This is a genomic window from Mesorhizobium sp. M7A.F.Ca.US.005.03.1.1, assembly GCF_003997975.1.
Taxonomy (GTDB): domain Bacteria; phylum Pseudomonadota; class Alphaproteobacteria; order Rhizobiales; family Rhizobiaceae; genus Mesorhizobium; species Mesorhizobium ciceri.
In genome coordinates this window covers 57156-111397 of record NZ_RZRO01000009.1, presented here as the reverse complement: position 1 = coordinate 111397, position 54242 = coordinate 57156, and the positions used below count along the sequence as shown (strand labels likewise).

Genomic DNA, 54242 nt, shown 5'->3' with positions numbered 1-54242 from the left:
TGGTCACTTCGTTCGACAATTTCTGTGTGCTGCTGCGCCGCGATGGTCACTCCCAGCTCGTCTACAAGCACGCCATTTCCACGATCATGCCGAGCCAGCCGGTTCAGATGTTCGATGGCGAGGAAAGCCAGGGCGCCTGATTGGCACGTGAGAAAGACGCGGACGCCACCGTTCGCGGGAAACCAGCGCATCACCCCGGGACTGAGGCCAAGGGCCCGACCCGGGCCGTGGTCATTGTGCCCGTCCTTACCCGCCACCAGCGCAACGACGACGAGACCAACCGCCCGCGGCTGATGCGTTCGGCTGATGCGCGTCACGACGAGGCCGTTGGCCTTGCCCGCGCCATCAACCTTGATCTGATTCACACCGCGGTGGTGACCGTCAACGATCCGCGCCCGGCGACGCTGCTCGGCAGCGGCAAGGTCGCCGAGTTCGCGGAAATCGTCAAAGAGGGACTTGCGGAAGTGGTCGTCGTCGACCATCCGCTGACCCCTGTGCAGCAGCGCAATCTCGAGAAAGAGCTGAACGCCAAGGTGCTGGACCGCACCGGGCTGATCCTCGAGATATTCGGCGAGCGTGCACGCACCAAGGAAGGCACGCTGCAGGTCGAGCTCGCCCATCTCAACTACCAGAAGGGCCGCCTCGTGCGCAGCTGGACCCATTTGGAGCGTCAGCGCGGCGGCGCCGGATTCCTTGGGGGCCCCGGCGAAACACAGATCGAATCCGACCGGCGGCAGTTGCAGGAAAAGATCATCAAGCTGAAGCAGGAGCTGGAAACGGTGCGGCGCACGCGCGACCTGCACCGCGCCAAGCGCAGGAAGGTGCCGTTCCCGGTGGTGGCGATCGTCGGCTACACCAATGCCGGGAAGTCGACGCTGTTCAACCGGCTGACCGGGGCGGATGTGCTGGCACAGGACATGCTGTTCGCCACGCTCGACCCGACGCTGCGCCGCGTGCGCCTGCCACATGGCACGCCGATCATCCTCTCCGACACGGTCGGCTTCATTTCGGACCTGCCGACACATCTGATCGCGGCTTTCCGCGCCACCCTGGAAGAGGTGGTCGAGGCCGACCTCGTGCTTCATCTGCGCGACATTTCCGATCCGGACACGGCCGCCCAGGCCGAGGATGTCGAGCGTATCCTTGCAGATCTTGGCGTTGACGCTGGTGATGCCAAGCGGGTGATCGAAGTGTGGAACAAGATCGACCGGCTCGACGAAGGCAACCGGACCCGGCTGCTTGCAGACGGCGCCGATGCCAACAAGGCGCCGCCGATTGCGGTGTCGGCGGTGACCGGCGAGGGCATCGATGGGCTGAAGGCGATCATCGAAACGCGGATGGCGGGCGAACTCGAAGACCTCACCGTGACGATCGAGCCGGCACAGTTCGGCCTTGTCGACTGGCTTTACCGCAATGGCGATGTGGTTTCGCGAAGCGACAATGACGACGGCAGCGCCACCATCTCGCTGAAGGCCACGCAAAGCGCGCGCGAAGAGATCGAAAACAGATTGCGTCGTAAAAACAACGGATAATCCGGAGCAGTTCCAGGAAAAGTGTATAGCGGTTTCCGTCGGGAGTTGCCCGAAAAGAGAGACTACTTCGCGGTCTTTGCTTCCTGCCAGAGCGCTTCCATCTCGGCCAGATCAGCCTTGTCCAGCGTGTTGCCGGCTTTCTCCAAAGCCTGCTCGACATAATGGAAACGTGAGCGGAATTTCTCGTTGGTGCCGCTCAGCGCTGCTTCCGAATCGAGCTTGAGGTGGCGACCGAGATTGACGACGGCAAACAGCATGTCGCCGAACTCGTCCTTGATCGAGGCGGTGTCGCCCTTGGCCAGCGCCTCGCGCAATTCGCCGATCTCTTCCTCGATCTTGTCGAGGATGGGCGCTGCCTCGCTCCAGTCGAAGCCGACGCGGGCGGCCTTCTCCTGAAGTTTCAGCGCCCGGGTCAGCGCGGGCAGGGCGACCGGCACGCTGTCCAGAAACCCCTTGCCATTGTCTTCGGGATCGAGACCGCGCGCGAGGCGGGCGCTTCGTTTCTCTGCCTTCTCTTCTGCCTTGATCTTTTCCCACATGCCCTTGGCCATGCCGGCGCTGCGGGCCTTTTCGTCGCCGAAGACATGCGGATGGCGTCGGATCATTTTCGTCGTGATGGCTTGCACCACATCGGGGAAGGCAAACTCGCCGGCCTCCTCGGCCATTTGCGCGTGGTAGACGACCTGCAGCAGCAGATCGCCGAGTTCGTCGCGCAGATCGTCGAGGTCGCCGCGCGCGATGGCATCCGCGACCTCATAGGCCTCTTCGATCGTGTAGGGCGCGATGGTCGAGAAATCCTGTTCGATATCCCAGGGACAGCCGGTCTTCGGCGCCCGCAGCGCCGCCATGATCTCGATCAGGCGCGAAATGTCTTTCGATGGCGTCATAGGGCTGATGCTATCCCGCGACCGGCCGCTCTGCCAACGCTGTCAGTTGGCAAGGGGAGATTGTCCACAGGGGGCAGCTCTGCGAAGGTCAGCTGACCAGAGCCTGGACTTCTCGCCGCCGGGCTGTAGTGAAACTTATCCTTCGTTATCAACTCCTTCGTTATCAACGCGCTGCAGGATCGCGCGGTAACGGCTGCACACTGCGGGATCGGCATAGAAGTCCACTTCCGTATCAATGATCTCGTCAAGGCTTAGTCCAAGGTAATGCGCCTTGACTTTTGCCAGGACGTCTTGCGCTTGCTTGATTTCGCCGAGTTCGGAATGGCAGACGACAAGACGAACGAGCGACCACGGAGGTACAGTCGCCATTTTCGCGTAGCAGGCAGTTGCCTCGCGATACCGCCCAGCCGTCGTCAGTATGACGCCACGGAAGTCATCATACCATCCCACAGCGTACGGGTCGCGGCGCTGGGCTTCGTTTATTTCGCTAAGCCCTTCCTCGGGCCTGTCCGTGTGATTGAGGAAAATAGCGCGGATACTAAGAATGAACGGATCGTTCGGATTGAGCGCAACCGCCCGGTCGAGGCTGATTTCAGCTTGCCTGAATTGGCGCAAATACAAGTGAGCGAAGCCGGTGGCGAGATGCCCATAGGCCTCGTCGGGGTCAAGGCCCAATGCGGTTCTTGCGATCTCCAGTCCGGAATGCAAATGACCGGGATTGTTGTAGTCCCAATAGTACTTGAAGGACTCCACAAAGCTGAGCATGGCGTGGGCGGCAGCAAACCGGGGATCGAGGCTCACCGCCCGGCGCAGAAAGGGTTCTGCTTCGAGCACCGTATCATAGACGGCTGCAAGTTGTAGCGCCCGCAAGTAAAACTCATAAGCCGACATATTGTTGGTCGGCCGGGACCTGGCGCGCGATGCAATCGCTGTTCTGGTCTGTCGTGCCAGACGCGCCGCAATCATCTGGGTGATTTCGTCCTGGATGGCGAAAATGTCGTCGAGTTCGCGGTCGTAGTGTTCGCCCCAGATATGGGCCATCAAGACGGCGTCTGTCAGCTGCACGGTGATGCGAACCCGGTTGCCAATCTTTCGGACGCTACCGTCGACGACATACTGCACGCCAAGTTTCTTTGCCACCTCGGCCACGTCATTGGCCTTGCCTCGGAACTGGAAGGAGGAATTCCGCGCAATGACTAGGAACTCCCTGAACTTGCCGAGCCCGGCGATGATGTCTTCTGTAATCCCGTCGCTGAAATAGTCCTGCTCCGGGTCCCCGCTCATGTTGTGGAAGGGTAGAACGGCAATTGATGGCCTGGTCGGCGCCGCAGCTTCTGCTGTAGCCCCGAAGGGCCTAGGGCCAGCATATTTATAGCCACGGCCATGCACGGTTACGATCATTTCGGCGGGCAGCAGTTTTCGTAGCGCCGAAATGTGGACCTGCAGCGTGTTCTCCTCCACCACCAGGCCGGGCCAGACCGCATCGAAAAGTTCGGTCTTGCTGACCACCTCATCCGGCCTGTCGAGCAACATGGCGAGGATGTCGAAGGAACGGGCCGAAAGCTCCACCGGACCTTTCGGCCCCAGCAACTGCCGTTCGGCGCGTTTCAAACGATAGTTCCCAAACTCCAAGTCCATCGGCAAAGAACCCGTCCTCGCGGGCAAGATAATCCAAGATGACCCTGAAGGCGAACTTCAGGGCCGTTCAGGACTCTTCAGGTCCGGGCCAAGGATTTGAACGGGAACCGGTGTCACTCTCCCCGTCACAGGAGGACACCATGACTGACATGCCCACCCCCATCACCACCCGCCGCCTTAACCTGTCGAAGCCCAGCTTTGCGTGGCTCCAAATCGGCGCATCGCTTGCCGCCATGTCCGGCTTTGTGGGAGATGCACTCAAGATGGCATTCGTGGACCCTTACACGAGTCTCCGTCGCCAGCCGGAGGTCGTCCCGGAGGATGATCTTGAGGGTCGGGATCCCACTTGGTGATCTGCTCAAGAGACGGAAAACCGTTTCACACTTTGCCTGGAATTGCTCTAGTCGAGCACCGAGACGATCGCTTTGGCGAGGTCGTCCATGCCGTCCTCGGGCAGGCCGGCGACATTGATGCGGCTGTCGCCGACCATGTAGACGCCGTGCTCGGCGCGCAGCCGTTCGACTTGCGCTTCGGTGAGGCCAAGGCGGGAGAACATGCCGCGATGGCTGGCGACGAAATCGAAGCGGTCGGAATTGGATTGCCGGCGCAGGGCTTCGGCGAACTGGACGCGAAGCCTGAGCATACGCAGCCGCATTTCTTCGAGTTCAGTCTCCCAGTCCGCACGCAAGGCGGCGTCCTCCAGCACGATGCGTACGGCTGCTGCCCCGTGGTCCGGCGGCATCGAATACATGGCGCGCGCCGCCGACAGCATCTGGCTCATCGCCACATCTGCCTGTGCGCCGTCCTTGGCCAGGATCATTGCTGCGCCGACGCGGTCGCGGTAGACGGCGAAATTCTTCGAGCAGCTCGAGGCGACGACCATTTCCGGAACTTTCGCCGCCAGCAGGCGCAAGCCGAGGGCGTCGGCCTCAAGGCCATCGCCAAAGCCCTGATAAGCGATGTCGACGAACGGCAGCAGCGCGCGCTCGACGACCAGATCGGTAACGGCTGCCCACTGTGCCGCATCCAGATTGGCGCCGGTTGGGTTGTGGCAGCAGCCATGCAGCAGCACGACGTCGCCGCTCTTTGCGGTCCGCAGGGCCGCCAGCATGTCGTCGAAGCGAACAGCACCCGACGCGGCGTCGAAATACGGGTATTCACGGATCTGCAGGCCGGCGGCGCGCATCACCGGCATGTGGTTCGGCCAGGTCGGGTCCGACAGCCAGATGGTTGCGTCCGAACGCGTCCGCTTCAGCAATTCCGCCACCAGCCGCAGCGCGCCGGAGCCGCCAGGCGCCTGTGCGGCGCGGATGCGCGTCATGTCGGCGCCCGGACCGAAGGCGAGCTTGGCCATCACCGTGTTGAAGCCGGTATCGCCGGCAAGGCCGAGATAGGTCTTGGTGTCCTGGGCCTGCAGCAGGCGCTTTTCCGCCTCGCGCACGGCGCGCATAACCGGCGTCTTGCCGTCGCGGTCCTTGTAGACGCCGACGCCGAGGTCGACTTTGTCGGGGCGCGGGTCGGCGCGATAAAGGCCGATCAGAGCCAGGATCTTGTCGGCGGGGGCGGGCTGCAGGGTCTCAAACATCGATAGGGCTCCAATGGCGGCGGAGTGATACGCAAATCGGTCGCGTTTCGCCAGCGGTTTTAGCTAGGTGCTCCAGCCCGAGACGGCTGGGAAGCCTGCCCTGCGCGCTCATGGATGAGGGTTTGACGGGAAACCTATTGATGCGCGTCGGAAATGACCAGCCGGCACGAGCAGAGCGATCACGCATCCTCTGCGCCGGCATGAGCGCTTCCGTGCGTAATTTCGGCCTTGCCTCGGCCAGCGGTCAGCCCCCCCCGGGCCTGTCTTTCACAGCCTGCCGCAACAGACAGGCGACCGCGCCCAGCACCATCAAGGCCAGCCCGAACCATGTCAGGGCATAGACCAGATGGTTGTTGTGGAACGAAACGACCGTCAGGCCGCCGACCGGCCACCCTCCCGGATTGGGCGTGGCATCGGCATCGATGAAATAAGGAGCGACCTGCCCGACGCCTTGCTTGGCGGCGATCGCCTGTACATCGCGCGAATACCAGCGGTTGGCAGCCGGATCGTTGGTGCGCAGGAAGCCGCCTTTCGGTTCGCTGATGCGCAACAGGCCGTGAATTCCGGTATGATCGTCCGAGGGCTTGCCTGCGAGGCGGGTTGCCGGATCGCGCTTGTCCGTCGGCACGAAGCCCCTGTTCACCAGAATCGTGAAGCCATCATCCGCTCGGAACGGCGCCATTACCCAGAAGCCACCGCCGAGATCGGTGACCGCCTGGACCAGGGTCTCGCGATCACCGAGAAACCGGCCCGTGACGACGAGGCGGCGATACTCGTCATCCCTGGCGTTGATCGCTGGCCAGGCCGAAGGCGCCGGGGCGGACACCGGTACTGCCTTGAGACGCTGATCGACACGCTCGATCAGGTCGAGCTTCCAGACGCGGCGCTCCAGCTGCCAGATACCGAGCGCCGAGAACCCTGCGATGCCGATGGCTCCGCAAAGGCAAAGCATCAATAGCGTCCATCTCGAACGCCTAACCCTTTGGCCGTCGCCTGTAGTCGGATGCGGTGTCGTCCGCGCCTGTTCGTCCAAAGCCAGGTCCCTCTCTCAGGGTATCTGACTCCTGTCATGGCCGGGCATCATGTTGACGTTCAGATGGTACATGACCCAGAGCGAGCCCGTCAGCGCGATCATCACCAGGATGAGGGTGAAGATCAGCGCCATCATGGTCCAGCCGCTCTCCGACCTGGTGTTCATATGCAGGAAGAACACCATGTGGACGATGATTTGCACGACGGCGAAGGCCATGATGGCAATCGCCGACGCCATCTGATTGCCGAGCGCGTTGGTCATGACCAGCCAGAAGGGAACGGCGGTCAGCACGACGGACAGGCCGAAGCCTGTCAGATAGCCGGCCAGCGAGCCGTGATTGACGCCGTGATGCGCGTGGCTGTGGTTGCTGGTGTCTGTTTGGTGCCCGGCGCTCATCGCAACATTCCCATCAGATAAACGAAGGTGAAGACGCCGATCCAGATGACGTCGAGGAAGTGCCAGAACATGCTCAGGCACATCAGGCGCCGCTGGTTCGCGGCGATCAGCCCATGCCTGGAGACCTGCACCATCAGCACCACCAGCCAGACCAGGCCGAAGGTGACGTGCAGGCCGTGCGTTCCGACCAGCGTGAAGAACGACGAAAGAAAGCCGCTGCGCTGCGGCGTCGCCCCCTCGTGGATGAAATGGGCGAATTCGTAGAGTTCGATGCCGAGAAAGGCGAGGCCGAACAGGCCGGTGATCACCAGCCACACCTGCATCGGCCTCACTCGCCCTTTCGCCATCTCCAGCATCGCGAAGCCGTAGGTGATGGAGGACAGGAGCAGCATGGTGGTGTTGAGCGCGACCAGCGGAAGATCGAACAGGTCCTTCGGCGCAGGCCCGGCGGCGTAGTTGCCACCGAGCACGCCGTAGACTGCAAACAGCATCGCAAAGATGAGGCAGTCGCTCATCAGGTAGATCCAGAAGCCGAGCATGGTGCTGCTGCCGCTCTCGGCATGGCCGTGGTCGTCTTCCAGGTGGAAGATCGTGTCGTCGATCACCGTGTCGGCGTGTGCCATGGTGCTCATCCCGCCTGGCTGGTGGCTGCGAGCAGGCGTGTCCGCTCGTCCTCGACGCGGGTGACGTCGCTGGACGGAATGTGGAAGTCCCGGTCGTAATTGAAGGTATGCGCGATGGCGTAGCCGATCAGAGCAACGAAGCTCACGATCGCCAGCCACCAGATGTACCAGATGAGCGCCACGGCAAGCACCACGCTCAACCCAGCCAGAATGACGCCGGCTCCGGTGTTGCGCGGCATGTGGATGTCGTGGAAGCCCGTCAACGGACGCTGGTAACCGCGATTCTTCATGTCCGCCCAGGTGTCGAGATCGTGGACGACCGGCGTAAAGGCGAAATTGTAGGCCGGGGGCGGCGACGAGGTTGCCCATTCGAGTGTACGCCCGTCCCACGGATCACCGGTGTCGTCGCGAAGCTGCTCGCGCCGGCGCACGCTGACGAAGATCTGGATGAGGAAGGACAGGATACCAAGCAGGATCAGGAAGGCGCCAAAAGCGGCGATGATGAACCAGATCTGCAGCGAGGGATCCTCGAAGGTGCGTAGCCGGCGCGTTACGCCCATCAGGCCGAGGATGTACAGCGGCATGAAGGCGAACCAGAAGCCGACCACCCAGAACCAGAAGGACATCTTTCCCCAGAACGGATCGAGCCGGAAGCCGAATGCCTTGGGGAACCAGTAGCTGATACCGGCAAACAGGCCGAACAGCACGCCGCCGATGATGACGTTGTGGAAATGCGCGACCAGGAACAGGCTGTTGTGGAGCACGAAGTCGGCCGGCGGAACCGCGAGCAGCACGCCGGTCATGCCGCCGACGGTGAAGGTCAGCATGAAGGCGACTGTCCACATCATCGGCAGTTCGAAGCGGATGCGGCCGCGGTACATGGTGAACAGCCAGTTGAATATCTTGGCGCCTGTCGGGATCGAAATGATCATCGTGGTGATGCCGAAGAACGAGTTGACGCTCGCTCCCGACCCCATGGTGAAAAAGTGATGCAGCCAGACGAGATAGGACAGGATGGTGATGACGATGGTTGCGTAGACCATCGAGGTGTAGCCAAAGAGCCGCTTGCCGCAGAAGGCCGAGGTCACTTCGGAAAATATGCCGAAGGCCGGCAGGATCAGGATGTAGACCTCGGGGTGGCCCCAGATCCAGATCAGGTTCACGTACATCATCGGATTGCCGCCGAAGTCGTTCGTGAAGAAGTTGGTGCCGACATAGCGGTCGAGAGCCAGCAGGGCCAGCACCGCCGTCAGCACCGGGAAGGCGGCGACGATGAGCACATTTGTGCAGAGCGCGGTCCAGGTGAAGATCGGCATTCTCATCATGGTCATGCCAGGCGCGCGCATCTTGACGATGGTGCAGACCAGGTTCACGCCCGACAACAGCGTGCCGACGCCCGCCACTTGCAGCGCCCAGATATAATAATCGACACCGACATCGGGACTGTAGCCGATACCCGACAGCGGCGGGTAGGCGAGCCAGCCGGTGCGCGCGAATTCGCCGACGAACAGCGACATCATGACGATGACCGCGCCGCCGACCGTCATCCAGAAGCTGAAATTGTTGAGGAACGGAAACGACACGTCGCGCGCGCCGATCTGCAGCGGGACGACGAAATTCATCAGGCCCGTCACCAGCGGCATCGCCACGAAGAAGATCATGATGACGCCGTGCGCGGTGAAGATCTGGTCATAATGATGCGAATTGAGATAGCCTTCCGAACCGCCGAAGGCCATCGCCTGCTGGAGCCGCATCATGATGGCGTCGCTGAAGCCGCGCAGCAGCATGACGATGCCGAGCACCATGTACATCACACCGATGCGCTTGTGGTCGACGCTGGTGAACCATTCGCGCCACAGATAGCCCCAGAGCTTGAAATAGGTCAGCGCGCCGACGAGGGCGATGCCGCCCAGCGCGACGACTATGAAGGTCGCGACCACGATGGGCTCGTGCAGCGGCAGCGACTCGAGCGTAAGCCGGCCGAAGATCGCCTTGAGAAGAGCAGGATTGTCGAACATGTCTTGCGTGGCGCCTCAGGAGTTGAAGGGCGACCGAAGCGTGCCGGTTGCGGAAGGTGACGGCAGTCGGATCGACAGGGGCAGTGGCCGTTGCAGACCAGCGCCGACTATCGGCGTCGAGGTCATCGGCGTGGCGGATTGATCAGCCTTCGAAGCGGCCAGTGCTTCTTCGGTCGTGCATATGCTGGCGACATAGGATGGGGCAGGGCCGAATATCGTGCCGCGCCGGGCGAACTTGTCGTACAGCAGCGGAAGGGTGTTGCGGATGCCGGCCATCCCCAGACCGCCCTTGGCATCGATCTGCGACATCTCGCTCATGCACATCTTGCCGGGCTCGACGCACATATTGAGGATCGCCTTGTAGAGATCGCTATCCACCGCCGCATAGTGGCGCACGGGTTGGTTCTCGCTGGGCTGTTCGAGCTCCAGGTAGCCGTTTCGGTCGAGCTTGCCGCCGCTGTCCTTTGCCTTCGCGATCCATGCCTGGAAACCGGCATCGTCGAGGCCGTGGAACGCGAAGCGCATTCCCGAGAAGCCGGCGCCGCTGTAATTGGCAGAGAACCCTTCATAGTCGCCGGACTTGTTGATGACGGCGTGCAGCCTGGTTTCCATACCCGGCATCGCATAGATCTGGCCGGCCAGTGCTGGAATGTAGAAGGAGTTCATCACCGATGCGGAGGTAATGCGAAAGCTGATCGGCCGGTCGACCGGCGCAGCCAGTTCGTTGACCACGGCGACGCCGTATTCCGGATAGATGAACAGCCATTTCCAGTCGAGCGCGACGACTTCGACCTCAAGCGGGCGCACGTCCGGCGGCAGCGGCTTGCCGGCCGCTACACGTCCGATCGGACGATAGGGGTCGAGCAGGTGGGTGCCCATCCAGGTCACTGCGCCCAGGCAGATGATGATCAGAAGCGGCACAGCCCAAATGACGAGTTCGAGATGGGTCGAGTGGTCCCAATCCGGCTCGTAGCGCGCCTCGCGGTTGGACTGGCGGTATCGCCAGGCAAAGAATATGGTGAGAGCCATCACCGGTATGATGACGATCAGCATCAGTGCCGTGGACACCATCAGCAGGTCACGCTGCTGCTCGGCGACGTCGCCGGCAGGGTTCAGGACGACCATGCTGCAGGAGCCGAGCGATGCCAGCAGGGGCAGCAGGAAAAGGGTACGGAGACGGCTCAATGTATGACCTGTCGGTTGTTCCCCCCAGTGCTAACCGTACCGCGGCGATGAAGGCATTGGACAATTTGTCCAATGCCGCAATGACGCGGCAGGCGTCATCAAAGCATCTGGCCCGCGCACATGGCAAGCGATCGTATGAGACCGCGGCGGGGCGACGGAGAATGCTGTGAGCCCAACTTCGAAGATCGAAGCCGACGCAAGACGGATCAATGCGCGGCATCATGAGGTGAAGCCCGGCGAAATCGCCGTTGGCGTCATCATCGGCAGGACGTCGGAATTCTTCGACTTCTTCGTCTACGCGATCGCTTCCGTCATCGTTTTCCCCAAGCTCGTATTTCCATATGCCGACCCGTTGACCGGCACGCTCTACTCCTTCGCCATCTTCGCGCTTGCCTTCATCGCGCGGCCGATCGGGACGGCGATCTTCACCGCGCTCGACCGCGCCTACGGACGTAGCGCCAAGCTCACCATCGCGCTGTTCCTGCTGGGGACCTCGACCGTGTCGATCGCCTTCGTGCCCGGTTACGACCAGATCGGCCCGGCTTCGGCCTGGCTGCTGGCCATGTTCCGGATCGGTCAGGGACTGGCGCTGGGCGGGACATGGGACGGACTTGCCTCGCTGCTGGCGTTGAATGCCCCCGAAAAGCGTCGCGGCTGGTATGCGATGATCCCGCAGCTGGGCGCGCCACTCGGGCTCATCGTCGCCAGTGCCCTGTTTGCATATTTCGTCGGCAACCTGTCGGCTGAAGACTTCTTCAGCTGGGGTTGGCGCTACCCGTTCTTCGTCGCCTTCGCCATCAACGTCGTCGCCCTGTTCGCGCGGCTGCGCATCGTGGTGACGCCGGAATACACCAAACTGTTCGAAGGCCAGGAACTGGAGCCGACTTCCGTCCGCGAGACGTTGCGCGCCGAAGGGCGCACTGTCGTGCTCGGCGCTTTCGCGCCGCTGGCGAGCTTCGCCCTGTTCCACATGGTGACGGTGTTTCCTCTGTCCTGGATCTTCCTGTTCACGCGCGAGGGACCGGCACGGTTCCTGGTCATCGAGACGATCGGAGCCTTCTTCGGCCTGGCGGCAATCGCGATCTCGGGCGTCGTTGCCGACCGGGTCGGGCGCTGGCCCTTGCTTGGAGGCTCGGCGGTGGCCATTGCCGTGTTCAGCGGTTTCGCGCCACAGCTGCTCGATGGCGGCTTCGTCGGAGAGTCCGTCTTCATGGTGTTGGGCTTCGTCCTGCTCGGCCTGTCGTTCGGCCAGTCTTCGGGAGCACTCGCCTCGAATTTTTCAAAGAACTACCGCTATACAGGTGCTGCGCTGACCTCGGATCTCGCCTGGCTGTTCGGCGCCGGCTTCGCCCCCATTGTCGCCCTGTTCCTGTCCGCCCATTTCGGGCTGATCTCGTCAGGCGCCTATCTGCTGTCGGGAGCGCTATGCACGCTGCTGGCGCTGCGGCTCAACCAGCGCCTGGATCGGACTCCCGCTTGAGTGACCTGCTTGGCCAGGGCTGGGGACCTCCCGGCCCAATGACGCTGCACGACAAGACCAACAAGCAGAATTTTCTGCTTCTGATCCAACTGCGCTGGATCGCGGTCGGCGGTCAGATCGTGACGATCCTGTTCGTCCGCTACGCGCTTGGCATCGGGCTGCCGCTGGTGCCGATGGCAGTGGTGATCCTGCTGCTGATCGCTCTCAACGTCGCCAGCCTGCGCCGGCACAGCAGCCAGGACGCGATCACCAACACCGAGCTGTTTCTTGGACTGCTGCTCGACGTCACCGCGTTGACGGTCCAGCTTTACCTGAGCGGCGGCGCGTCCAATCCCTTCATTTCGCTTTACCTGCTCCAGGTCATCCTGGGCGCGGTACTGCTGGAGACATGGTCGGTCTGGGCGCTTGTCCTCATTGCAAGCACGTGCTTCATCGCGCTGACCACCTTCTACCGTGAGATCAGCCTGCCCGCCGCACACGGTGCCGGGCTGTTCAGCCTGCACATTCAGGGCATGTTCATCTGTTTCGTCCTGGCGGCAACGCTTCTGGTGCTGTTCATCACCAGGGTCCAGAACAACATTCGCACCCGCGACGCTCATCTTGCGGATTTGCGCCAGCAATCGGCGGAGGAGGCTCACATCGTCAGGATGGGCCTGCTCGCCTCTGGCGCCGCGCATGAGCTAGGCACGCCGCTGGCTACGCTTTCCGTCATCCTCAACGACTGGCAGCGCATGCCGGTTCTCGAGGCCGATCCGGATCTGGCGCAGGAAATCCGGGAGATGCAGGGCCAGTTGGACCGTTGCAAGAAGATCGTTTCGGGAATCCTGATGTCGTCGGGCGAATTGCGCGGCGAAGGCACGGTTCGCACCTCCGTCGATGCCTTTCTGGCGGAGCTGGTGGCCGAATGGAAGTCGACACGGCTGCCGCAAGGTTTCGAATACACCAGGCGTTTCGGCGCCAACCAGGAGATCGTCTCCGATCCCGCGCTCAAACAGGTGATGTTCAATGTACTGGACAACGCACTTGAAGCGTCGCCTCTATGGGTCGGTTTGATCGTCAGCCGCCACGCGAACGATCTCATCATCGAAGTTGTCGACGCGGGACGGGGATTTGAAGAAACCATGCTTGCTGAATTCGGCAAGCCCTACACGTCGACCAAGAACCGGCCAGGTAGCGGGCTCGGCCTGTTTCTGGTCGTCAATGTCATCCGCAAGCTGGGGGGTAGCGTCACCGTAAGAAACAGAACCGAAGGGGGAGCTTCGGTTACGTTGCATCTGCCGCTGGCTGCTCTGTCTCCGCGAGGGCACAATGCCGACTAAACGCACGCTGCTGATCGTCGAGGACGACATCGCCTTTGCCAACGCACTGCGCCGGTCTTTCGAACGGCGTGATTACGAAACGCATAGCTGCCGGAGCGTCGACGGCGTGCAGGCGCTGATCGGCACCGTTGCCTTCCAATATGCCGTCATCGATCTCAAGCTTGCCAGCGGCTCGGGCCTTGAGTGCGTCAGGGCGCTGCACGAACACGATCCTGAAATGCGGATCGTCGTGTTGACCGGCTTTGCCAGCATCGCCACCGCTGTCGAGGCGATCAAGCTCGGCGCCTGCCAGTATCTCGCCAAGCCCGCCAATACAGACGACATTGAAGCGGCTTTCGGCCAGGTCGAGGGCAATGTTTCGGTGCCGCTCGCCGAGCGGCCAACCTCGATAAAGAACCTCGAATGGGAGCGCATCCACGAGACGCTGGTGGAGGCCGACTTCAACATTTCCGAGACGGCACGACGGCTGGGCATGCACCGCCGGACGCTGGCGCGGAAGCTGGAGAAGAGGCGTGTGAAGTAGGCACGATCCACCGGGCATGGCACATCGTGGCGATGCCGATGATAAGATTGATGCCGGCAACAATCGTTGCATTCGAACGATGTCCTCCAAAGGAAAAATTGGCAGGGCAGGGATTAAAATCCCCACATGCTCCGTAAACAGGACATGAAACCGCCGATGCCACGCTTTGACATCATAGGACAGCTCGGTTCGCTGCGCCGCTATGCGCGCTCGCTGACGCGCGACAGCACCGACGCCGAGGACCTTGTCCATGACGCGCTGGTGCGCGCTTATGAGCGGCGCAGCACCTTCCGCTCCGGCGGAAACCTGCGCGCGTGGCTGCTGTCGATCGTCCACAACACCTTCATCGACAGGATGCGGGCCCGCAAGTCCGAGGCGTCGCGCGTCGAACAGGCTGGATACCTGGCCGACGGCAGCACGCCGGCACCACAGGAACATTCGGTGCGCCTGGCGCAGGTGCGCCAGGCTTTTTTCAGCCTGCCGGAAGAACAGCGTTCAGCGCTGCACCTCGTCGCTATCGAAGGCCTCTCCTACCAGCAGGCCGCCGATGCCAGCGGCGTGCCGCTCGGCACGCTGATGTCGCGCATCGGCAGGGCGCGCGCCGCACTGCGCGAGATGGAGGAGCCGGCGAAGGCAAAAAACCACCTCAGGATCGTTGGAGGCCCTTCATGACCGCAACTGTCGATCCCGTGACGGATATCGACCTCGACGCCTATGTCGACGACCAGATCGACGTCACCCGCCGCATCGAGGTGGAGGCATTCTTGTCCGCTCGCCCGGAGGCGGCGGCGCGCGTGATGTCGGATCTCAGGACCCGCGATGAACTGCGCGTGGCGCTTGCCGGCTCCAAAGGCATGGCACGGCCCGCGACCGCCGATGCCGCGCGGCGGCTGGAGAGGGGGCTTGCCCGCGGCCGCATCTTCGGTGTGCTGCAGCGCGCCGCGGTGGTTGCTGTCTTCGTCGCCGCCGGGTGGCTGGCGAACGGTATCATCGGGCCGATGTCGGTGACCAAGGTCGTCGCCTCGCCGCAGCCGCCCGCCTATGTCGACGACGCAGTGCGGGCCCACAGGACCACGCTGGTGCGCGAGAGCATGCCGTCGCAGCCCGAGGCGCCCAATTACAACGCCGGCGAGATTCGCGCCGCGACCGCCATCGTCATGCCGTCGCTGCCCAAGGATTGGAAGGTCCGCGACGTGCAGATCTATCCGTCCCGCTTTGGTCCGAGCGTCGAGATGGCGGTCGAGACGAAAGACATGGGGCTGGTGTCGCTGTTTGCGATCCGGCCTGGAACCTTCGACGTTGTCAAGCCGACGATCGCGCCCTCGGGCGACATTTCATCGGCCTATTTCCAGATCGGCGATGTGGCTTATGCGGTGGTCGGACGAAGCGAGGTCCACGACCTCGACCGCGCCGCAGAGACGCTCGCCAAGACGCTCTACTGATCGATCCACAAAGGAGAACGCAAATGAACACCCCCAATCTGGGATATCGCGTCGGCGCCGGCGCCCAAACCGGAGCCGTCTTCGACGAGGGCCTGCGCCAGCATATGCTGCGCGTCTACAACTACATGGGTGTCGGCCTGGTGGTCACCGGCCTCGTCGCCTTCATGATCTCGTCGACGCCGGCGCTCTACGTGCCGATCTTCTCCAGCCCGCTGAAATGGGTGGTGATGCTGGCACCGCTCGCCTTCGTCATGCTGTTCTCGTTCAAGATGCAGACCATGTCCGCGGCGAGTGCCCAGGCGATGTTCTGGGCCTTCTGCGCGGTCATGGGCCTCTCGCTCGCCTCCGTGTTCCTGGTGTTCACCGGAACCAGCATCGCGCGCACCTTCTTCATCGCAGCCACCATGTTCGGCGCCACCAGCCTGTACGGCTACACGACAAAGCGCGACCTGACCCAGTTCTCGTCGTTCCTGATCATGGGCCTGATCGGCGTGGTGATCGCCAGCATCGTCAACATCTTCCTCGGCTCGACCGCGCTGCAGTTCGCCATCTCGGTGATCGGCATCGCCGTGTTCATCGGCCTGACCGCCTGGGACACGCAGACGATCAAGGAACAGTATGCCGAGAATTTCGACGCGGAATCGCGCCAGAAACTTGCCGTCTTCGGCGCCTTCTCGCTCTATCTGAACTTCATCAACATCTTCCAGCTGCTGCTGAATTTCACCGGCGAACGCGAATAACGACTATCCGCTGTGGGCAAGAGCGAGGGTTATTGCTCTTGATGCGGAGAGGTGGCCGGAGGGAGATCCTCCGGCCACAATTCGTTCCTGCAGAACCAGGCTGCACCTTGAGTCCCGAAGCGCTTTTGCTAGTCTGCCCACCGCGCCGGCCTTCAACAACAACCCGCGAGGAAATGTGGCACAGGACAGCCAAACGCTTCATGGCGACGGTATCTCGGCGACCATCGTTGCGCAGGGCGCCGAACTGATTTCGCTGCAAGATGCGCACGGATTCGAATTCCTGTGGCAGGCGGGGCCGGAATGGCGGCGTCACTCGCCGGTGCTGTTCCCGATCGTAGGGCGGCTGGCGGGCGATCATCTGCGCCATCGCGGCCGGACCTATCCAATGACGCAGCACGGGTTCGCGCGCGACAAGCCGTTTGCCTGGGCGCGGAAGGGGCCGCGATCCTGCACGCTGGTGCTCACCGACGATGTCGACACCCGGGCGCGCTATCCGTTCGCCTTTCGGCTTGAAGTGACCTACACGCTGGTCCGCCAGCAGCTTGATGTGACTTTCGACATCACCAACACTGGTGATGAGCTCCTGCCGGCATCGATCGGGGCGCACCCGGCATTCAATTGGCCCTTGCAGCCGGATCAGGCCAAGACGGACTACCGGCTGATCTTTGCCGATGATGAGCCGGCGCCGATCCGCCGCCTTAAGGACGGACTGCTGCTGAAAACGCCACAGCCGACGCCTGTCGAAGGCAACATACTCCCGCTCTCCGAGCGGTTGTTCGACGAGGACGCGGTGATCATGGACCAGCCCGCAAGCTCCAGCGTGCGTTATGCCGCCGAGCGTGGCCCGGCGATCGAGATGTCCTGGCAAGGGGTTCGGGAGTTGGGCGTCTGGTCAAAGCCGGGCGGCGCGCCGTTCCTGTGCATCGAACCCTGGCACGGCCTTGCAAGCCCGGTGGATTTCGATGGTGATTTTGTCGACAAACCAGGCCTGATGCTGATCGCGCCGGGTGCAAGTCGCGTGATGAGCTATCAGGTACGTCTGCTGCCAATAGCCAATTGGAGTGCGCTCAGTGAATTCTGAAACGATCGAGATCTACCATCCACGTGGTGTTTCAAATTTGGGCCAATGGGACATTGGTGGTCTCAAGCTCAAAGTCTATGGTCTCGTCGCAGACAACAAAAAGATCGACGAACCCATGGCGACTCTGGCGCAGTCATTCGTGCGACAGGAGGTTCTGCCGCGTGTGGCGGACGAGGGTGACGAGAATGGCATGGGCTTTGTGATCATTCATCCTGGTGAGCTCGGTGTGTCCATCTTAGCTCACTGGTGGATACAGGGTTCGGTGCTTTGTCAGCACATCTATCGGAAGCTGTATTCCGCAACCGAACCGATGGACACGGTTAAGAGACCTGTTATTGCCTGTGTTCGGGAATTGGCTCTGATGAATGCCGAGCAGGAAGCTTGGCGAAAAACGATGATGAAAGGCGAGCCCAATCCATTGGGATACATGGGCGCTTGGGCTGACTTCGAAGCTGCATAGAGGCTGCTCATGATCGACTATTGCGTGGTCGCCCAGATCGTCGGTGCCCAATGAAGCTGTACTTCAGCCGCAATCCCAATCCTCGATTGGCGGTCGCGGTCGCACGCTATCTCGAAACGAAACTGGACTTCGAATTCGCCTCGCCATTCGCTGCCGGGCAAATGGAGAAATTTCGCCGGTTAAATCCCAACCTCTCACTGCCCATCCTTGTGGATGATGAGGGAAAGAGCCTCTGGGAGGCAGACGCCATAGCCTGCAGGCTGTCGCGCCACGCGCATTCGGATTTCTGGCGTACCGGCGATGACGAACCCGAGATGATCCGGTGGCTCAGCTGGGGCAAAGAGCACTTCGCACTCGCTTGCGACACGGTGCATTTCGAACGTGGGACGAAACAGCGGTACGGCATCGGCCCGATCGATCAGAAGCGGGTGGAGGAGGGCCTGAACCAATTCCATACGGCTGCGGCAATACTCGACGCCGTGCTTGCCGAGCGGCAGTGGCTGGTCGGCAATTCGGTTTCCTATGCCGATTTTCGAATGGCGACCTTCCTACCGTTCAACGACGCCGCCAGACTGCCGCTCGACGACTATCCCTCTGTCAGCCGCTGGTACCGTCGACTTGAAGACATCGACGCCTGGCGTGACCCTTTCAAAGGGATGGATGCACCCGAATTGCCGCCGGTGCCGCAAATGGCCGTCGCGGGCCAGCGGTGAGAACGCGCGCGAAGAGCAGCGCAGCAGGCCGAACCTACCAAGGCGATGATGTGCGGGGGACCGGATGAACATCTATGTCCTGAGCGTGATCGAAGGACAGGAATGGGTCCTTCCTCGGCAGGCGGACGACTACCAGCTGTTTTCGACGCTCTGCGGCCGGAAGCAGACACAATGGCATCCGCCCAGGATGGAGATCCTGCGCGAACACGACGACGGTACGCTCCGGCAATATTCAGATTTTCCATGGCTTGGCGAGCATGTGCTCATCCTGCGGGCGAGGGCGTCGAAATTGCTTCGGCCAACCCTCGAACCGTACGGTGAATTCCTGCCGCTTCCTGCTGACGAGCCAATATCGCTCTTCAATGTCACCACCGTGATCGATGCGCTGGACGAGGAACGTTCAAAGATCGTTCGCTTTGACGATGGCGGCATCATGGTGATCGAAAGCCTCGTCCTTCGAGCGGACGCAATCGGCGGTACCGAGATATTCAAGCTGCCCGAGCGTGCCGACGGGGTGCGAATATCCGATATTTATCTGCAGGAGACGATCGTACGCCGGATCGGGGAGCTTGGGCTCAAGGGCATTGCTTTCAACCTGGTCTGGAGCGACGAGCCGGTCGGACGAGGCAGGATCGAATACCCAGGTGCCAAAAAGGGCATTTCAACCGCAAGCTCGCTCACGCGCTTTTGGGCCGCTCTGCGGCGAAGAGCGGGATTTTGACATCAAACCTGCCGGACGACGGTGCCGACCACATTGACGAGAAGGCGCGCGGCGGTCCGCGCTGACAGGCCGTCAATATCGGCCGGAGGATAGAACTCGACAAGGTCGAATCCTGCGATCCTGGCCCGTTTGCCGAGGCCGGCGATCAGGTCGATTACCTGCGTGTAGGTGAGGCCGCCGGGTGTACGCGCCGCCACGCCCGGCATGATGCTTGGATCAAGGCTGTCGCAGTCGAGGGTGACGACGACCCGCGCGGCTTTCGGAATATGCCGGAGCGCGGCTTCGACGCCCTGGGCATGAACCTCGCGGGCGGTCACGAAGCGGCTGCCATAGCGCCGGGCTGCTTCGATTTCGGCGATGCGCGCGCTGCCGACGCTGCGCAGACCGACCTGCACCATGCCGGCGACATGCGGCATCTCGCTTGCCCTGCGCATCGGGCTCGAATAGCCGTGGCGTTCGCCATGAACCTCGTCGCGCCAGTCTATATGGGCGTCGACCTGCAGGACCCAGACCGGCCCGTGCTCTGCAAAGCCGGCGAGGAAGGGAATGGTCATGGAACAGTCGCCGCCGATCAGGATCGGCACAGCCGGCAACGTCAGGATCTCGCGCGTTTTTGCCTCGATCCTGGCCCGGTTGCCGGCATTGTCATGCATGGTGGTCAAGATATCGCCGGCGTCGATGCAAGAGGCCGGCTTGCCGTCGAACAGCGGGCCGCCAAGATCGAAATCCCAGTGCTCGACGAATGCGGCATCGTCCTGGCTGGCAGCACGGATGGCGTTGGCGGCCAAGGCATAGCCGCTGCTGTCCCTGCCGGGATAGGTGCTGCCGTGACCGGCCCCGAAGATTACCGCACGAGGGACGTGGCTATCTGCAAGACGGTCGGGAAAGCCGAGAAAGGGAGGCGAGGGGGTCATGCCTTTATGGTCCTGATAGTGGCTTGGCGCACGCCGATCGGCTGCGGTTAGATCAAGCGCCTCGGCTTCAGCTTTGTGTGCCCGATTGGGTAAGCCCAATAAACCCCAAAACGATCGAGATCGAGCACCCACGGGGTGTTTCAAATTTGGGCCAATGGGACATTGGCGGCGGCATGGGCCGATTTCGAGGCGACATAGAGACTTGCGCCGGCGATGACGTTGGGCCGGGCTTGGATCGGCAGGCGCGATCCCGAAATTTCCAGTACGTGACGAGAATGAACCTTTGGCTGGCCGCCCGGTAGCGGAACCAGGCGGGGTTCACGTTGTTACCACAGCGGGCGACTGCCGGTTGCCGGATTCGGAGTCATCGTTTCATGACCAATGGCCCATTGCCTGAAAACGTTCTGGTCTCGCTTCCCATGATTGACGCAAAGGCGGCGCCGACGCTCAAAAATGCCGAGGCGGAGGTATTTTATACCGAAGCAATCCGCGAGCTTGCCGCCACCGACATTCCCTTTCTGGTCGCCGGGACCTACGCGGTAAGCGCCTATACGGGTGTCACCCGCCAGACCAAGGACCTCGATATCTTCTGCAAGGCAGGCGACTACGCGCGGATCCTCGCCCATTTCAAGCAGCTTGGATATGCCGTCGAAATCGAGGACGACCGGTGGCTCGGCAAGGTGTTCAAGGGCACGCATTTCTTCGACGTCATCTTCGGCTCGGCCAACGGCACGGTGCCTGTTGGCGACCTGTGGCTGGAACACGCCCGCCAAACCGAGCTGTTGGGCAGCAGGGTGCGGATCATCGGCCCGACCGAACTCATCTGGTCCAAATGCTTTATCCAGGACAGAGGGCGACACGACGGCGCCGATATCGCTCATACGATTCTCAAGGCGGGCGATCAGATCGATTGGCACCGGCTGCTTTCTTATCTGGAGGTTCATTGGGAGGTTCTGTTGATGCAGCTTATCAATTTCAGATGGATCTATCCGAGCGAGCGGGATCATATCCCGGCGTGGTTGCTCGATGAATTGCTCGACCGCCTCGCCAAGCAACGGCAATTGCCGTCTCCAAGGATGAAGATCTGCCGTGGGCGGCTGCTTTCGCAAACCGACTACGAGATCGACGTCAAGGAATGGGGCTTCGCCGGCGTCGGTGGTGTGGGAGAATTCCGTGATGGCTGATCCCGTCAAGAGCAGCGCGCCCAAGGACGGCGCACGCGCACTCAAAGTTGCCGCGGTCGGGGATCTCCATGTGCGGGAAGATGCACAAAACTCGTATCGAGACCTCTTCGGCGAGATATCGAGCGAAGCGGACATTCTCGTTCTCACGGGAGATCTGACCAATCTCGGCAAGCCTCGTGAAGCGGAGATGCTGGCCGAGGATCTGCGCAACTGCTCGATCCCGGTTGTGGCAGTCCTCGGCAATCATGACTACGAGTCCGGTGCGGTGGAAGACGTCACGAAGATCCTGCGGCAGGCGCATGTTCACCTCCTCGACGGGCAGACAGTCGAAATCGAGGAGGTCGGTTTTGTCGGCGTGAAGGGATTCATAGGCGGCTTCGGGTCACGCATGCTCGGCTCATTCGGGGAACCGGCGATCAAGACGATGGTCGCGGAAAGCGTGAACGAGGCAATGCGACTTGAAAATGCGATGCGCCAGGTGCGGGCCAAGCGCACGCTGGTGATCCTTCACTACGCGCCGATTGCCGACACCGTCGCGGGAGAACCGCTGGAAATATTTCCGTTTCTGGGCTCTTCACGTCTGGCCGAAACGATCGATCGATTTCAGGTCAGTGCTGTCGTGCACGGTCATGCACATCGCGGTTCTTACGAAGGCCAAACGCCTGGCGGAGCCAAGGTCTACAACGTCGCCATGCATGTGGCCAAGCCTGGCGGCCGCCCCTACGCCTTGCTGGAAATCTGATGCCAACGGCTTGCGCCGTCGATGCCCATTGGCCTGGACTCAGTTGGTGGCGTTGATCGATCTCGCCAACTCTTCCAGCTTGCGGGGATCGTTGCCGTGACGGCGCACCAGTTCGCGTGCCTGCCTGGACGGCAAATCGGTCGTGGCGGCCAGTTGTCGCACCTGCTGATCGTCGATGGCGACTTGCGGCAGTGTATGGTCGATATCTCCTGACTTGTCCTTCATCACGCTTCTCCTTGGTCGATTTCGACGACAACGGCTCGAAAATCCGACCGGTTCCGAACGATCTGCAACTTTTGCGCCGGCATCCGTGGGCGGACCAACGTGCGCCTGCCTTGAGGGCGCAACGATCTCGATGGCTGGATTCTGCCAGGAACCATGCCACGGCGGACGAGTTGTTCCAACTGAACGGAGATAGTTAGATGCCACAGCCAAGACAGCCAGACCCAAATCGCGATATGCCCGTGCCGCCTCCAACATGGAAGCCGGAGCCGATCGAGGAACCCGAACCGGAAACGCTTCCGGACGAGACTCCGCTGCCCAACCCCGACGAGAATGAAGAGCCTCCCGTCCACGCATGAGAGGGAATTTCTGCATCGCGGGGCAAGCGCGCAACCTGCCGAGGACTAACGATCTATCTCGCCAAACACGATGTCGAGCGACCCGATGATCGCGGCAACGTCGGCGATCATGTGCCCTCGAGACAGGAAATCCATCGCCTGCAGATGGGCGAAAGATGGCGCACGTATTTTGCACCGGTAAGGGACGTTGCCCCCGTCAGAAACCAGATAAACGCCGAATTCTCCCTTTGGCGCTTCAACCGCGGCGTAGACTTCTCCCGCCGGCACGCGATGCCCCTCGGTATAAAGTTTGAAATGCTGGATGGTCGCTTCCATAGAGCGTTTCATCGTGGCGCGCCGCGGCGGCGTGATCTTCTGGTTCGGAATCGCGACCGGCCCCTGGCCTTCGGATGACCGCAGTTTTTCCAGGCATTGCTTCATGATCCGCACCGACTGGCGCATCTCCTCCATACGGACGAGATAACGGTCATAGCAGTCTCCGTTCTTGCCGACGGGGATGTCGAAATCCATGTCAGGGTAACATTCGTATGGCTGTGCCTTGCGCAAATCCCATGCCGCGCCCGATCCGCGTACCATCACGCCGGAAAACCCCCAGCGCCAGGCATCATCCAGCCCGATCACACCAACATCGACATTGCGCTGCTTGAAGATGCGGCTGCCGGTGAGCAGATCGTCGAGGTTGTCACAGACTTTGAGGAACGGATCGCAGAAAGCCCAGATGTCGTCGAGAAGCTTCGCAGGCAAATCCTGGTGCACGCCGCCGATTCTGAAGTAATTCGCATGCATGCGAGCGCCGGAGGCGCGCTCGTAAAAGACCATCAGCTTCTCGCGCTCCGCAAATCCCCAAAGCGGCGGCGTCAGGGCGCCGATATCCATGGCCTGGGTCGTGACATTGAGGAGATGCGACAGAAGCCGGCCAATTTCGCAAAAAAGAACACGGACAAGCTGCCCACGCTTTGGAACTGTTATGTCGAGCAGTTTTTCGGCGGCGAGGCAGAACGCATGCTCCTGGTTCATCGGCGCGACATAGTCGAGCCGATCGAAATAGGGCAGCGCTTGCAAATAGTTCTTGTGCTCTATGAGTTTTTCGGTGCCTCGATGGAGCAAGCCAATATGCGGATCGGCACGCTCGACGATCTCGCCGTCCAGTTCGAGCACCAACCGAAGAACACCATGGGCGGAGGGATGCTGTGGCCCGAAATTGATGGTGAAGTTGCGAACGGCGGCTTCGACCATTGCTGCTCTCCGCGACTGCATTTCGTCGATTCAGTGATGCGTATGGTTCGATGCCTCAAGTCGTCGTCTGAATGATCAGCGTCAGCGTGCCATCGCCATCTATGTTTGCAGCGACAACCTGCGAGGAATTGAGCCCATTCGCTCTCAAAGCCGACGTCGCCTGAGGTGAGGCATCGACGGAGCTTTGCAGGCGAAGCAAATCTTCGGCGCTGGTCTGGTTAATCACGGCATCGGCCTGCGCCTTGATTTCGTCCGGCAAATCCTCGACGGCGACAATGGCGACGCCGGTGAAATTCAAACCGGCAGAGCCTGGATCGGGCGGCGCCAGCTCCGGCTGCGCTTCGCCCTGCGGTGGCGTCACCTGGGGAAGCTGCGGTCCGATAGTTTGGGCGTAGACGGGCTGAATGGTGACCGCCCCGGAAAGCGCGACAGCTATCGTCAACATGCGCATGGTCGCTCCTTGCATTCTTCGAGGGAGATTTTGAAGAAACCCCCATGCTGAGCGATGGTTCCGCAAGGCCGGTCCCACCGGGCGATTTCGCCCCAACTCACCCCAGAGAGACGCCGAAAACCTGGCCAAGGCGTTCGTCACACGGCTGTCTCCAACCGGTTGGGCAGCTCCGTACGGAATCGTACCATCGATTGATCTGCACCTTGGACAGGATCAAAATGAAGCTGAGGTGACCATGGGAGGGAGCCGCATGAGCATCGCCAGATGGGCAATAAGACCTGTCGGTACCGCCAAGGCGTTTCTGGCAGAAGAGCTTCGAAGTGCGCGATACGGCGACATCGTTTCGGTCAAAGCGGCGATAGAGGCCGCTCGCAGGGACGCGCCTTATTTGCAGGATACAGATGATGAATTGATGGAGACGATCATCGAGCTGGCACGGGAACTGGGTCTGGCCGTCCTTTTTGACTCTCGCGATTGACCGATGAGCCATGGTCGATGCGATTTGGTACGAAATCGACAATTGGCTCATGGTCGAAAATGCGCAATCATTGGGAAATGGGACGACGGCTGGACGACAAACTCGATTGCAAGGCTTGTGGGACCATCCAAATGGACATTCCCGACGACGCCAACGAGTCGACGCCAATTCATTGCAGCAATTGCGGCGCCTTTCTCGGCGAATGGGGTGAATTGCAGGATGATTTCTACCGCCAGGCTCGCGGTACCGAAGCATTCGACTTGCGCAACGGAACCATTATCAAGAAGTAGCGCGCAACAATGCGCCCCCGGATGACACAGGTAAATCCACAGGGGGGTGGCAGATCTAACCGACGTCGATCACGACCATCAGCCCGCCGCCGCCCTTTTCCTCGACATTGTTGTTCGTCGTGTGATGCGGGATGTGGCAATGGATGAGCCACTTGCCGGGACGCCGTGCCTTCCAGACGACGTCATAGCGCTGTCCTGGCCCGACATTGATCGTATCGGCCAGAAAGCGCGCCGAGGGAGGAAGCGTCTCACCGTCACGAGCGACGACCTCGAAGGGTCCGCCATGGATATGCATGGGATGGACGAAGCCATTATTGGTGCCGATGAAACGCACCTTCAGCGTCTCGCCCACCTTCATGGGGATGGCGTCGGTTGCGGGATAGGCCTTGCCGTTGATGGTGAAGAAGTTCGGCATACCGCCTTCCATCGGCATCGAAGGATAGGTCAGTCCATCGCGCACCAGCCATTCCTGAAGTTCGATCACATAGTCGTGGTCAGCCTGAACCTCGTCGGCGGGATTGGCAGGGTCGATGATCAGCGCCCCATAGAGCCCCAGCGCCTGGGTACGGTCCGGCTTGGCATGCGGATGATAGAAATAGGTCCCGTGCTGGGTCGCGGTGAATTCGTAGGAATAGGATTGCCCAGGCTCGATCGGCGGCTGGGTGATCTCGGCGGGCCCATCCATCTGGTTCGGCAGGATCATGCCGTGCCAATGCACCGTGGTCTCCTCAGGCAGGTCGTTGGTGACGTCGATGCGAACCTTATCGCCCTGGCGAATGTGGATGCGCGGACCGGGGATCTGGCCGTTGTAGGCATAGGCGTCGACCGCGACATTGGGCAGGATCTGCCAGCGGACCACTGAGGGCCTGAGGTCGAACACCTTGACGCCGTTCTCCAGGCGGAATGGCAGTTCCTGGTCGCCTTTGGCGGCAAGGCCATAGGATGCCGTGACGCGATGCGGATCGGTTGCAGCCATGTCACGCATGGCTTCCGCCGGCGTGTCGCGGCCCATGATCATGCCTTGCGGCATGATCGCCCCGCCGACGTCACGTGCTGAAAGCGTCAGGTTCAGCCAGTTCGCCGGTGCGGCCATGCCAATCGCCAGCGCCAGCACCGAGACCATGCCGAGGGCTGCTATCTGCGGCGTCGTGGCGTCCGTCTCCATCTGATGGCCGCTGCGTTTGGGTTTGTGGGATGTGTTGGCGTGGCCTTGTCGTCGATCATCGCCGGCGCGGGCATGATGCGTAGCGTGCTGTTGCTGGGCGGTCGGCTCTCGACTGCTCATTTCGGCCGCCTGCGGGCGCTGCGTCATCAACCCGTGCTTCAGTCCGCGAGCGACCAGCCAGACATTGGCGGGATAGGCAAGCGTGAAGCCGGTAATGACGCCGATCGACATCACGCCCCAGAACAAGAGCTCGGTCGGCTCCATCGCGCGCATGTCGCGCCCCATCATCAGGAAGCTCATGACGGGCGCCATGCCGGCCATCATGAAATTCATCGAGATGAACTCGGGCAGGAAGCTCTTGCGCACATTCTCCCAGTAGGTGCCGCCCATCATCGATTTCATGAACAGCGACTGGAAGATGAACAGGCCGAAGGCGAAACCCGCCAGATATTCGACGATGAGGTCGAGCCACATCGGCAGGCCAAGCGTTGCCGTAATGACTGCCGCGAGAATGATGCCGGTCGCATCGCCGGCAACGCAGTGGATGGTCGAACCGACGCCTTGCTTCCACAGCGGCCTGGTGAAGTCTTCATGCTCGCCCGGTCGTGGCTCCTTGTCTGCAAGCACATAAAGCAGCAGCCCCAATGGACCCATATAGAGGGTCACCAGGATGAAACCCCATTTCATCACCAGCGGTTCGGGATTGTTGCGGTATTGATCGAAGCCGACATAGAGCGTCGAGGTGGCGGCAAGAGCGAACCAGACAGCAAGGAAATAGTCGATTGGCTGGATGAACATGGATGCATCCCGTCGCGGATCAGCGGTTTGTCACAAGCAGCCCCCGCCGATGAACGCAGCACGTGTGTTTATGATCCCGCCGGCCCAATCCGGTTGTGTCGAATTCTCCAGCCTGGCGCTCTTGTCGAAGCATTACGGCGCGGTAATTCCCTTGAAGGCGTGGGCGCTTCGCTGCCTCAACAGGAGCTGGCCATGAAACATCAAACACTCGACCAACTGCATGCCGTCGCCAAGATTGAATCGTCGGCTGCATATTCCGCAATGACACGAAATCAGCGCATAGAGCGCTGGGCTGAACTGCTGGAGCGTAATCCCGAGCGATGCCTTGGCGCGTTTGCAGGCACCGAACATCTGCACCCCGAAGCACGTGCAATGATGCGGGGCGAGGGAACCGCAATTTCGGTTGCTTTCGAAGATCCAGTGCTGCGCGCATCGGGTTTGAAAGACGATACATACGGCGAGGCAAAGCGCTTTTTCGAGCTGAACGACTGGCAGTTGCACGACATCGTCTGCGATTGCCACGTCGGCTCAACCATGAAAGCGCGCTGGGCTGCGACGCGAGTCCGCTCAGCCGTCAGCGGCAGGTTCTTTGCGTGGTTGCGGCAAAGGATAATGCGCTGACCCAGTTGGGGATCGTCGTCGCCCGCTGCGGCTTACGATCCCCTGTCTTGCCGATTGGATGTCTTGCCGATTGGATGTCTTCCGATCGGACATCTTGCGATGCGGATCAACGCTTGTCCTGGTATAGCCGGTCGGTCGCCCGGTCGCTTTCCCTTCGTTCAGCGGGCCCACGCCGGCGGCGTGCGATAACGGCATAGGCCAACAGCACGATCAGCAACAATGGGCCGCCGGCAACGACGACTAACCACATGATATCTCCAAACATGGCGGCATCTCCTTTCCCAGACAACCGGCAAGGAGGAGAACCGTTCCGCGCAGCAGCAGGGTAATGCCACCTCGGTCATCAACTTACGGATTGCGTTCGTAGGTTCCGATGAGTTCTGCCTGCTCGAGCGAGTGTTTCTGCGCCTCCCGCCAGATGCGCTCGACGCCTGCGCTGGCCGGAATGGCAAGGCTCGGCGTGTCGAGCGCGGCCAGCCGGAAATGGTAATGGTGGACGCCATGTCCGACCGGGGGTTCAGGGCCGTCGTAATAGGCGTTGCCAAAATCATTTGTTGCTTGCCTAAGGGCACCGGGACCTGGCTTGCCGCTTTCCGCCTCGGGAAGTTCCCTTGTCTCCGCGGAGATGTTGAATACCGCCCAATGACCAAACGTTCCGCTCGGCGCATCAGGATCCTGAACGACGAGAACGAGGCTTTTGGCGTCGTCCGGTACTCCAGACCATTTCAGCGGCGGCGATACGTTTTTGCCGTCTCGTGTATATCTTTCGGGAATTGGTCCGCCTTCGGCAAAGGCGGCGCTGCTGAGGGCAAGTGGCATGGTTCACTCCTTCCGGGGAAGTTGATCGCAGCGATGCCAACGGCATGCTATTTGTTGGTCCGCATCTTTTGTCTTGGATCGATCCCGCCAGCAGCGGTCGTGTCGTTCTCGACATCGCCTTCGACCGTGTTCTCGCCTTCCAGCTCGAACTCTTCGCCTTCCTTGATCGTTCCCTTGGAAGTCCCGATACCAGGATTGTTCGCCAAGTCGGCATCGCTCGGTTTTTTCCATTTCGGATGTTTGGTTCCGGTCATGAGAAAACTCCTTCGACGGGATTTCAGTTTAAAAATGCAAGCCAGATGGGCCGTTCCGGTTCCAGGGCTCTGCTTCATCGGCTCGCCGCGCGCGCCGGTTAGAGCCCGAATGGATAGGTGTCGGGAACGCCGGTTCTTGCATGCTCCGGGCCAAGCGGCGTCACTGCCGCGGTTTTGTCGAACCATAGGAACGCGTCGAACTGCTGGGGCAGGGAAGCGTCCGCATAGTGGCTGCCCAGCTCGGTTTCCGGCCGGTAGATTACCCCGATGAATCGCTCCAGCCTGCGTTCCAGCAGCCGCTCACGCAGCGTCTTGTCGCGCCCGAGGTCGAGCAGGAACCGCGACACAAGAGAATCGTGGCAAAGCCGTTCGTAGCTGTCGGCGTGCGACGCGCGAACCTGCTTCACCTCCATTTCGCCATCCCAGTCGCTTGCGGCCGCTACAGTGCCGGAATGCGTGCCCATACCGATTAGCGCTGCCTCATCGCCGAAACGCTGCCGGCAGAGCTGACCGATGTTCAGTTCGTCCCTGACGACACCCATCTCGGTAAAGCGGGCATCGCCGATATGGGAATTGTGCGCCCACACCACCGCCTTGGAGTTGGGGCCGCCGGCGTTCAACAAATGTTCCAAGGTCTCGAACATGTGGGTGTCGCGCAGGTTCCAGGACTCCGCACCGCCATAGTACATGATCCGGTAGTAGTGTTCGGCGGACGCGATCAGCCGAGCATTCTGACTGGCGTCGAGAAAGTCGGTTCCGTCCTGTTTTGCATAATCGAGTTGTCTGGCGAGCAAGTCCCGGCATTGTTCCAGCACGGCTTTCTCGCATTTTTTATAGCCGGCGGTGAGCACCGCACGGCCGTAGGTAGACGGTTCGTGTTGCCAGGGCGTCAGGCAACCATACCGTTCGCGTGCAATCTTGGCTGCCTGGGGATCGACCCGGTCGAGATAGTCGAGGACCGCGCCTATGGACCCGCTCATATTGTAGATGTCCAGGCCGTAGAACCCTGCTTGCTCCGAAGGTTCTAGCTTCTCGTTGCGACGGCGCATCCAGTCGGAGAAGGCCGCGACATCGGTGTTGCGCCACATCCACGTCGGAAACCGCTGGAATGGCGCACCGGCGCCTGTTCGCGGCCGACGATGGCGAACATAGCGGTCGATCGCCGCCGCATCGGGCCAGTCCGCCTCGACCGCGACGATGGTGAAGCCGTGCCGTTCGATAAGCCTGCGGGTGATCGCCGCGCGCGCCCTGTAGAACTCGGACGTGCCATGGCTTGCCTCGCCAAGCAGAACGACGCGCCGGTCGGCGAACCGGTCGAACAATGCGCCGAAGGCCGGATCGTCGAAATCGGGCAGCGGTTCAGCCGCGGCCGCAATCATATCGGGCAGGCTGATCGGATGCGGATGTCGAAGTGGGCGACCGACCTTGGTGACGGTGCCGTTTTCCGACCAACCCTGCTCGCCGATGAGAGGGACGAAGCGCACGCCGCCGAAATCCTCCTCGCTGTAGGTTGCGGCACCTGTCCGGGTGACTTTGAGCAGGCGTTGCAAATCGGGGTCGTCGCCGACCGGAATGACGAGCCTGCCGCCGACATCGAGTTGCTCCTGAAGGGCGAGCGGTGCGCCGGGACCGCTGGCTGTCACCACGATGGCATCGAACGGCGCCGCCTGCGGCCAGCCCTTGGTGCCATCGCCTGTCCGGACCTCGATGTTTCGATAGCCGAGTTTTTCAAACCGCCGTTTCGCCGTTTCTGCCAAACCGGGATGACGCTCTATGGTGTAGACCTGTTCGACGATCCGGCTCATCACCGCGGCGGCGTAACCCGAGCCGGTGCCGATTTCGAGCACGTGGTCACCCGGTTTGACGCCCGCCATTTCGATCATGAATGCGACGATGTAAGGTTGCGATATGGTCTGGCCGTCGGCGATCGGCAGCGGCGTGTCTTCATAAGCAAATTCCTCGAAACCGGGTTCTACGAAGGCCTCGCGTGGAACTTCGCGCATCGCCTGCAGAATTTCACGGTCATGGATGCCACGCCGGCCGACGTGGATATTGACCATTCGATCACGGGCACGAGGAAGATCGAGCATTTTTTAGCTCCCTTGGTGCAACGCTTCGAGGTTGTCCTTCGCGGTAGCTGCCTTGAACCTGGCCTTCGCGATTCCAGTTTCTAACCGCTGGAGGACTTCAAGGTTCCCGCCTATTTGCGGACAGAGCCGCTCGCTCCACCGGGATAGCGACCGGTCTCTTGGCCGCTCGGGTCGCGACACTGTCCCGGACGGCGGCAGTCGGGGGTTGCTCAAGCGCAAAGATGCCCCAGTTATCACCAGCGAACCGAAAGCTGGAGATGTCGATGAACGACAAGGCTGCCGCGACGCCGCAGGCTATCGGCCACGAACGGATCGACCTCATGGACCGTTACTGGCGCGCCGCGAATTACATCTCGGTCGGCCAGATCTATCTGCTCGACAATCCGCTGTTGCGCGAACCGTTGAAGGCCGAGCACGTCAAGCCTCGGTTGCTTGGCCATTGGGGCACGACGCCGGGCCTGAATTTTCTCTACCTGCATCTGAACCGCGTTATCCGCGAACGCGACCTCGATGTTCTTTTTATCTGCGGCCCGGGCCATGGCGGTCCCGCAATGGTCGCCAACACATGGCTCGAGGGCACCTATAGCGAGATCTATCCCGATATCGGGCAGGGCGAAGACGGCCTCAGGAAACTGTTCCGGCAGTTTTCCTTTCCCGGTGGCGTGCCAAGCCATGCCGCGCCCGAGACGCCAGGCTCCATCCATGAGGGCGGCGAATTGGGATATGCACTGGTTCATGCCTTCGGTGCGGCCTTCGACAATCCGGGTCTGGTGGTTGCCTGCGTCGTTGGTGACGGCGAAGCCGAGACCGGTCCGCTGGCGGCGGCATGGCATTCCAACAAGTTCCTGAACCCAGCGTCGGACGGCGCCGTCCTGCCGATCCTGCATCTAAACGGCTACAAGATCGCCAATCCGACGATCCTCGGCCGCATGGACGATCAGGAATTGCGAGACCTTTTCGCCGGCTATGGCTACGAACCGTTCTTCGTCGAAGGCCACGAACCGCTTGCCATGCACCGATCCATGGCCGCGACGCTCGACACGGTGCTCGATCGCATCCGTTCCATTCAGGAGCAGGCACGGGCTCCGGGATGGCATGGTCAACGCCCGAAATGGCCGATGATCGTGCTGCGCAGCCCCAAGGGATGGACCGGGCCGAAGGAGGTCGATGGCGAAAAAGTCGAGGGTTTCTGGCGCTCGCATCAAGTGCCGGTATCGAACGCTCGAGGGAATGAGGAGCACCGCAAGATCCTCGAAAACTGGATGCGAAGCTACGAGCCGGGAGAGCTGTTCGACGAAAGCGGGCACCTGTTGCCGGAGCTTGCGGCACTTGCCCCGACAGGGACAAGGCGCATGGGCGCAAGCCCGTACGCAAATGGCGGCCTGCTGAAGCGCGATCTGATGCTTCCAGATTGGAAAAGCCTGGCGCTGGAAGTGCCGCGTCCAGGTGGCGTCATTGCCGAGGCGACGCGGATTTGCGGAAGCTATCTTCGCGAGGTGTTCCGCCTCAATGCCGAGGCGCGAAACTTCCGCCTGATGGGGCCGGACGAGACATCCTCCAACCGCCTCGACGACGTGTTCGAGGTCACCGATCGGATCTGGATGGAGCGCATCGAGCCCTATGACGTCCATCTTTCCCGTGATGGTCGCGTCATGGAAGTGCTGAGCGAGCATCTCTGCCAGGGCTGGCTTGAAGGCTATCTGCTCACCGGCCGGCATGGCCTGTTTTCATGCTATGAGGCCTTCATTCATATCGTCGATTCGATGGTCAACCAGCATGCCAAATGGCTGAAGACCTCCGGCGAGCTCGCTTGGCGCAAGCCGATCGCCTCGCTCAATTACCTTTTGACCTCGCATGTCTGGCGGCAGGATCACAATGGTTTCAGCCATCAGGATCCGGGCTTTGCCGATCTGGTCGCCAACAAGAAGGCCGACACGGTAAGGCTCTATTTCCCGCCGGACGCCAACACCCTGTTGTGGATCACCGATCATTGCCTGAGAACCTATAACCGCATCAATGTCATCACCGCCGGCAAGCAGCCGGGACCGCAATGGCTGTCCATTGAAGAAGCCGGAGCGCATTGCAAAGCTGGAGCGGGCATCTGGGAATGGGCCGGCACGGTTGCTCAGCACGAGGAGCCCGATGTGGTCATGGCCTGCGCCGGCGATGTGCCGACCCTGGAAACACTGGCCGCGACAGACATTCTGCGCTCCGCGATCCCCGACCTGAAAATCCGCGTCGTCAATGTTGTCGACCTGATGACATTGCAGTCGAACACGGAGCATCCGCACGGCCTGCCCGACGGGGACTTCGACGCGTTGTTCACGAAAACACGGCCCGTCATCTTCGCCTATCACGGCTATCCCTATCTCATTCATCGCCTGACATACCGCCGCGCCAACCATGACAACATGCATGTGCATGGCTTCCGCGAGGAGGGCACCACGACGACGCCATTCGACATGGTGGTGCTCAATGAACTCGACCGCTACCATCTCGCGCTCGCCGCCATCGAACGCGTGCCGGGACTGGCCGAAAGGGCCGAAGGGCTTGCCGGCGAACTCCACGGCAGGTTGGCGAAGCACAAGGCCTATGTGCGCGAGCACGGCGAAGACATGCCCGAAATCCAGAAATGGAGCTGGCCCGACAAAGCCGCGACAAAGGGGCGCCAATGATGCGTCGGTCGATCCTGGCGCTGAATGCCGGCTCGTCCAGCATCAAGTTCGCGCTTTACGATCTTGTCTCATCACGGGATATGCAACTCGTTTCACGCGGCACGCTGGACCTGGGCGACAAACCCACACTGCGCGCAAAAGCGGCCGACGGAACGGTGCAGTGCGATCGGCCGCTCACCGCCGACAAGCGGCGTGACGCGGCCATAGGCGAGATGCTGAATTGGGTGCAGGGCGAAATTGGGGAAAGAAACCTGATCTGCGCCGGCCATCGCATCGTGCATGGCGGAAGCGAGTTCATCGAACCTGTCCGTCTGACCCCATACATCATCGACGCCATCGACAGACTTACGCCGCTTGCTCCGCTGCATCAGCCTCGCAGTCTCGCGCCCGTCCGTGCAATAGCCGCCTTGCAACCGGACCTGCCACAGGTTGGCTGTTTCGACACCGCTTTCCACCAGACGATCGATCCGCTCGTGCGGCGCTTTGCCCTTCCGCGCCAGTATGAAGAGCAAGGCTTGCGCCGCTACGGGTTCCACGGTCTCTCCTATGAATACATCGCCGGGCGGCTCAGCGAGATATCGCCAATTTTCGCGGCGAAACACACGATCGTCGCCCATCTCGGCAATGGGGCAAGTCTTTGCGCCCTGCACGGGGGCAAAAGCATCGATACCACGATGGGTTTTTCGGCCCTGGATGGCCTCGTCATGGGCACGCGGTGCGGCGCCATCGATCCCGGCGTGCTGTTGTATTTCCTGCTGGAAAGAGGCATCGCGGCGGAAGAACTGCAGGCGATGCTCTACGAGAAGTCGGGCCTGCTCGGCGTATCCGGGATTTCCGGCGACATGAGGACGCTCGAAGCGAGCAATGATCCTCGCGCGCAAGAGGCGATGGCGCTTTTCGCCTTTCGCGCCGCGAGAGAGGCCGCGGCGCTTGCAAACACGATGGGTGGCCTTGAATGCCTGGTGTTCACCGCCGGCATCGGCGAACGGTCCGCGACCATCCGCAAGGCCATATGCGAAAAATTGACCTGGCTTGGCGTGGTGCTTGAAGATCGCGCCAACAACACCCACGCCGAGATCCTCAGTCGTCCCGAGAGCAAGGTGGAAGTACGGGTGATTGCGACCGATGAGGAAAGTGTCGTTGCACGTCACAGCCGCATGGTGATGCAAGCCTGAACGCTCGCCTCGGCATCGGAAAATCGCTGTCGATTCGGCCCGATGAAAGCGCGGGCAAGGGTATTCCCTGTACGAAAATTACCAAGCAAGCGGTCGGGGGAACCAACTGCCCATAGAAATATTGTGCGAGCAATCCCGGCTAACCCCGAGATCGTCGGCCGATGATCAGGCCGACAGCCTTACTTCAGGCATTGGCTGAGGATCCATGTTTACGGACGACGTTGCGGTGAGGCGCCTGAAAATCCTGGTCGAGCAATATGTCGAGACACGCAAGAAACGCCACGATGTGATCTCTACCGCCAAGGCCGGGACCGCAATTCGAGAGGTGATGCCAAGTTGCCCGCTTTCCGGAAAGGCCTTCGATGATCTGATAGCGGCCTGCGCCATCGAGCATGGCCTCGCTGTGCTCTTCGACAATCCGGGGACATCAGGCACTGAAGTCTGAGGCTGGCGCTTCCGATGCCACCATCGCGATGAGCAGGAGTTCAGTCGACATGTCCAGGTACTTTTTCGACCTTCGAGATGAGAGCGGAAGCTTGCAGGAGGATCCCGAGGGCCAGGAATTTTCTGATCTCGCGAGCGCTGAGGAAAACGCGATGGCGTCGGCGAAGGAAATCCTTGCCGAAGAGCTGCTGCATGGCAGGCCGCTGCGTACCGGATTGACCTTCGAGATTTTTGACGAGAACCGCAACCTGGTGCTGCGCTTTCCTTTTGCGCTCGCGGCCGAAAAGGCCGGGGCACCCCCTTAATCCCGAATTGCCTGGCCGATCACCTGCAGGGGCCATACAGGTCGCCTCATGCGGATACTATCCTTCCGCCTTGAAGTTTCTGGCTTCCTTCTCGACCTTGGGGTTGTCCTTGCCATGCTTTTGCATGAGCTCCTTGGCCTGCTTGGGTGAGACGTCGGTGGTCTCTGCCAAGCGCAATGCCTTCTTGTCCTTGCTTTCGGTCTTCTGCTTCTTGGCCGTCATGGCTCTTGAACTCCCTTGAAGCCTTTTCCGATCGATCTTTGCCGGTGCGAACACCTGAGCATGTTCAGATGAACACTGTCGTTGCCTGGCTTGCTTCGACGACGAGACGTCAACGAGACGATGCCGGTCAGGTTCCGTGCATCGCCTGCTCATGTCCAAACTTGTCACGCCACGCGGCGGTACCGATGGCGGTCGCGGATGAACTCATTGAAGAAGCGGCCTTTTGAGGAAGCTTTGGTGAAAGCGGCATAAGTTGCCGGTGCAACATCCTCATATTCGTAGCGTCTGCCGCTCGGCACAAACCAGACCGACAGGATCCTGGTGGCGGGATCGTATTGCGCATTTCGGATCACGGTCGATGGCATGGTCGCACCCGACAGGTCTGCCCGAATAACCCGTTAGCGATCGTCAGGTTCCGCCGATATCCTGGCGTCACGCACCGCGACTACCGGTCGCGCGGGTTGCCGAACTTCGGGTCGCGCTTCCTTGAATATCGGTCGATGCGTGGCAGGCTGTCATCAAACTCGATCCACGGCAGCCTCAGGTCCCAATAGGCATGGGCTTGCGGCCGAAACCCTTCAGGGTTGTCAAAGAAGCCGATCGTCACATAGAACTCGTCCGGCAGGCCTTCGTCGCTATAGCCTATCGAGCTTCCACAGTCTGGGCAGAACGTGCGGGTGACGCCTGGCGTTTGGGAAAAGGCCTTCGGCGTCCCTCTGAGGAGCTGAAATTGCTTCGGCCGGTAACCAACCCAGATCGTCAGCGGACTTCCGATGGCCCGGCGGCAATCGTCGTCGTGATCGTAGCATATCCAGAAAGGCTCTCCGTCCAGGGCTGCGGCGATCCCTCCGCAGAAGCAGGCTCCGGTTTCGCGCCGCATCGTCTGTCCACCCTGTTGCGCCTAAGAGAGAGCGGCCGAGTGGCCGCTCCCGTTCAAGGTGAAGTCCTTGAAATCATGCATCGTGATGCTCGGGCATGCTCTTGAGCTGATCCTTGGTCCAGTTCGTCACCGCGTGAACGTCGCCGTCTTCATCGCGCATGAATTCCAACTGGCTTGCGGGAACGGCCACCGGCTTGGCGCCAATGCCGAGAAAGCCGCCGACATCGATGACGACCTGACTGGCGGCTCCTGAGCCGTGCACATGCGAAACGCTGCCGACTTTGTTGTCGTCTGCGTCGTAAATCGTGGCGTCTTCGAGAATGTCTGGTGTCAGTTCGGTGCTTGTGAGGCGTACGTGGTTGGTGTGATCCATCTTTCGAGACTCCTGTTGGGTGGAATATTTGAACCTCTCAGCCGAGCAATCGTTCCGAACAATTCCGGGGGCGACGGACGGACGACGCAAGGACGCTAGAAGCCTCAACTCAGCCTCCGTCCGAATTGACTCGCAAAGCTCCGTACGGAAGCGTACAAAAGGAAATCGTCAGCAGCACAGTTGGGGCGCTGACGCTTGGGAGTGACCATCGCTCTTGCCCATCACGAAGGAGCCCGAGCACCCCGGTCTGCCAGTGGGCGCGATGACCGCGCTGGCGCGGGATACAGGCGCCACTGAACAACAGATACGCGAAATCATATCGCTCCTCGGGTTCGATCGCGCCTCTATCTTGCGGGAGGCTCGTTTGCTGGCGAAAGATAGTCAGCCAACAAGGCCTTCGAGTCTTCAGCAGTAACTGTCGGTTTCATACCAACGCGCCCGCCCGTCTAGTGCTGCGCGAGACGAAGTCTATGGTTCGTTACCGTCCGCTCGTTCGACGGGCGCGGCCGGCTAAGAGATCCCAGTGCTCTTGCCCAAGGGAAAAGAGTCTCGTGGATTACCAGACACTGCAAGCCAAGAGCGAATTGCTTCGCCGGATGAGCGCGGACGATTTCGCGCGGCTACGTCCGCATCTGGCGAGTGTTTTTCTTGAGTTGCGCGCGCCGCTGGAGACCGCGGGGCAGAAGATCGAAGCCGTCTACTTTCTGGAAAGCGGGCTGGCCTCGGTAGTGGCGAGGACTTCGCCTGCGACCGAAGCCGAAGTCGGAATCATCGGGTTCGAAGGAATGACCGGTTCGGCCCTGGTCATGGGGGACGACCAGGCCAACTTTGATTGTTACGTCCAGTCGACATGCGAGGCTCTCCGGATAGAGGCTGCCCCCTTCGTCGAAGCCCTGGAGGACAGCCCTACATTGCGGTCGTTCCTGTTGCGCTATGTCCAATATTTCCATGTTCAGACAAGCTATACGGCATCGATCAACGCGCGGCAGAGCCTGGAAGTTCGACTGGCAAGATGGCTTTTGATGTGCAGCGACCGCACTGTCGGCGACAGGCTTATGATAACCCATGAATTTCTGTCCATCATGCTTGGTGTGAGGCGTCCGGGGGTTACCGTCGGCCTCCAGATGATCGAAAGTTATGGTTATATCCGAGCGCGCCGCGGAGAGATTACGATCCGCGATCGAGACGGTCTCATGACGTTGGCGCGAGATTCTTACGGTCCACCCGAAACCCAGTACCGCCGGCTGGTCGGAGATTTGGGCTCGAAGCATCCCGCGAGGCAGGAGCGGCCTCTCGTTTGAGCGCGCCGGGCCAACGGAGGCTTCTCCGCCACTGAGCCGACAACAGGACATTTCGAGTGGCCGGCGCGATGATGCCGGTGAGACACCGTTGCCTAAACCCGCGCCGGCCACTGCGGCATGTTTTGGGGATGCCGCGTTGCCAATCTAGTTGCCGACAAGCAACTGGCAACGAAGGCTCACGGTTTGGTAAGAACCGTACGTACATGCACGCAACTCCCTCGGTCGCGTTCAAGGCATGCTCGCGAAATCCTGAGTTGAATACAGTCCCTCGATAAAATCCGGATTGGCAGGCCCTGTCCGTCGTTGGGGTGACGTCCGCAGGGTGGGTGCAGATTGGCTGGCCAGGTTCCGATATTGCCAGGCGGGCTGGCCTTCACCATCTTAGCTGGGATGGCGACACCCAAATCGAAAACACTCGACTCCGGCTCATCCGGGCTTCAGCACGATCTCTTTGGTGCTGCCGACGACCTACCGGAAGGTTTCTTCTATCAGCCCGAGTTGATCACGGCGCAAGAAGAAACGGAACTCGCCCGGCATCTGGAAGGCCTTCCGTTCGAGGCGTTCGATTTCCGTGGCCATCTGGCAAACCGGCGCGTCGTCGGTTTTGGCCTGCGTTACGACTACGACAGACGCCAGGTCGTCGAGGCGCCGCCGATCCCTGACTTCCTGCTGTCCCTGCGCGACAAGATCGCAGCGTTGGCAGGCCGGCCCGCCAACGCCTTCGCGCAAGTGTTGATCAACGAATACCGGCCCGGCGCCGGCATCGGCTGGCATCGAGACAAGCCTCATTTCGAAGACGTTGCGGGTGTTTCGTTGCTGGCGCCTTGCAGCTTCCGGCTCCGGCGGAAGAATGGCGCCAAATGGGATCGCCGGACCATCGTCGTCGAACCAAGGTCGGCGTATCTCATGACCGGACCATCGCGCACGGAATGGGAGCACAGCATTCCGGCGGTTGACCTGCACCGCTACTCGATCACCTTGAGGACATTGCGCACCAACTCCGCATGAGCATCGCGCGCCGAGCCGTTCTGTGCCATTGCCAGCGCCATCACGAGTTCTTGAACGCAAAACGGTTCCGGGAACCTCCCAACCACAAGTTGGTTTGGAGGACAGGTACAGCTTCAAAGGTGGAGAATGTCCATGGCCCGTGCCCGATCCGTGTTGGTGGCAGCCCGGCGTCCGTTCCATAAAACGCCGATGGCGGTCGCAAACGCATGTTTCGTCGGCACATTGCTGACCGACGTTGCCTATTGGCGAAGCGCTGAAATGATGTGGGCAAATTTTTCCGCCTGGCTGCTCCTTGCCGGCCTGGTTGTAGGCGTGCTCGCGGTCCTTGCAGCACTTGTCGATTTGTCTACCGGCCGACTTGCCCGTCAAGCCGGGCCTGCATGGCCATATCTCCTTGGCAGCCTCGTCGTGCTCGTCATATCGCTCTTCAACGCACTGGTGCACAGCCGTGATGCCTGGACCTCGGTCGTGCCGACGGGGCTCATCCTGTCCGCCGTCGCCGTGATCGTTATCCTCTTGCTGGGACTGCTGGGATGGAGTTCCGGCCACACTCAAGTGGAGGTGGTCGAATGAATGTCTCCGCCAGACATATCCGGCGTATCGCGAGCCTCGGTCTGCTGTTCGGATCGATTTTGGCGCTGCCCGCATGCAGCGATAACGAACCGGATCCCACCGATCAGGTCGGAGCAAACCCGACGCTGCCTGAACCTATTCAGTATCTGGTGCCGCCCATGCATGTCGCGTCGGTCGTCGGTTGGAAACAAGACGAGAAGCCGACCGTCGCCAAGGGTTTGCAAATCCAGGCCTTTGCCAAGGGCTTGAGGCATCCGCGCTCGCTTTACACATTGCCGAATGGTGACGTTCTGGTGGTCGAATCCGTGGCGCCGGCCGGTGCCGCGATCAAGCGGCCGAAAGACCTGATCATGGGCTGGATCGAGTTGATGGCGACCTCGGGCGGCGGCACCGAAGGAAGCAACCGTATCACCCTGCTGCGGGATACGAACGGCGATGGTCTGCCCGATGTCCAGGAGGTCTTCCTCGATCATCTCAATTCGCCCTTTGGCGTGGCCCTGGTCGGCAACGATCTCTACGTCGCCAATACCGACGCCATCGTGCGTTACCCCTACACGTCGGGCGACACCAAGATCACCGCGCCGGGCGCCGTGCTGACGCCATTGCCCGGCGGACCTATCGATCACCACTGGACAAAGTCTCTCGTGGCCAGCCCCGACGGGTCTCGGCTGTATGTCGGCATCGGATCCAACAGCAACATCACCGAGAACGGCATCCAGGCGGAAAAGGACCGGGCCGCCATCTGGGAAGTCGACAGGGCCACTGGCCGCTATCGTATTTTCGCGAGCGGCCTGCGCAATCCCAACGGGCTGAGTTGGGAGCCGCAGAGCGGCGCGCTGTGGGCTGTGATCAACGAGCGCGACGAGCTCGGTCCTAACCTGGTTCCCGACTACATGACCTCGGTCAAGGACGGCGCGTTCTATGGTTGGCCGTACAGCTACTATGGTCAGCATGTCGACCCGCGCGTGATGCCGCAGCGGCCGGACCTCGTCGCCAAGGCGATCCCTCCCGACTATGCCTTGAGTTCCCACGTCGCACCTCTGGGCTTGACGTTCTACACTGGAACCAACCTGCCGGAGCTCTATCGCAACGGCGCCTTTGTTGGCGAGCATGGTAGCTGGAACCGCAAGAGCTTCAACGGCTACAAGGTCGTTTTCGTGCCGTTCAAAGACGGTCATCCAGATGGCAAGCCGCAGGACGTCGTCACCGGTTTCCTCGGCAAGGACAACAAGGCGCACGGGCGGCCCGTCGGCGTTGCCGTCGACAAATCCGGCGCGCTGCTGATCGCCGACGATGTCGGGAACACGGTCTGGCGCGTAACTTCCACGAGCCAGTAGGCACCTGCATAAACGCTGATCGCTTCACTATCTCGGTGCGAATTCCACCAGCGCCTTGACGAATTCTGCCGGTGCCTCGATCGGCAGGAATTCGCCGCAGTTGGCGATCATGTGACCTTGCAGGTTCTTTGCGCCAGACATCCTCAGACCTTCGAGGTAATCGTCGATCGATCCAAAATCCGCGTCGCCGCGGATATAGAGGATCGGAACTTCGATGCGCGCCGGGGCATTGGCCTCGGCATCCTGCTTGAACGCGCGATACCAATCAAAGCCGGCCTTAAGTGCCTCCGGCCTCGCATAGGCCTGCGTCAACGTCTCCCGCATTTCATTGGTCAATGCTTCGGGACGGCCGGCGAGCAGATCGAAGAAAAAATCGAAGTAGGCGCGTTGATGGCCCGTCACCAGCAACTCCGGTAACTCAGGCACCGCATGAAACGCAAAGTGCCAGATGCCCGGGTTTGCGACTACCTTCGTCCATGGTTGAAGGCCGGGGATAACCGTATTCATCGGCACCGCGCCGACGATGCGACCGCCATGATGGCGAGCAGCAGCGAAGGCAATCATGCCGCCCACATCGAAGCCTGCAACGACGATGGATTTGGCCCCAAGCGCCTCGGCGGCTGAAATCACAATACCGGCAAGAACCTTCTTTTCCGCCGACGGCGGAGTGCCACGCGATTCACCGATCTCCGGAAGATCGAAAGCCAGCGTAAAGTACCGCGTGCCGAGTTCATCGATCACGCCATCATAGATTTTCCTGGAATGGGGCCAGCCGTGCAGAAGGATCAAGGCCGGTCGGCGCGGATCGCCGGCCGTGGATACCGCCAGCTGCATATCGCCTGCTTCGAGGGTCTGGACGAGCATCGTCTATCCATTTTCGGGAACTCAGAAGAAAACGAAGAGCGAACGAATAGGTTGCCCCACCAGTTCAGTCTGCGTCGCTCGCCGCTGTCCGTTCTCCAACGTCTGTGCTCAAGGACCCAGCCCGCTTTCTGAGCCGGCTCGACCGTCACCAAGTGGGAGGAGGGGGCCATCCACCGGCCCTGTTGGTCCGCCTGCGGAACAAGCATTTAACCCTGGCGTTAGAATGCCGGGCGATCCCGCAACGGGCGAATGGGCAGTCGCGAAGTCGTCGCGGCGGTTTGCAATTAGGACAATGCAGGGAGATTCACATGCCGCTTACGGCCTTCGCACTCAATTGCTCGCTCAAAGCTTCGAACGACAGGGAAAAATCCTCCACCGATCGGTTGCTCGCCGATGTCCTGGCGGCGTTGATGCAATACGATGTGAAGGGCGAGATCGTGCGTGCGCTCAGCCACGATATCAAGCCCGGCGTGCTCTCCGACATGGGCGAGGGCGACGATTGGCCGAAACTCAGAAAGAAGATACTGGCGGCCGACATCTTCGTGCTCGGGCTTCCGATCTGGCTTGGCCAGCCCTCGAGTGTGGCCAAGCGCGTCCTGGAGCGGATGGATGCCTTTCTCGAGGAGACGGATGACAGAGGGCGAATGCCGGCAGCAGGAAAGGTGGCCCTGGTGGCCATCGTCGGTAATGAGGACGGTGCGCATCACTGCCACGCGGAATGCTTTCAGGCATTGAACGATGTCGGCTTCACCATCCCGGCCAATGGCGGGGTCTACTGGGTTGGCGAGGCGATGGAGGACGTCAACTATGTCGACCTGCCGGCAACTCCGGAAAAAGTCTCGGGTGCGATCGAAATGGCAGCCTCAAACGCCGCCCATCTCGCTGGATTGCTGAAAGACCGGGGCTACTCGGGCGTCTCGGGATGACCTTTGTTCGCCTAAACAACTTTGAGCGGCCAGACCTTGCAGCGTCGATGAGGTCTCAATCGGGAACAGGAAGGCTTGTAGCGAGTTCATATTCTCATCAGCCGGCGACCGCCGCTCCGTCTACACGGCGCGAAGCCGCAAACAGGAGAGCAAGTCATGGGTCTCGGCACAATTCTTATCATCATTCTGATTATCGCATTGCTTGGCGGCTTTAGTGGACTTGGCGGCGGGCCATTCTACGGCACCGGCTATTACGGGGGCGGCGGCCTCGGTCTTCTGCTGCTTATAGTCATAATCCTGGTCGTGCTCGGGCGTCTCTAGCCGAGTCTGCCATGCGGTGGCAGATTGTATCACCTGCCGCTTGCGGTTCTCTTCGGAGTTGCTTTGAATCCATAGCAGTCCGGCAATGACGGTCCGCCCTCTGGAGGGCGGACCACTCGTCGGACATATCAGGTCAAAATCAGCACGATCTTGAACGTATCCGGATCAACGATGACGATCCGACCGTCCGCAAGCACGAAATACTCGTAGCTTTCGTAAGCGGGAACGATCTTGACGATACGAGCCGGCAGCCGATGCAGCCTGACCTTGTGCCGCGGAACTTCGACGCCGACGCTGATGTCAAAATTGACATTGGACACAGGCTCGACCTTCGTCTCCCGGATAATCTGAGTGACTTGGGTTTTCTGCTCCACCGTCACGTTGTTGATGGAACCGGTCGACGTCGTATCCTGTGTCGAGGCCTTGCCCTGGGCCTGCTGGTCGGTGGTGGTGCCGGTCTTGCCCTGAGCCTGCTCGTCGGTCTGCATCTTGGTCTTGCCCTGGGCCTGCTGGTCGGTGGTGGTGCCGGCCTTGCCCTGAGCCTGCTCGTCGGTCTGCATCTTGGTCTTGCCCTGAGCCTGCTCGTCGGTCTTCAGCTTGGCTTTGCCCTGGGCCTGCTGGTCGGTGGTGCTGGCCTTGCCCTGAGCCTGCTCATCGGTCTTCAGCTTGGCCTTGCCCTGGGCCTGCTGGTCGGTGGTGGTGCCGGCCTTGCCCTGAGCCTGCTCGTCGGTCTTCAGCTTGGCTTTGCCCTGGGCCTGCTCGCCCATCTTGGAGCCGTTCTGGCAGTCAGCCTGCCCGGAAGCGCAGTTGGCGTCTGCGCCAGATTGGCTTTCGGTCTGTTGTGTCTGAGCCACCGCCGTTCCACAGCCGAGCCCGATGGCCAGCATGCTGGTAATGAGAACACGTTTCATGGGAAATCTCCCTGGGTAAGGTTCGTCCCTTCACTGGGTAGAACCAGCACCCAAAAAAAATGTTCCGAGATAGATGCGTGAGTGCTAAAAAACGACCCCGCTTGAGATCATACGATCGCGGGCGGAAGCCGCCGTTAAAGCGACCTTTTCAACCTTGGCGATTGCCCTAGCTGTCTCCTGAGAGGAGACCGACATGGCAATCTATAGTCTGAGAGTGGTCAGCTTCATTTTCGTTGCACTGGCTTTCGCTCCGGCCGCCGCGCATTTCTTCGCCATGTTCAACAAGATGAAGCTCGACGGGCCAAACTATCTGGCTGCGCAGCGCGCCTATGATGGATGGAGCCTGTTCGGCATCGTGGTGCTGGGAGCATTGCTCTCCACGGCCGCCCTGGCGATCCTGCTCTATCGAGCGAGCGCATCTTTCGGCTTGGTTGTTGTCGCCTTTCTAAGCATCGGCGCCACGCAGTTTGCCTTCTGGACGCTGACCTATCCAATCAATCAGGCGACCCGGAACTGGACTGTCCTCCCTGAAAACTGGGAGCTGCTGCGGCGCCAATGGGAGTATTCGCATGCCATCGCCGCAGGCCTCAACGCCTTGGCGTTGCTGGTGCTTTTCATATCGGCGCTTCGCCCTGCGGTGCGTTGAACGACCACGTCGTCACCAGCACGGCCAGCGGGCAGGAACCACCATGAAGCGGAATCATTGAAACGCCAGATGTCCCAGCGCGGCAGGAAAAATGAAACGGTACTATTTTGATCTTCAAAACGGTGACGGCGCGGTACCCGACGATGACGGGCAGCTGTTCGAATCCCGGGAACAAGCCAGAGCGGAAGCAATTCGTATTTTGCAGGATGTCGCCCAAGACGAAATGCCCGACTGCGATTTCGTCAAGATAACCGTCAAGGTACGCGATGAGATCGGTGCGCAGATGTTTGAGGCGTCGCTTGTTCTGACCTCCGGATGGAGCGTTTGATGTCGCAGTGCTAGCGGCGATACCGCACCGGGATTTGCACGACATTCTCCGATCCAGGCAGATCAAAGGCCATGGCCAGCTGACGTACGGAGGCCATCTCCACGATCAGTTCTTCAATCGAAAGGTCTGGCAGGCCGGTCTTCACCCTCTGCCTCACCCTGGCCGCAAGTTCATGAACCCGCACCGGGACGAAAAGCGGGCTGTCGTCCAGCAGCTTGCTGATTTCGATGACCACATCGGCGTCGATGTCTTTCGGCAATTCCCGCATGAGCGTCACCTCCAATCGAAGCAACAGCCCGCCATGTCGATGCGACGGGCGATCCGGCTTTGAGCGCCGGGCAGTGGGATCGGAGAGGGACGTGCTCGGCGCTGGCCGATAGCCTGATTCATAAAACTGCGAGCATAGGTGTGTCACGAAAAAATATCGGTACGAAATTTACCAAGCCGGTCATTCCATGCAATCCACAAGGGCCTTCCCGAAATCCGGCAGCGGCTGTTGCCGACAGAGGAGGAACAAAAAATATGGCCCGGAATTGAGACTGACGAATTGGAGGATCTAGCCATGGACAGCAGGGAAGAAAAGATCAAACGACGGGCCCATGAAATCTGGGAACAAGAGGGCCGGCCGGTAGGCCGCGAGCAGGAGCACTGGGATCGGGCCGTGCAGGAGATCGAAGCTGAGGGTTCGGAGACTGAACGTGGCCCGGTTCTGCCTGACCCGACAGTTGCGGCCGATTCCAATAGCTCGAAGCGTTGATCGGCAATCCCATGGCGTCTTGAGGACCCCGGTCGGGCAACCAAATTGGCGGAACCTCGTTTGCCGGGCATCAACCAGAGGAGGTTTCGATGAAGAGGTTCTTTTCATTCCTGGTCTTGGCCGCTGCCCTTGCGCTCGGCGCCTGCGACAACAACACCGAGCCGATGAAAGCCACCAGCAACAAGAACCCACAGGTTGATCAGGCCGCCAGACCAGGCCCCACGACTGGCGGCGACCAGCCAGCTACGGTGCCTCAGAGCAAATGAACTCCGTCTCACATTGCGACACACCTCTGCTGCGCGTCGCCTATCTCGATGGTGGACCGCAGGACGGCGCCCCGGTTGTCCTGCTGCATGGCTGGCCCGACGACGCGACGACATACGCTCGTATTTCGCCGGTCCTTCATGAAGCTGGCTTCCGGACGTTTTCCCCTTGGTTGCGAGGCTTTGGGCCGACATCGTTCCTGTCGAAAGAAACCATGCGCTCGGGCGAGATTGCCGCGATGGCGCAGGATGTGCTGGATTTTGCAGATGCGCTTGGCATCAGCCGCTTTGCAGTTGTCGGACATGATTGGGGCGCTCGGATATCCTATCTGCTCGCGTCGGTTTTTCCGGACCGCATCAAGTGCTGCGCTGCGCTGTCCCTCGGCTGGCAACCAGGCAAACCAGCAACGCCGACGCCCGAACAGGCGAAAGCATTTTGGTATCAATGGTTCATGGCGACCGCACGGGGCGCCGAGTTCGTACGAAAGAACGGCAAGGAATTCGCCAGGTATCAGTGGGACAGCTGGGGTCCATCAGGCTGGTTCGACGACGCCATTTTCGATGGCGTTGCGAGCTCGTTCGAAAATCCTGACTGGGCGGATGTGACGTTGCATTCCTATCGGGTCCGGTGGGAAGAGGCCGAGCCCGATCCGCGTTATGCCGAACTCGCCCGCCGGCAAGCAACGGTCAAGATCATCACCGTGCCGATCCTGACGCTTCACGGTGGTGACGACCGCGTTGTGTTTGCCCAGTCTTCAGAGGGGCTCGAAGAGCATTTCACCGCGTTCTACAGGCGGGTGGTGCTGGATGGCATCGGACACTTCCCGACGCGTGAGGCTTCTGATCAGGTTTCGCGAATGTTGGCTGCGTTTCTCGATAGCCATGGCAAGCGCTGAAGGAGGGGCGCCATCGACCCCATAGTAAAGACCGGAACCTGACGCATCGCCGCGCATTTCGTCTCCATGCATGACGAACCGAAATGCGGTCTCGCAATCAATCGGCAGCCAGGGAGAATTTGGATGCAAGCTTCAGGCGCAATCTCAAGACACCATGCTGGCCAGTTGGCCATAGAACCGTTTGCGGGCACGGTGACGGTACGATTTTCCGACGCCATAGTCGCTGCCACGGAACGGGCGAAAGTGCTTCAGGAAGAAGGGCATGAGCCCGTGTTCTATATCCCTTTCGAAGACATCTATTTTGACCTTTTCGAAAAAACGAACACCACCAGCCGCTCCCCTTTGAAAGGTACCGCGAGCTACTGGCGCGTCCATGCCGTGGGCAGCTCGGCTGACGATTTCATGTGGGCATACGAGACGCCTGAAACCGCGGCGCGGGCCATTGCACGTCATGGTGCATTCGATCCGGAAAAGGCGCGCATCGATGTCGAGCCCGCGGAGGACAGAAGGCATACGCCCCACGTCACGGAGTAGATTGCCCGTTCTCATCGGCGCGAGCTGAAATTCAAGGCAGCTGCTAACCGCGTGGAAACTCTTCATCAAGGATGCGTAGTGCCTCCTCGTATCTGACGGTTGATGCCCCGGCCTGTCGTGCCTGCCAGATATTGTCCGCCAGATCCGCGCGCTTCACCGGCAGCGCCAATGGATTCGATGCCGCTCGTCGCACGAACGCGAAGTAATCCTCGCCGTCCCTGCGCGACATGGCGTCGACGGCCGACGCGATCGTCGGGCCAAAACCGGCCTCTTCCAACCTGGTCCGGTCCCAGCCTTCGCCCTTTTCCAGGACGTCATGGAGATAGGCGACGACCTTCTGATCCTTGGTTTCGACCGCGTCAACGACACGCCGACAGTGCTCGATATAAGGTCGCCCGGTCTTGTCGCGCTGTGCCGCGTGGACCTCTTCGGCAATCTTGGCCGCCCGGTAAAACATGCTCATCAGGCTTCCCCTTCAGACATGGTTTCACCATCGCTCCTCGGTGTCGTGGTGCGGCAGGTCCATTCCGCAGCAAACCCAGCCAAGTCGCTGCCTCGATCCATAATTGTAGCGCGGCTCCAGGCGAGCTGGATCGTCGAACGTTCCGACATGAAGCGCGATCTCTCCCGGCGATGCGTCATAGGCGAGGCTGAGCGGCGATCCGCAGGCGGAGCAAAACCCCCTGCAGGCAATCGGCGAAGACCTGCGATAGGTCGGCGTCGCATCGGTCCAGGTCACGCTTTGGGAAGGTACCCAGGCCAGAACCGCGAACGCACTGCCGGTCGCTCGCCGGCACATATCACAATGGCAGTAATGCACTCTCGGTTCGCTTCCAACGCGGAAGCGGATCGTGCCGCAGAGACATCCTCCGCTCAGTTCCATTTTGGCGCCCCGGTTGACTTGCGGCTCCAACGCCTCTCGCGCGGTCTCATGCGAGCACCTCCATTCATCACAGCGGAAACGCCGGTCATTTGCGTCGGTTCCTGTTGGCTATCTCAGGAACCAGTGCTTGCGCGCGGCGTTGCGTGTCTTTGCTGGCAAAATGAGGAGTCAGGGAATGCTTGGCCGGTCGGAGACGCACTGATGTCGATGCCGGGGCTGGCATACGGTCCCCTGGGCGATCGATGCATGCATGTCTGCGTGGATATGCAGCGGCTGTTTGCCGAGCCGTCTCAATGGGCAACACCCTGGATCACCCGGGTTCTCCCGCAGATCGAGACGCTGGTCGAAAGACGCGCGCCGCAGACGGTCTTTACACGCTTCCTGCCAGCCAAGAAGCCGGGGCAGGGCGTCGGCACCTGGAAGCGCTATTATGAGCGCTGGGCTTCACAGACGATCGAGACGATCGGGCCTGAAATGACCGAGCTGTTGCCGTCTTTAGCCGGCTACTGCCCGCCAGCGGCGATAATCGACAAGCACATCTACTCGCCCTGGTTCGAAGGGCGCCTCAGAGCCTTCCTGGTGGAGCGCGGCATCGATACGCTCGTCATCACCGGTGGCGAAACGGATGTTTGCGTTCTGGCCACGGTGCTCGGAGCCATCGATTTCGGCTATCGCGTGGTTCTCGTCACGGACGCGCTATGCAGTTCTTCCGATGCAACCCACGACGCACTGCTGACCGTTTACCACCAACGTTTCGCGCAGCAGGTCGAGACGGTTGAGATGGAAACGGTTCTCTCGAACTGGACTTGACGTTCGCCAACTCGGCTCGGCGGAAAGTGTCCATGCTTCCTTGCGCGGTTTGGCTGCCTATCTGTTAAGAGAATAACGGACACCAGAACGGATAGCAGACGTGACGCAACGATCGGGAAGTGCTGATCTTCCACTCCATGGCGGGCGCGTGCCAAAATGGCTCGGTGACCGCATGACGCGTCTTGGCGCCGTGATGTGCGAAGCGATCATTCATCACTATGGTCGAGACGAACTGCTGCGACGGCTGGCGCATCCGTTCTGGTTTCAGTCCTTTGGTGCTGTCATGGGCATGGATTGGCACTCGTCGGGGATCACGACCAGCGTCGTGGGCGCTTTGAAGCGTGGCCTCACGCCGCTTTCCGGCGAGCTCGGCATTCATGTCTGCGGTGGTCGCGGCGCGCATTCGCGAAAAACCCCGCATGAACTCGAAGCCATCGGCCAACGCGTCGGCTTTGACGGAGCGGGCCTGGCCACCGTCAGCCGTCTTGTCGCCAAGGTCGACAGCGCCGCAGTCCAGGACGGTTTCGATCTTTACCTGCATGGTTTCATCGTCACCGATGACGGTCGCTGGGTCGTGGTGCAGCAAGGCATGAACGGTGACAGCAAGGTGGCGCGCCGCTACCATTGGCTCTCCGAGGGGCTCAAGAGTTTTGTCGACCAGCCGCATGCCGCCATCGAGGGCATCAATCAAGGCGAGATCGTCAACCTGACCGACAGGCGCGCTGACGCGTCGCGCCAAGGGCAACTGAACCTTTTGCAGGAGCTCGGACCCGATCGCATCCTGGGCGAGCTTGCGGCATTGGAGCGTTGCGCGGAGCCGAGGTGCCGGCAGGAACCGGAGCAGCCGCTGCTGCCGCATTTGGTCATGCCGGCCCATCATGACGTTCGCGAAAGCGATGTCGTCATGCATCGTCTTCACGGCAATATCGCCGCCGCCGCGGACCGCGGTCCCACCGATTTCGCCGAGCTCCTTCTGGTCCCCGGCGTCGGCGCGCGCACGGTGCGCGCGCTGGCCCTCGTTGCCGAGGTGGTGCATGGCGCGCCTTGCCGCTTTTCCGATCCCGGCCGCTTCTCGCTGGCGCATGGCGGCAAGGACAGGCATCCATTTCCAGTGCCGCTGAAGGTCTATGATGAGACGATCGGGGTTCTGAAGTCGGCCGTGCAAAAGGCAAAGCTCGGTCGCGATGAGGAAATCGGTGCCTTGAGGCGGCTCGACGATCAGTCGCGGCAAGTCGAACGATACGCAACCGGCCCCAGCCTGAAGGAAATTGTCGCGGGAGAATTCGACCAGTCGCATCTGCTTGGCGGGCGCAGCGTGTTCGGGTGGGAAGCGGCCCCGGACACAGCACCTGCTGAGCGGAGCAAGAAGGCCTGAGAACGAGCTAGAGCGGCTGGAGATCAATCGTCCAGATCGATGAGCGCGACACCGAGATCCGGGCGCTTGCTGCGGCGCAGATGGCCGGGCGCTTCCACCAGGGTGATTTCGAGCGTTGGCCGAACGATGCCATCAAGCAGATGTCCACCCCGGGTGGTGCCATCGCTCAATCCCAGCACCGCATGGACGTGCAGGCTGGGCTTATCGTCATCACCCAGTGCGACATCGCCGATCGCGCTCAGAACCTCGCACTGTTCGTCGATAGGGATTTTGCGGTAGGTCTTCGCGTCCGGATCAAACCAGCCCACGGTGGCTTTTTCGAAAGCCCCTATGGCGGTCAGGGACGCGCTGCCGATCTTCTGGTCGACCGCGAAGGCGGTCAGTGCCGCGAACGCTTCTTCGCGCGGGTCGAGCACCAGGACAAATGTCCTTTGTCCGCCGATCTCATTGACGAGCTGCGATTTCATCCCTGTCCTTCCATCGTTCGGCCCCATTGAGCGCCGCCGTCAGATCAATGGGCGCGGTGTTCCGCATTGCGCTTGCGGGTCGCTGCAGCTTTCTTTGCCGATTCCGATCGGCTTGCGGCAGACCGTGATGCCGATGCCTTGCCGCCGCTTTTGCCGCCTTTGTGCGCCGCCGGATGGCCCGTGTGTTTGCCGCGGCCCGAACCGCCTTCCTTCTTGCCACCGCCATCGTCCTTGTTGACGGTTGCCCATGCGCGCCGCTCTGCCTCCTTGTCGGAAACCCCGCGCTTCTCATAACCTTCGGCAATGTGGTCGGCTTTACGCTCCTGCTTGTCAGTGTACTTCGATTTGTCGCCTCGTGGCATGGCCAGCTCCTCCTGTTGAACAAGGGCTGAACGTCGACTCGACGCGCTGGTTCCAACGGAAGTTCGCGAAGCCGAAGCCGCATGGCGGGGCAGCGCCATACACCGCCGCGGCGCGAGCTAACGCTTTTCGGGCCGGGGAGAGCGCAGCAGCAAGGCGAGGGGAACGAGCAGTGCGGTCGCTACCGCGCAATACCGAAAGACATCGATATAGGCGAGCAATGAGGCCTGCCGCGCTATCAACTGTCCTATCCAGCCGACCGCCTGCTGTTTTGCGTCGATCATCGGCGACCCTTGAGCCACGAAGTGCTCGGTCGCCTGACGCAGAACCTGCTGGTAGGTCGGTGACGACTGTGCCGTGTGGCCGACGAGGTTTGCCTGATGGATTTGCGCGTTCTGGGCTATCACTGTGTTGGACAGCGACACGCCGATGCTTCCGCCGATGTTGCGGGCAACGTTGATGAGTGCCGACGCCTGGTTCGTCTGCTGCGGAGCAAGACCGACGTAAGCCGCCGTCGAGATGGGGATGAACAGGAACGGCAAACCGATCATCAGGAAGATGCGCGCGAAAGCAAAGAAGCCGAAACTGACGTCCGGGGTGAGCGATGTCATATGCCAGAGCGCGACAGCGACGACGGACATGCCTGCCATGATCAGGTATTTGGGCTGGACGATGGCGCCGGCAAATCCGGAAATCGGCATAAGCATCAACATTGCGATGCCACCTGGCATCATCGACAGGCCCGACAGGGTGGCCGTATAGTTGAAGGCGGTCTGCTGCAGTTGCGGCATCAACTGGGTGGTGCTGAACAGCACGGCGCCCACTGCCATCATCACCAGGAACGATGTGCCGAACTGGCGGCTGAACAGCAGGCGGACGTCGACGATCGGATCGCGGTGACTGAATTCCCACGGGATCAGCAGCAGAAATGAGACCGCCGAAATCGCCGCGAAGGTCACGATGAAACCTGATGCGAACCAGTCGTTGCGCTGGCCCTCATCGAGAAAGATCTCCAGGCAGCCGAGTGCCGTGGCGACCAGGATGAAACCGACCCAGTCTATTCTGAGGCCGCCCTTCAACCGTTCCTGCCGTTCGCGCTCGAGCACATCAGGCTCGACCACCAGCCACTGCACCAAGGCAAGCGACATGATGCCGAACGGGACATTGATGAAGAATATCCAGTGCCAGGAGAAATGGTCGGTCAGCCAACCGCCGATGGTCGGCCCGACTGTCGGTGCGACGATGACGGCAATGCCGTAAAGAGCAAATGCCTGGGAGCGTTTTTCGGGTGGAAAGGTGTCGGCGAGAATGGATTGTTCGCTGGGTGCCATGCCGCCGCCCCCGAGGCCTTGCAGGATCCTGAAGACGATGAGCATTTCCAGATTGGGCGCCAGGCCGCACAGCAGCGACGCTATGGTGAAGATCGCCACGCAAAGCATGTAGTAACGCTTGCGGCCGATGACGCTGGCCAACCAGCCGCTAACCGGGATGATCACGGAATTCGCGACCAGATAGGTGGTGATCACCCAGGTGCTTTCGTCCATCCCGGCCGCGAGGCTGCCGGCGATGTTGCGCAGCGCCACGTTGGCGATCGAGGTGTCGAGCACCAGCATGAAGGTGGCGATCGAGACGACGACTGCGATCAGCCACGGATTGCGCCCGCCGGCGGCGGACCGGGTTTCGCTCCGTTCACCAGCCATTTCGACGGCGCTCATCTCACCTTGACTGTCGGCACCACCGACAGGCCTGGACCCAGCAGCACGCCCGGCGGTCGGTCGAAGACGATCTTCACGGGCACGCGCTGCACCACCTTGACGAAGTTGCCGGTGGCATTCTCGGCCGGCAGCAGGCTGAAGGCGGTGCCACTGCCCGCCTGGATGCTGTCGACGCGGCCGTGGAAGTTCTTTTCGGGATAGGCGTCGATATCGATGTCGACGGGCTGTCCCGGCCGCATCAGATCAAGCTGGGTCTCCTTGAAATTAGCCTTCACCCAGACCTCGTCGGGAACGAACATCATCAGCACCTGACCAGGCTGGGCGTAGGTGCCCTTGGCGGCCGTGATACTGGTGGCGCGACCGGCGACAGGCGCGGTTATGATGGTGCGCGACAGCATGGTGCGGGCCTGCTCCTGGCTGGCCTTGGCTTGATTGAGCTTTGCTTGCGCGCTCTTGGTCTGTGCTTGCAGAACAGTGACCTGGCTTTTCGCGGCTGCCACGTTTGCTCCGGCGCTGTCGAGGGCGGCCTGGTCCTGGCGCAGGGTAGAAGCGGCCTGTTCCGCCTGCTGTTGGGTGGAGGTTCCCTTGGCCAGCAGCTCACGGTTGCGCTTGTCCTCCGCTTTGGCAAACTCGAGCGCGGCCTGGGCCTGCGCCACCTGCTTCTGTGCCGCATCGATCTTGGCGTTTTGTGCTTCGATCTGTGCACCGACATCGACGATCTCGGCCTGCGCCGAGGCCACACCGGCGTCGGCTTCCGCCAGGCTTGCCTGATAGTCGCTGTCGTCGATGCGCAAGAGCACGTCGCCGGCTTTCACAGACTGGTTGTCGGTGACCGCGACATCGGTGATACGACCCGATATCTCGGCACCGATCGTCACCGTGCGGGCGTCGATG

At 60.9% G+C, this 54242-nt stretch carries 66 protein-coding genes (2 of these 66 cut by a window edge); 36 read left to right on the top strand and 30 right to left on the bottom strand.

Annotation, left to right across the window (positions count from 1 at the left end; translation table 11 throughout):
- Together hfq and hflX are read left to right on the top strand one after the other, a co-directional pair.
- Positions 1–140, top strand: the 3' portion of a protein-coding gene (gene hfq, locus EN990_RS06920; protein WP_006202172.1) for an RNA chaperone Hfq. 106 nt of this gene lie to the left of the window's left edge; the window shows 140 of its 246 coding nt (coding positions 107–246); its start codon lies off the left edge, out of view; it ends in the stop codon at positions 138–140.
- Positions 141–1532, top strand: coding sequence for a GTPase HflX (hflX, locus tag EN990_RS06915; RefSeq protein ID WP_127385360.1), 1392 nt, complete (start codon positions 141–143; stop codon positions 1530–1532).
- A gap of 62 nt (positions 1533–1594) precedes the next feature.
- On the opposite strand, the gene mazG is transcribed toward hflX, so the two are convergent.
- Together mazG and EN990_RS06905 are read right to left on the bottom strand one after the other, a co-directional pair.
- Complete coding sequence (mazG, locus tag EN990_RS06910) at positions 1595–2419, bottom strand: nucleoside triphosphate pyrophosphohydrolase (protein ID WP_013531500.1); 825 nt, start codon at positions 2417–2419, stop codon at positions 1595–1597.
- Between the two features lie 135 nt (positions 2420–2554).
- Entirely contained in the window at positions 2555–4030 is a 1476-nt protein-coding gene (locus EN990_RS06905; RefSeq protein WP_245465125.1) for a winged helix-turn-helix domain-containing protein, read from the bottom strand.
- A 167-nt stretch (positions 4031–4197) separates the two neighbouring features.
- Here EN990_RS06905 and EN990_RS06900 point away from each other — a divergent pair, with 167 nt between their 5' ends.
- Positions 4198–4410 (top strand): hypothetical protein, encoded by a 213-nt coding sequence (locus EN990_RS06900; protein WP_127385362.1) that lies wholly within the window; start codon positions 4198–4200, stop codon positions 4408–4410.
- A gap of 47 nt (positions 4411–4457) precedes the next feature.
- On the opposite strand, the gene EN990_RS06895 is transcribed toward EN990_RS06900, so the two are convergent.
- The 6 genes from EN990_RS06895 to cyoA form a co-directional block, all read right to left on the bottom strand.
- A complete protein-coding gene (locus EN990_RS06895) occupies positions 4458–5642 on the bottom strand; it encodes an amino acid aminotransferase (RefSeq protein WP_127369022.1) in 1185 nt (394 codons plus the stop codon).
- Between the two features lie 244 nt (positions 5643–5886).
- Complete coding sequence (locus EN990_RS06890; RefSeq protein WP_127369023.1) at positions 5887–6594, bottom strand: SURF1 family protein; 708 nt, start codon at positions 6592–6594, stop codon at positions 5887–5889.
- Between the two features lie 96 nt (positions 6595–6690).
- Positions 6691–7071 carry a cytochrome o ubiquinol oxidase subunit IV gene (gene cyoD / locus EN990_RS06885; RefSeq protein ID WP_127369024.1) on the bottom strand — a complete coding sequence of 127 codons (381 nt, stop codon included), beginning with the start codon at positions 7069–7071 and terminating at the stop codon, positions 6691–6693.
- A complete protein-coding gene (cyoC, locus tag EN990_RS06880) occupies positions 7068–7694 on the bottom strand; it encodes a cytochrome o ubiquinol oxidase subunit III (protein WP_013531504.1) in 627 nt (208 codons plus the stop codon). The genes cyoD and cyoC overlap by 4 nt, the downstream gene beginning before the upstream one ends.
- 5 nt (positions 7695–7699) lie before the next feature.
- Positions 7700–9712, bottom strand: coding sequence for a cytochrome o ubiquinol oxidase subunit I (cyoB, locus tag EN990_RS06875; RefSeq protein ID WP_024505201.1), 2013 nt, complete (start codon positions 9710–9712; stop codon positions 7700–7702).
- Between the two features lie 15 nt (positions 9713–9727).
- Positions 9728–10897, bottom strand: a complete 1170-nt coding sequence (gene cyoA, locus EN990_RS06870) for a ubiquinol oxidase subunit II (RefSeq protein WP_027163479.1) — start codon at positions 10895–10897, stop codon at positions 9728–9730.
- 166 nt (positions 10898–11063) lie between these two features.
- On the opposite strand from cyoA, the gene EN990_RS06865 reads away from it, so the two are divergent.
- The 10 genes from EN990_RS06865 to EN990_RS06820 all read left to right on the top strand — a co-directional run bounded on the left by EN990_RS06865 (position 11064) and on the right by EN990_RS06820 (position 19376).
- Positions 11064–12377: an MFS transporter gene (locus EN990_RS06865; protein WP_024505203.1), complete on the top strand. Its 1314-nt coding sequence runs from the start codon at positions 11064–11066 to the stop codon at positions 12375–12377.
- On the top strand, positions 12374–13696 hold the full coding sequence (locus EN990_RS06860) for an ATP-binding protein (RefSeq protein ID WP_024505204.1): 1323 nt from the start codon (positions 12374–12376) through the stop codon (positions 13694–13696). The genes EN990_RS06865 and EN990_RS06860 overlap by 4 nt, the downstream gene beginning before the upstream one ends.
- Complete coding sequence (locus tag EN990_RS06855; protein ID WP_127385009.1) at positions 13686–14219, top strand: response regulator transcription factor; 534 nt, start codon at positions 13686–13688, stop codon at positions 14217–14219. Before EN990_RS06860 ends, EN990_RS06855 begins: the two co-directional genes overlap by 11 nt.
- Positions 14220–14345: 126 nt before the next feature.
- Positions 14346–14891 carry a sigma-70 family RNA polymerase sigma factor gene (locus EN990_RS06850; protein ID WP_082827403.1) on the top strand — a complete coding sequence of 182 codons (546 nt, stop codon included), beginning with the start codon at positions 14346–14348 and terminating at the stop codon, positions 14889–14891.
- Positions 14888–15661, top strand: coding sequence for an anti-sigma factor (locus EN990_RS06845; RefSeq protein WP_013531511.1), 774 nt, complete (start codon positions 14888–14890; stop codon positions 15659–15661). The genes EN990_RS06850 and EN990_RS06845 overlap by 4 nt, the downstream gene beginning before the upstream one ends.
- 23 nt (positions 15662–15684) lie before the next feature.
- Positions 15685–16401: a Bax inhibitor-1/YccA family protein gene (locus EN990_RS06840; protein ID WP_027163483.1), complete on the top strand. Its 717-nt coding sequence runs from the start codon at positions 15685–15687 to the stop codon at positions 16399–16401.
- Between the two features lie 175 nt (positions 16402–16576).
- Entirely contained in the window at positions 16577–17482 is a 906-nt protein-coding gene (locus EN990_RS06835) for an aldose 1-epimerase family protein (protein WP_127368595.1), read from the top strand.
- The gene (locus tag EN990_RS06830; protein WP_127368596.1) at positions 17472–17942 is read left to right on the top strand and encodes a hypothetical protein; all 471 of its coding nucleotides are present in this window, start codon (positions 17472–17474) and stop codon (positions 17940–17942) included. Before EN990_RS06835 ends, EN990_RS06830 begins: the two co-directional genes overlap by 11 nt.
- 50 nt (positions 17943–17992) lie before the next feature.
- Complete coding sequence (locus EN990_RS06825; RefSeq protein ID WP_127388261.1) at positions 17993–18655, top strand: glutathione S-transferase family protein; 663 nt, start codon at positions 17993–17995, stop codon at positions 18653–18655.
- Between the two features lie 64 nt (positions 18656–18719).
- Entirely contained in the window at positions 18720–19376 is a 657-nt protein-coding gene (locus tag EN990_RS06820) for a DUF1629 domain-containing protein (RefSeq protein ID WP_127368597.1), read from the top strand.
- A gap of 2 nt (positions 19377–19378) precedes the next feature.
- Here the strand turns inward: EN990_RS06820 and EN990_RS06815 are convergent, their stop codons facing one another.
- Positions 19379–20290: an agmatinase gene (locus EN990_RS06815; protein WP_127368598.1), complete on the bottom strand. Its 912-nt coding sequence runs from the start codon at positions 20288–20290 to the stop codon at positions 19379–19381.
- A gap of 374 nt (positions 20291–20664) precedes the next feature.
- Between EN990_RS06815 and EN990_RS06805 the strand changes: the two genes are divergently transcribed.
- Entirely contained in the window at positions 20665–21474 is an 810-nt protein-coding gene (locus tag EN990_RS06805) for a nucleotidyltransferase family protein (protein ID WP_063168036.1), read from the top strand.
- Positions 21467–22216, top strand: a complete 750-nt coding sequence (locus EN990_RS06800) for a metallophosphoesterase (protein ID WP_013531519.1) — start codon at positions 21467–21469, stop codon at positions 22214–22216. The genes EN990_RS06805 and EN990_RS06800 overlap by 8 nt, the downstream gene beginning before the upstream one ends.
- Before the next feature lie 39 nt (positions 22217–22255).
- Here EN990_RS06800 and EN990_RS06795 read toward each other — a convergent pair whose 3' ends face one another.
- From EN990_RS06795 to EN990_RS06780, 3 genes are all read right to left on the bottom strand, one after another.
- Positions 22256–22441, bottom strand: coding sequence for a hypothetical protein (locus tag EN990_RS06795; RefSeq protein WP_013531520.1), 186 nt, complete (start codon positions 22439–22441; stop codon positions 22256–22258).
- Between the two features lie 401 nt (positions 22442–22842).
- Complete coding sequence (locus EN990_RS06785) at positions 22843–24033, bottom strand: NADH-quinone oxidoreductase subunit D (protein ID WP_063168035.1); 1191 nt, start codon at positions 24031–24033, stop codon at positions 22843–22845.
- Positions 24034–24088: 55 nt separating this feature from the next.
- Complete coding sequence (locus EN990_RS06780) at positions 24089–24484, bottom strand: hypothetical protein (RefSeq protein ID WP_013531523.1); 396 nt, start codon at positions 24482–24484, stop codon at positions 24089–24091.
- Between the two features lie 250 nt (positions 24485–24734).
- Between EN990_RS06780 and EN990_RS06775 the strand changes: the two genes are divergently transcribed.
- Entirely contained in the window at positions 24735–24962 is a 228-nt protein-coding gene (locus EN990_RS06775; protein ID WP_013531524.1) for a hypothetical protein, read from the top strand.
- 131 nt (positions 24963–25093) lie between these two features.
- Entirely contained in the window at positions 25094–25252 is a 159-nt protein-coding gene (locus tag EN990_RS06770; RefSeq protein WP_013531525.1) for a hypothetical protein, read from the top strand.
- A 55-nt stretch (positions 25253–25307) separates the two neighbouring features.
- Here the strand turns inward: EN990_RS06770 and EN990_RS06765 are convergent, their stop codons facing one another.
- A complete protein-coding gene (locus tag EN990_RS06765; RefSeq protein ID WP_127388260.1) occupies positions 25308–27215 on the bottom strand; it encodes a DUF4396 domain-containing protein in 1908 nt (635 codons plus the stop codon).
- 192 nt (positions 27216–27407) lie between these two features.
- Here EN990_RS06765 and EN990_RS06760 point away from each other — a divergent pair, with 192 nt between their 5' ends.
- Positions 27408–27836 carry a hypothetical protein gene (locus tag EN990_RS06760; RefSeq protein ID WP_013531527.1) on the top strand — a complete coding sequence of 143 codons (429 nt, stop codon included), beginning with the start codon at positions 27408–27410 and terminating at the stop codon, positions 27834–27836.
- A gap of 106 nt (positions 27837–27942) precedes the next feature.
- Here the strand turns inward: EN990_RS06760 and EN990_RS06755 are convergent, their stop codons facing one another.
- The 4 genes from EN990_RS06755 to EN990_RS06740 all read right to left on the bottom strand — a co-directional run bounded on the left by EN990_RS06755 (position 27943) and on the right by EN990_RS06740 (position 30999).
- Positions 27943–28101: a hypothetical protein gene (locus tag EN990_RS06755; protein WP_013531528.1), complete on the bottom strand. Its 159-nt coding sequence runs from the start codon at positions 28099–28101 to the stop codon at positions 27943–27945.
- Between the two features lie 83 nt (positions 28102–28184).
- A complete protein-coding gene (locus EN990_RS06750) occupies positions 28185–28655 on the bottom strand; it encodes a YbhB/YbcL family Raf kinase inhibitor-like protein (protein ID WP_013531529.1) in 471 nt (156 codons plus the stop codon).
- Between the two features lie 47 nt (positions 28656–28702).
- On the bottom strand, positions 28703–28909 hold the full coding sequence (locus EN990_RS06745; protein ID WP_013531530.1) for a hypothetical protein: 207 nt from the start codon (positions 28907–28909) through the stop codon (positions 28703–28705).
- Positions 28910–29007: 98 nt separating this feature from the next.
- Positions 29008–30999, bottom strand: a complete 1992-nt coding sequence (locus tag EN990_RS06740; protein ID WP_127369071.1) for a protein-L-isoaspartate(D-aspartate) O-methyltransferase — start codon at positions 30997–30999, stop codon at positions 29008–29010.
- A 263-nt stretch (positions 31000–31262) separates the two neighbouring features.
- On the opposite strand from EN990_RS06740, the gene EN990_RS06735 reads away from it, so the two are divergent.
- From EN990_RS06735 to EN990_RS06720, 4 genes are all read left to right on the top strand, one after another.
- Positions 31263–33674, top strand: a complete 2412-nt coding sequence (locus EN990_RS06735; RefSeq protein ID WP_024505216.1) for a phosphoketolase family protein — start codon at positions 31263–31265, stop codon at positions 33672–33674.
- The gene (locus EN990_RS06730) at positions 33671–34849 is read left to right on the top strand and encodes an acetate/propionate family kinase (RefSeq protein WP_127369072.1); all 1179 of its coding nucleotides are present in this window, start codon (positions 33671–33673) and stop codon (positions 34847–34849) included. Before EN990_RS06735 ends, EN990_RS06730 begins: the two co-directional genes overlap by 4 nt.
- A 205-nt stretch (positions 34850–35054) precedes the next feature.
- Positions 35055–35294 carry a hypothetical protein gene (locus tag EN990_RS06725; protein WP_013531534.1) on the top strand — a complete coding sequence of 80 codons (240 nt, stop codon included), beginning with the start codon at positions 35055–35057 and terminating at the stop codon, positions 35292–35294.
- A 91-nt stretch (positions 35295–35385) separates the two neighbouring features.
- Positions 35386–35598: a hypothetical protein gene (locus EN990_RS06720; RefSeq protein ID WP_063168031.1), complete on the top strand. Its 213-nt coding sequence runs from the start codon at positions 35386–35388 to the stop codon at positions 35596–35598.
- A 57-nt stretch (positions 35599–35655) separates the two neighbouring features.
- Here EN990_RS06720 and EN990_RS06715 read toward each other — a convergent pair whose 3' ends face one another.
- The 4 genes from EN990_RS06715 to EN990_RS06700 all read right to left on the bottom strand — a co-directional run bounded on the left by EN990_RS06715 (position 35656) and on the right by EN990_RS06700 (position 37073).
- A complete protein-coding gene (locus EN990_RS06715; RefSeq protein WP_013531536.1) occupies positions 35656–35820 on the bottom strand; it encodes a hypothetical protein in 165 nt (54 codons plus the stop codon).
- A gap of 164 nt (positions 35821–35984) precedes the next feature.
- Positions 35985–36185: a KTSC domain-containing protein gene (locus tag EN990_RS06710; RefSeq protein WP_013531537.1), complete on the bottom strand. Its 201-nt coding sequence runs from the start codon at positions 36183–36185 to the stop codon at positions 35985–35987.
- An 80-nt stretch (positions 36186–36265) separates the two neighbouring features.
- A complete protein-coding gene (locus EN990_RS06705; protein ID WP_013531538.1) occupies positions 36266–36700 on the bottom strand; it encodes a GFA family protein in 435 nt (144 codons plus the stop codon).
- A gap of 73 nt (positions 36701–36773) precedes the next feature.
- Positions 36774–37073, bottom strand: a complete 300-nt coding sequence (locus tag EN990_RS06700) for a PRC-barrel domain-containing protein (protein ID WP_013531539.1) — start codon at positions 37071–37073, stop codon at positions 36774–36776.
- A gap of 551 nt (positions 37074–37624) precedes the next feature.
- On the opposite strand from EN990_RS06700, the gene EN990_RS06690 reads away from it, so the two are divergent.
- The 4 genes from EN990_RS06690 to EN990_RS06675 all read left to right on the top strand — a co-directional run bounded on the left by EN990_RS06690 (position 37625) and on the right by EN990_RS06675 (position 41292).
- The gene (locus EN990_RS06690; RefSeq protein WP_013531540.1) at positions 37625–38374 is read left to right on the top strand and encodes a Crp/Fnr family transcriptional regulator; all 750 of its coding nucleotides are present in this window, start codon (positions 37625–37627) and stop codon (positions 38372–38374) included.
- Positions 38375–38764: 390 nt separating this feature from the next.
- The gene (locus tag EN990_RS06685; protein ID WP_164753677.1) at positions 38765–39382 is read left to right on the top strand and encodes an alpha-ketoglutarate-dependent dioxygenase AlkB; all 618 of its coding nucleotides are present in this window, start codon (positions 38765–38767) and stop codon (positions 39380–39382) included.
- Positions 39383–39514: 132 nt separating this feature from the next.
- A complete protein-coding gene (locus EN990_RS06680; RefSeq protein WP_127368727.1) occupies positions 39515–39955 on the top strand; it encodes a DUF2231 domain-containing protein in 441 nt (146 codons plus the stop codon).
- Positions 39952–41292 (top strand): sorbosone dehydrogenase family protein, encoded by a 1341-nt coding sequence (locus EN990_RS06675; protein ID WP_127368728.1) that lies wholly within the window; start codon positions 39952–39954, stop codon positions 41290–41292. The genes EN990_RS06680 and EN990_RS06675 overlap by 4 nt, the downstream gene beginning before the upstream one ends.
- 27 nt (positions 41293–41319) lie before the next feature.
- Here the strand turns inward: EN990_RS06675 and EN990_RS06670 are convergent, their stop codons facing one another.
- Positions 41320–42156 carry an alpha/beta hydrolase gene (locus tag EN990_RS06670; protein ID WP_127366453.1) on the bottom strand — a complete coding sequence of 279 codons (837 nt, stop codon included), beginning with the start codon at positions 42154–42156 and terminating at the stop codon, positions 41320–41322.
- Positions 42157–42464: 308 nt separating this feature from the next.
- Here EN990_RS06670 and EN990_RS06665 point away from each other — a divergent pair, with 308 nt between their 5' ends.
- Both EN990_RS06665 and EN990_RS06660 read left to right on the top strand, forming a co-directional pair.
- On the top strand, positions 42465–43082 hold the full coding sequence (locus EN990_RS06665; RefSeq protein ID WP_024505224.1) for an NAD(P)H-dependent oxidoreductase: 618 nt from the start codon (positions 42465–42467) through the stop codon (positions 43080–43082).
- A gap of 156 nt (positions 43083–43238) precedes the next feature.
- Positions 43239–43403, top strand: coding sequence for a DUF3309 family protein (locus tag EN990_RS06660; RefSeq protein WP_013531546.1), 165 nt, complete (start codon positions 43239–43241; stop codon positions 43401–43403).
- Positions 43404–43531: 128 nt separating this feature from the next.
- On the opposite strand, the gene EN990_RS06655 is transcribed toward EN990_RS06660, so the two are convergent.
- Positions 43532–44314, bottom strand: coding sequence for a DUF1236 domain-containing protein (locus tag EN990_RS06655; RefSeq protein ID WP_127368729.1), 783 nt, complete (start codon positions 44312–44314; stop codon positions 43532–43534).
- A gap of 193 nt (positions 44315–44507) precedes the next feature.
- Here EN990_RS06655 and EN990_RS06650 point away from each other — a divergent pair, with 193 nt between their 5' ends.
- Positions 44508–44960: a membrane protein gene (locus EN990_RS06650; RefSeq protein ID WP_013531548.1), complete on the top strand. Its 453-nt coding sequence runs from the start codon at positions 44508–44510 to the stop codon at positions 44958–44960.
- Positions 44961–45051: 91 nt separating this feature from the next.
- Positions 45052–45288, top strand: coding sequence for a hypothetical protein (locus tag EN990_RS06645; RefSeq protein ID WP_027161660.1), 237 nt, complete (start codon positions 45052–45054; stop codon positions 45286–45288).
- Between the two features lie 10 nt (positions 45289–45298).
- Here EN990_RS06645 and EN990_RS06640 read toward each other — a convergent pair whose 3' ends face one another.
- Positions 45299–45556 carry a hypothetical protein gene (locus EN990_RS06640; RefSeq protein ID WP_013531550.1) on the bottom strand — a complete coding sequence of 86 codons (258 nt, stop codon included), beginning with the start codon at positions 45554–45556 and terminating at the stop codon, positions 45299–45301.
- 294 nt (positions 45557–45850) lie between these two features.
- Between EN990_RS06640 and EN990_RS06635 the strand changes: the two genes are divergently transcribed.
- The 4 genes from EN990_RS06635 to EN990_RS06620 all read left to right on the top strand — a co-directional run bounded on the left by EN990_RS06635 (position 45851) and on the right by EN990_RS06620 (position 47738).
- Positions 45851–46045: a DUF2934 domain-containing protein gene (locus tag EN990_RS06635; protein WP_032808298.1), complete on the top strand. Its 195-nt coding sequence runs from the start codon at positions 45851–45853 to the stop codon at positions 46043–46045.
- An 89-nt stretch (positions 46046–46134) separates the two neighbouring features.
- Positions 46135–46311 (top strand): hypothetical protein, encoded by a 177-nt coding sequence (locus EN990_RS06630; protein WP_013531552.1) that lies wholly within the window; start codon positions 46135–46137, stop codon positions 46309–46311.
- Positions 46308–47204 (top strand): alpha/beta hydrolase, encoded by an 897-nt coding sequence (locus EN990_RS06625; protein WP_127385506.1) that lies wholly within the window; start codon positions 46308–46310, stop codon positions 47202–47204. The genes EN990_RS06630 and EN990_RS06625 overlap by 4 nt, the downstream gene beginning before the upstream one ends.
- A gap of 123 nt (positions 47205–47327) precedes the next feature.
- On the top strand, positions 47328–47738 hold the full coding sequence (locus tag EN990_RS06620) for a DUF427 domain-containing protein (protein WP_013531554.1): 411 nt from the start codon (positions 47328–47330) through the stop codon (positions 47736–47738).
- A gap of 43 nt (positions 47739–47781) precedes the next feature.
- Here EN990_RS06620 and EN990_RS06615 read toward each other — a convergent pair whose 3' ends face one another.
- Both EN990_RS06615 and EN990_RS06610 read right to left on the bottom strand, forming a co-directional pair.
- On the bottom strand, positions 47782–48201 hold the full coding sequence (locus tag EN990_RS06615) for an HD domain-containing protein (RefSeq protein WP_013531555.1): 420 nt from the start codon (positions 48199–48201) through the stop codon (positions 47782–47784).
- A gap of 24 nt (positions 48202–48225) precedes the next feature.
- Positions 48226–48621, bottom strand: coding sequence for a GFA family protein (locus EN990_RS06610; protein WP_027161657.1), 396 nt, complete (start codon positions 48619–48621; stop codon positions 48226–48228).
- Between the two features lie 201 nt (positions 48622–48822).
- On the opposite strand from EN990_RS06610, the gene EN990_RS06605 reads away from it, so the two are divergent.
- Together EN990_RS06605 and EN990_RS06600 are read left to right on the top strand one after the other, a co-directional pair.
- Positions 48823–49431 carry a cysteine hydrolase gene (locus EN990_RS06605; protein ID WP_013531556.1) on the top strand — a complete coding sequence of 203 codons (609 nt, stop codon included), beginning with the start codon at positions 48823–48825 and terminating at the stop codon, positions 49429–49431.
- Positions 49432–49531: 100 nt separating this feature from the next.
- The gene (locus EN990_RS06600; RefSeq protein WP_127388259.1) at positions 49532–50806 is read left to right on the top strand and encodes a DUF763 domain-containing protein; all 1275 of its coding nucleotides are present in this window, start codon (positions 49532–49534) and stop codon (positions 50804–50806) included.
- Positions 50807–50829: 23 nt separating this feature from the next.
- On the opposite strand, the gene EN990_RS06595 is transcribed toward EN990_RS06600, so the two are convergent.
- The 4 genes from EN990_RS06595 to EN990_RS06580 all read right to left on the bottom strand — a co-directional run.
- Positions 50830–51273, bottom strand: a complete 444-nt coding sequence (locus tag EN990_RS06595; protein WP_024505528.1) for a PPC domain-containing DNA-binding protein — start codon at positions 51271–51273, stop codon at positions 50830–50832.
- Positions 51274–51317: 44 nt separating this feature from the next.
- Positions 51318–51635, bottom strand: coding sequence for a hypothetical protein (locus tag EN990_RS06590; RefSeq protein ID WP_013531559.1), 318 nt, complete (start codon positions 51633–51635; stop codon positions 51318–51320).
- A 117-nt stretch (positions 51636–51752) separates the two neighbouring features.
- Positions 51753–53333: a DHA2 family efflux MFS transporter permease subunit gene (locus EN990_RS06585; RefSeq protein ID WP_127368666.1), complete on the bottom strand. Its 1581-nt coding sequence runs from the start codon at positions 53331–53333 to the stop codon at positions 51753–51755.
- 11 nt (positions 53334–53344) lie between these two features.
- Positions 53345–54242: the 3' portion of an HlyD family secretion protein gene (locus EN990_RS06580; protein WP_127368665.1), read on the bottom strand. It continues 290 nt past the right edge of the window; the window shows 898 of its 1188 coding nt (coding positions 291–1188); the start codon falls outside the window, past its right edge; the stop codon is at positions 53345–53347.

Coding starts and splice junctions, on each gene's coding strand:
- EN990_RS06785 (WP_063168035.1), bottom strand. CDS start 24,033: ATGGTCGAAGCCGCCGTTCGCAACTTCACCATCAATTTCGGGCCACAG.
- EN990_RS06890 (WP_127369023.1), bottom strand. CDS start 6,594: ATGCTTTGCCTTTGCGGAGCCATCGGCATCGCAGGGTTCTCGGCGCTC.
- EN990_RS06680 (WP_127368727.1), top strand. CDS start 39,515: ATGGCCCGTGCCCGATCCGTGTTGGTGGCAGCCCGGCGTCCGTTCCAT.
- EN990_RS06665 (WP_024505224.1), top strand. CDS start 42,465: ATGCCGCTTACGGCCTTCGCACTCAATTGCTCGCTCAAAGCTTCGAAC.
- EN990_RS06595 (WP_024505528.1), bottom strand. CDS start 51,273: ATGAAATCGCAGCTCGTCAATGAGATCGGCGGACAAAGGACATTTGTC.
- EN990_RS06715 (WP_013531536.1), bottom strand. CDS start 35,820: ATGACGGCCAAGAAGCAGAAGACCGAAAGCAAGGACAAGAAGGCATTG.
- EN990_RS06820 (WP_127368597.1), top strand. CDS start 18,720: ATGAACATCTATGTCCTGAGCGTGATCGAAGGACAGGAATGGGTCCTT.
- EN990_RS06605 (WP_013531556.1), top strand. CDS start 48,823: ATGTCGATGCCGGGGCTGGCATACGGTCCCCTGGGCGATCGATGCATG.
- EN990_RS06685 (WP_164753677.1), top strand. CDS start 38,765: ATGGCGACACCCAAATCGAAAACACTCGACTCCGGCTCATCCGGGCTT.
- EN990_RS06850 (WP_082827403.1), top strand. CDS start 14,346: ATGCTCCGTAAACAGGACATGAAACCGCCGATGCCACGCTTTGACATC.
- EN990_RS06670 (WP_127366453.1), bottom strand. CDS start 42,156: ATGCTCGTCCAGACCCTCGAAGCAGGCGATATGCAGCTGGCGGTATCC.
- EN990_RS06625 (WP_127385506.1), top strand. CDS start 46,308: ATGAACTCCGTCTCACATTGCGACACACCTCTGCTGCGCGTCGCCTAT.
- EN990_RS06610 (WP_027161657.1), bottom strand. CDS start 48,621: ATGGAACTGAGCGGAGGATGTCTCTGCGGCACGATCCGCTTCCGCGTT.
- EN990_RS06730 (WP_127369072.1), top strand. CDS start 33,671: ATGATGCGTCGGTCGATCCTGGCGCTGAATGCCGGCTCGTCCAGCATC.
- EN990_RS06655 (WP_127368729.1), bottom strand. CDS start 44,314: ATGAAACGTGTTCTCATTACCAGCATGCTGGCCATCGGGCTCGGCTGT.
- EN990_RS06825 (WP_127388261.1), top strand. CDS start 17,993: ATGAAGCTGTACTTCAGCCGCAATCCCAATCCTCGATTGGCGGTCGCG.
- EN990_RS06615 (WP_013531555.1), bottom strand. CDS start 48,201: ATGAGCATGTTTTACCGGGCGGCCAAGATTGCCGAAGAGGTCCACGCG.
- EN990_RS06675 (WP_127368728.1), top strand. CDS start 39,952: ATGAATGTCTCCGCCAGACATATCCGGCGTATCGCGAGCCTCGGTCTG.
- EN990_RS06725 (WP_013531534.1), top strand. CDS start 35,055: ATGTTTACGGACGACGTTGCGGTGAGGCGCCTGAAAATCCTGGTCGAG.
- EN990_RS06640 (WP_013531550.1), bottom strand. CDS start 45,556: ATGCGGGAATTGCCGAAAGACATCGACGCCGATGTGGTCATCGAAATC.
- EN990_RS06765 (WP_127388260.1), bottom strand. CDS start 27,215: ATGTTCATCCAGCCAATCGACTATTTCCTTGCTGTCTGGTTCGCTCTT.
- EN990_RS06895 (WP_127369022.1), bottom strand. CDS start 5,642: ATGTTTGAGACCCTGCAGCCCGCCCCCGCCGACAAGATCCTGGCTCTG.
- EN990_RS06795 (WP_013531520.1), bottom strand. CDS start 22,441: ATGAAGGACAAGTCAGGAGATATCGACCATACACTGCCGCAAGTCGCC.
- EN990_RS06590 (WP_013531559.1), bottom strand. CDS start 51,635: ATGCCACGAGGCGACAAATCGAAGTACACTGACAAGCAGGAGCGTAAA.
- EN990_RS06800 (WP_013531519.1), top strand. CDS start 21,467: ATGGCTGATCCCGTCAAGAGCAGCGCGCCCAAGGACGGCGCACGCGCA.
- EN990_RS06620 (WP_013531554.1), top strand. CDS start 47,328: ATGCAAGCTTCAGGCGCAATCTCAAGACACCATGCTGGCCAGTTGGCC.
- EN990_RS06845 (WP_013531511.1), top strand. CDS start 14,888: ATGACCGCAACTGTCGATCCCGTGACGGATATCGACCTCGACGCCTAT.
- EN990_RS06770 (WP_013531525.1), top strand. CDS start 25,094: ATGGACATTCCCGACGACGCCAACGAGTCGACGCCAATTCATTGCAGC.
- EN990_RS06660 (WP_013531546.1), top strand. CDS start 43,239: ATGGGTCTCGGCACAATTCTTATCATCATTCTGATTATCGCATTGCTT.
- EN990_RS06705 (WP_013531538.1), bottom strand. CDS start 36,700: ATGCGGCGCGAAACCGGAGCCTGCTTCTGCGGAGGGATCGCCGCAGCC.
- EN990_RS06645 (WP_027161660.1), top strand. CDS start 45,052: ATGAAACGGTACTATTTTGATCTTCAAAACGGTGACGGCGCGGTACCC.
- EN990_RS06855 (WP_127385009.1), top strand. CDS start 13,686: ATGCCGACTAAACGCACGCTGCTGATCGTCGAGGACGACATCGCCTTT.
- EN990_RS06635 (WP_032808298.1), top strand. CDS start 45,851: ATGGACAGCAGGGAAGAAAAGATCAAACGACGGGCCCATGAAATCTGG.
- cyoB (WP_024505201.1), bottom strand. CDS start 9,712: ATGTTCGACAATCCTGCTCTTCTCAAGGCGATCTTCGGCCGGCTTACG.
- EN990_RS06630 (WP_013531552.1), top strand. CDS start 46,135: ATGAAGAGGTTCTTTTCATTCCTGGTCTTGGCCGCTGCCCTTGCGCTC.
- EN990_RS06900 (WP_127385362.1), top strand. CDS start 4,198: ATGACTGACATGCCCACCCCCATCACCACCCGCCGCCTTAACCTGTCG.
- EN990_RS06775 (WP_013531524.1), top strand. CDS start 24,735: ATGAGCATCGCCAGATGGGCAATAAGACCTGTCGGTACCGCCAAGGCG.
- cyoC (WP_013531504.1), bottom strand. CDS start 7,694: ATGGCACACGCCGACACGGTGATCGACGACACGATCTTCCACCTGGAA.
- mazG (WP_013531500.1), bottom strand. CDS start 2,419: ATGACGCCATCGAAAGACATTTCGCGCCTGATCGAGATCATGGCGGCG.
- EN990_RS06750 (WP_013531529.1), bottom strand. CDS start 28,655: ATGCCACTTGCCCTCAGCAGCGCCGCCTTTGCCGAAGGCGGACCAATT.
- EN990_RS06745 (WP_013531530.1), bottom strand. CDS start 28,909: ATGACCGGAACCAAACATCCGAAATGGAAAAAACCGAGCGATGCCGAC.
- EN990_RS06840 (WP_027163483.1), top strand. CDS start 15,685: ATGAACACCCCCAATCTGGGATATCGCGTCGGCGCCGGCGCCCAAACC.
- EN990_RS06710 (WP_013531537.1), bottom strand. CDS start 36,185: ATGCCATCGACCGTGATCCGAAATGCGCAATACGATCCCGCCACCAGG.
- EN990_RS06780 (WP_013531523.1), bottom strand. CDS start 24,484: ATGCGCATGTTGACGATAGCTGTCGCGCTTTCCGGGGCGGTCACCATT.
- EN990_RS06755 (WP_013531528.1), bottom strand. CDS start 28,101: ATGTTTGGAGATATCATGTGGTTAGTCGTCGTTGCCGGCGGCCCATTG.
- EN990_RS06650 (WP_013531548.1), top strand. CDS start 44,508: ATGGCAATCTATAGTCTGAGAGTGGTCAGCTTCATTTTCGTTGCACTG.
- EN990_RS06700 (WP_013531539.1), bottom strand. CDS start 37,073: ATGGATCACACCAACCACGTACGCCTCACAAGCACCGAACTGACACCA.
- EN990_RS06760 (WP_013531527.1), top strand. CDS start 27,408: ATGAAACATCAAACACTCGACCAACTGCATGCCGTCGCCAAGATTGAA.
- cyoD (WP_127369024.1), bottom strand. CDS start 7,071: ATGAGCGCCGGGCACCAAACAGACACCAGCAACCACAGCCACGCGCAT.
- EN990_RS06735 (WP_024505216.1), top strand. CDS start 31,263: ATGAACGACAAGGCTGCCGCGACGCCGCAGGCTATCGGCCACGAACGG.
- EN990_RS06585 (WP_127368666.1), bottom strand. CDS start 53,333: ATGGCTGGTGAACGGAGCGAAACCCGGTCCGCCGCCGGCGGGCGCAAT.
- EN990_RS06740 (WP_127369071.1), bottom strand. CDS start 30,999: ATGCTCGATCTTCCTCGTGCCCGTGATCGAATGGTCAATATCCACGTC.
- EN990_RS06805 (WP_063168036.1), top strand. CDS start 20,665: ATGACCAATGGCCCATTGCCTGAAAACGTTCTGGTCTCGCTTCCCATG.
- EN990_RS06815 (WP_127368598.1), bottom strand. CDS start 20,290: ATGACCCCCTCGCCTCCCTTTCTCGGCTTTCCCGACCGTCTTGCAGAT.